This is a genomic window from Pectobacterium polonicum, assembly GCF_005497185.1.
Taxonomy (GTDB): domain Bacteria; phylum Pseudomonadota; class Gammaproteobacteria; order Enterobacterales; family Enterobacteriaceae; genus Pectobacterium; species Pectobacterium polonicum.
This window is the reverse complement of sequence record NZ_RJTN01000002.1, coordinates 1-57,671: the sequence shown is the minus strand read 5'-3', so window position 1 is coordinate 57,671 and position 57,671 is coordinate 1. Positions and strand designations below refer to the sequence as shown.

Below are 57,671 nucleotides of genomic sequence, written 5' to 3'. Positions count from 1 at the left end.
GATTTCCATGTCAAAGCGCCAGCTCGGTGCAGTCGCCTGCCAGCCGGTGTCAGTTTTCACCACGTTACAGCCTAAACGTTGCAGGATATCGCTCACCTGCTCATCGGCAATCACATGGCCAATCAGACGATCCAGCTTTTCACGACGCAGCGTAATCGTTGCGCGCGTTGGCAAATCAGCGTCGCTGCTGACATCAACGACCGGGCCTGCTTCACCACCACAGATTTCAATCAGCAAACGAGTGGCGCGTTCAATAGCTTTGTGTTGCAACGCCGGATCAACACCACGCTCGTAGCGATGAGAGGCATCGGTATGCAAACCGTGGCGACGTGCGCGTCCGGTAATCGACAGCGGGTTAAAATAGGCACATTCCAGCAGAACGTTTTGCGTTTCTTCATTGACGCCAGAATGCTCGCCGCCAAAGATACCGCCCATTGCCAACGCATTCTGCTGGTCAGCAATAACCAGCGTATCGGCGTTCAGCTTCGCTTCGTTACCATCCAGCAGCGTCAGCGTTTCGCCTTCTTCCGCCATACGCACAATAATGCCGCCGTTGAGACGGTCAAGATCGAATGCGTGCATCGGCTGACCGAGTTCCAGCAGAACGTAGTTGGTCACGTCCACCACGGGATCGATAGAGCGAATACCGCAACGGCGCAGCTTCTCACGCATCCACAGCGGCGTTGCAGCCTTAACATTGATACCTTTCACGACACGGCCTAAATAACGCGGACATGCCTGAGGCGCATCAACCTGAATCGGGAAGGTGTCCTGAATCGTCGCAGCAACGGGCTCAATAGTCGGTTCATTCAACGCCAGTTGATTCAATACGGCCACATCACGCGCCACGCCGATGATGCCTAAGCAATCAGCACGGTTTGGTGTCACACTGATTTCAATCGCGTTGTCATCTAACTTCAGGTACTCACGAATATCCGTGCCAATCGGTGCGTCCGCTGGCAATTCAATGATGCCATCATGATCGTCGGAAATGCCCAATTCGGAAAATGAGCACAGCATACCTTCAGACGGCTCGCCACGCAGTTTGGCGGCTTTGATTTTGAAGTCGCCAGGCAGCACGGCACCTACCGTCGCCACCGCCACTTTCAGACCCTGACGGCAGTTCGGCGCGCCGCAAACGATGTCCAGCAGGCGATCGCCACCAACGTTCACTTTTGTCACACGCAGTTTATCTGCATTCGGGTGCTGCCCACATTCAACCACTTCACCGACAACCACGCCGTGGAATGCGCCAGCAACAGGCTCAACGCCATCTACTTCTAGCCCAGCCATCGTGATTTGTTCGGATAGTGTTTCACTGTCAACCGCCGGGTTTACCCACTCGCGTAACCAGAGTTCACTGAATTTCATGATGTATACCCGCCTTACTTAAACTGTTTGAGGAAACGCAGATCGTTTTCGAAGAATGCACGCAAATCGGTCACGCCATAGCGCAGCATCGTCAGACGCTCCATGCCCATACCAAATGCGAAACCGGAATAGACTTCGGGATCGATACCGACATTACGCAGGACGTTAGGGTGCACCATACCGCAACCCAATACTTCCAGCCATTTACCGTTCTTACCCATGACATCCACTTCTGCGGACGGCTCGGTAAACGGGAAATAAGACGGACGGAAGCGAACCTGCAAATCTTCCTCAAAGAAATTACGCAGAAAATCATGCAGCGTGCCTTTCAGATTGGTGAAGCTGATGTCTTTATCGACGATCAACCCTTCCATCTGATGGAACATTGGCGTGTGGGTCTGATCGTAATCGTTACGATAAACGCGCCCCGGCGCGATGATACGAATAGGCGGCTGCTGCTTTTCCATGGTACGGATCTGAACGCCTGAAGTCTGTGTACGCAGTAGACGCGTAGCATCAAACCAGAACGTGTCGTGGTCAGCACGTGCGGGGTGATGTCCTGGAATATTTAGCGCATCAAAGTTGTGATAGTCGTCTTCGATTTCTGGCCCGGTAACCACTGAAAAGCCCAGCTCGCCGAAAAAGGTTTCGATGCGATCGATAGTGCGCGTCACTGGGTGCAAACCACCATTCTCAATGGTGCGCCCCGGCAGGGACACATCGATGGTTTCTTGCGCCAGACGCGCATTTAACTCAGCAGATTCCAACATGTGCTTACGGGCATTCAGCGCGTCCTGAACGTCTTGCTTAGCCTGGTTAATGACAGCGCCAGCAGCAGGACGTTCTTCAGCCGGCAACTCGCGCAGCGAGGTCATCTGAAGGGTTAAGTGACCTTTTTTACCCAGATATTCGACACGCACATTTTCCAGTGCGGCAACATCCTGGGCCTCTTCTATAGCTGTTCTGGCTTTGGCAACCAGTTCTGCGAGATGTGGCATTGTGTTCCTCTTTTTCTGCCTATGCGGCCAACTGTCATGATTGAAGAATGTCGTTTTACTAAAAACGATAGTAAAAACCGGCAATTATAAATAAAAAAGCCTCCCTTAGGGAGGCTTAAGCGCTACTTTTCGTTTCTTTTCTTACGCGCAAAGCCCCCTGAGTTCAGGCGCTAAAGTAAAAAAAGAAACGGAAAATAGCAGCGTTCATACTTGCGTTACCTTGTTTTGAGAATCACAAAAAAGCCATGTAAATAACAAATGGTATTGTAAATACCGAAAACTGTGGTGCTTGACGAAAAGAGGGAGCCAAAGCTCCCTCTCTCAACTGACTTACGCCAGTGCCGCTTTCGCTTTTTCGACCAGCGCGCTGAACGCTAACTTATCGAATACTGCGATATCGGCCAGAATCTTACGGTCAATTTCAACAGAAGCTTTTTTCAAGCCGTTGATGAATTTGCTGTAAGACAAACCGTTTTGACGAGCTGCCGCATTGATACGTGCAATCCACAGCTGGCGGAATTGACGTTTACGTTGACGACGGTCGCGGTAAGCGTATTGACCAGCTTTGATTACTGCCTGGAAGGCAACACGATAAACACGCGAACGGGCACCGTAGTAACCTTTCGCTTGTTTCAATATTTTCTTGTGACGTGCACGGGCAACTACACCACGTTTTACGCGAGCCATATGCTCTCTCCTAAAGTCTTATTCTGAATTAAAAAAAGGTTACTTATGCGTACGGCAGACAAGCGATGACAAGACCCAGATCCCCTTTGGAGACCAGACCTTTCGGACGCAGGTGACGTTTACGCTTAGTTGACTTTTTGGTCAGAATATGACGCAGGTTAGCATGCTTACGCTTAAAACCACCGCTTGCGGTTTTTTTAAAGCGTTTAGCGGCGCCACGTACTGTTTTAATCTTTGGCATTGTTATTTCCACTTCGCATTGTTAATAAAACGAATCAGATAAGGCGAACAAAGCCGTACAACACAGTGGTTGTACGGTCTTGCTACTTGAATGCCTTACTGTTTCTTCTTCGGTGCTAGCACCATGATCATCTGACGGCCTTCGATCTTCGATGGGAAGGATTCGACAACTGCCAGTTCACTCAGATCGTCACGAACGCGGTTAAGCACTTCGATACCAATCTGTTGGTGCGCCATTTCACGGCCGCGGAAACGCAGTGTGATTTTAGCTTTGTCACCATCTTCAAGAAAGCGAATCAGGTTGCGTAGTTTGACCTGATAGTCGCCATCATCGGTACCAGGTCGGAATTTGATTTCCTTGACCTGAATAACTTTTTGTTTTTTCTTCTGTTCCTTTGTAGCCTTACTCTTCTCATAAAGGAACTTGCCGTAATCCATAATTCGGCAAACCGGCGGCTCGGCGTTCGGACTGATTTCAACTAAATCAACACCTGCTTCTTCGGCTTTTTCTAATGCTTCATTTAGACTTACGATGCCAAGCTGTTCGCCTTCGACGCCAGTCAGGCGTACCTCATGTGCGCGAATCTCTCTGTTGATGCGATTAGGACGCGCCGGTTGAACTCGTTTTCCGCCTTTAATACCTATACCTCCAATTGATGAAGACTACGGCTGCGAATCTCTTGCAGCAGCTTGCTGATAACTTCACTGACATCCAGGCTCCCCAAGTCTTTACCGCGACGAGTACGGACAGCAACTTTTCCTGCCTCGACCTCTTTGTCGCCACAAACCAGCATATAGGGAACGCGTCGTAAAGTGTGTTCGCGGATTTTAAAGCCTATCTTCTCATTTCTCAAGTCTGCTTTCACACGAATGCCCGCTTCTTGCAATTTTTGGGTCAATTCGTTGACATAATCAGACTGGCTATCGGTGATATTCATAATCACCACTTGAACCGGCGCTAACCAGGTTGGGAAGAAACCAGCGAATTCTTCGGTCAGAATACCGATAAAACGCTCCATTGAACCCAAAATAGCCCGGTGAATCATAACCGGTACCTGACGCTCATTGCTTTCACCAACGTAAGATGCGTTCAGACGACCCGGTAATGAAAAGTCGAGCTGCACCGTACCACACTGCCACGCGCGATCCAAACAGTCATGCAAGGTAAATTCAATTTTTGGGCCATAGAACGCCCCTTCACCCGGCTGATAAGCAAACTCAATGTTGTTTTCAGTCAACGCCGCCGCCAGGTCGGCTTCAGCACGATCCCACATCTCATCGCTACCAATGCGTTTTTCAGGACGCGTAGACAGTTTCACCACGATTTTTTCAAAACCGAAGGTGCTGTACATGTCATACACCATCTTGATACAGCTGTTCACTTCATCGCGAACCTGCTCTTCCGTACAGAAGATGTGTGCATCATCCTGAGTGAAGCCGCGCACACGCATTAAGCCATGCAGAGAGCCTGACGGCTCATTACGATGGCAGCTACCGAACTCAGCCATACGCAGCGGCAGATCGCGATAGGATTTCAATCCCTGATTGAAAATCTGTACATGGCCTGGGCAGTTCATCGGCTTGATGCAGTATTCACGATTCTCTGATGACGTCGTAAACATCGCTTCTTTGTAGTTTTCCCAGTGACCGGTTTTTTCCCACATCACACGGTCCATCATGAATGGACCTTTCACTTCCTGATACTGGTACGACTTCAGCTTCATGCGCACAAATGCTTCCAGCTCGCGGAAGATCGTCCAGCCGTCGTTGTGCCAGAACACCATACCCGGCGCTTCTTCCTGCATATGGTACAGGTCAAGCTGTTTGCCGATCTTGCGGTGGTCGCGCTTAGACGCTTCTTCAAGACGTTGCAGGTAAGAAGCCAGTTGCTTTTTATCCGCCCACGCGGTGCCGTAGATGCGTTGCAGCATTTTGTTTTTGCTGTCACCACGCCAGTAAGCACCCGAGGTTTTCTGCAATTTGAAATGATGGCAGAAACGCATATTCGGTACGTGCGGACCACGGCACATATCGACGTATTCTTCATGGTGATACAGACCTGGACGATCGTCGTGGCTGATGTTCTCATCCAGAATCGCAATTTTGTAGGTCTCACCGCGCGCAGCGAACGCGTCGCGCGCTTCCTGCCAACTGACTTTTTTCTTGATGACATCATAGTCAGTGTCAGCGAGCTCATGCATACGCTTTTCGAGCAGCTCAACGTCTTCCTGAGTCAGGGTACGGTCGATGTCAACATCATAGTAAAAACCGTTATCGATAACCGGACCAATGGCCATTTTGGTATTTGGCCACAGTTGCTTGATCGCATGGCCCAGCAGGTGCGCACAGGAGTGACGAATAATCTCCAGGCCGGCTTCATCTTTAGCGGTAATGATGGCTAACTGCGCATCGGTATCGATCTTATCGCTGGCGTCAACCAGCTCACCATTGACACGTCCGGCGATACAGGCTTTTGCCAGACCGGGACCAATATCAAGTGCAACATCGAGGGGAGAAACGGCGTGGTCGTAATGACGCTGACTTCCATCAGGAAGGGTGATAACTGGCATTATAATTCCCTTATTTACAGTGGTGAGCCACACGAAAGCTCACATGCAAAAAATCGCATATCAATTGAAAATCAAAAGTGTTACCCATGCTATTTCTCTGTACTCTGTGAAATATATACACATGATGCGAACACTACAGGTGCGCATTAGCGTGACATGAATAACGTCGGGGCAATAATACACCTTATAACTTGGGTGTTAAAGCCGGATGGTAGCCTGCTCATCGTTGTCTCGTAATGAGCAGGCCAGAAAAGCGTTACGGTGTCTGTACAGACTTCAGTGCTGCGCTATTTTTGCGAGAAAAGCGGAAACCCAGCCAAATAATGGCAATCCAGAACGGAATCAACACTACTGATATACGAATCCCCGGCGATAGCAGCATAATCACCAATATCCCCGCCAGAAATGCCAGACACAGGTAGTTACCCCACGGATACCAGAACGCTTTAAACGCAGGCACAACCCCCTTCGCTATCATCGCCTGACGAAAACGCAGGTGGGCAAAACAGATCATGATCCAGTTAATCACCAGCGTCGATACCACCAACGCCATCAGCAGCTCAAAGGCTTTGCCAGGCATCAGATAGTTAATCGCGACGCCAAGTGAGGTCGCCAGCGCCGACAGCGCGATAGAACGAACGGGCACGCCGCGCGCGTTAACCTTAGCCAAAGACTTCGGCGCATTTCCTTGTTTTGCCAAGCCGTACAGCATCCGGCTGTTACAGTATACGCCGCTGTTATACACGGATAATGCCGCCGTCAGTACCACGACGTTGAGCACGTTCGCCACTATGTTACTGTTAAGCGCATGAAAAATCAGGACAAACGGACTACCGCCGCCGACCACATTCCCCCACGGGTAGAGTGACAACAAAATAGACAGCGCGCCGATATAGAAAATCAGGATGCGGTACACCACCTGATTAGTCGCCTGAGGGATAGAACGTTTCGGATCGGCCGCTTCTGCGGCCGTGATCCCCACTAATTCCAGTCCACCGAATGAAAACATGATCACCGCCATCGCCATGATCAAGCCGCTTGCGCCATTCGGCATGAATCCGCCATGAATCCATAAATTACGAACCGTCGCCGTTTCGCCACCATTACCACTCAGCAACAGCCAACTGCCAAAGACAATCATCCCAACGATGGCGAGCACTTTGATAATGGCGAACCAAAATTCCGTTTCCCCAAACATCCGCACATTAACGAGATTGATCAGGTTGATCAGCACAAAGAAGATAGCCGCAGACAGCCAGGTTGGCGTATCCGGCCACCAGTATTGGATATAAATCCCCACGGCGGTCAGCTCCGCCATCCCTACCAGAATAAACATCGCCCAGTAGTTCCAACCCGCGAGGAAACCCGCAAAATCGCCCCAGTATTTAAAGGCAAAATGGCTGAATGAACCCGCAACCGGTTCTTCTACTACCATCTCGCCCAGTTGCCGCATAATCAGAAACGCAATCATGCCAGCTATCGCATAGCCCAATAAGACGGACGGGCCAGCCATTTGAATAGTCTGCGATATCCCTAAAAACAGCCCAGTACCGATAGCACCACCCAGTGCTATCAACTGAATATGCCGATTTTTTAGCCCTCGTTTTAAAACCAGTTCCTGTTGATCGTTTGCTATGTTGCTCTGAGCATTTGCCATATTGTTTTTATGCTTCCTGTAAAGCCTTCTTCATTTTTATAACAATGCCTGCTTACGACACCCACATGAAAGCGGGTGCAAACAGGCAAAAGAAATGTATTTAAGCGCTACACAGTGATTGGGCTATCAACGTTCGGGAATGACATTTTTAAACGTTAACTCCACATCATCACGACCGAGCTCGGCGACAAGCGCTTCAGGCTCGCTTTTCTCTACATTCTGGGGTAACAATCTTTTCAATAACGCTAGCTGCTGGCGTTGCTGCTCTACGATCTCTTGCAGCAATTTCACTTGCTCATTCGCTCTGACGCTCGCCCGATTGACAAAAAACCAGACCAGTGCAGCCAGTAGCACAACCAACAAGACGAAAACCACTTCTAATATGTTCACAACGACTCCACTTATCGCTACTTAGACAGACATCTACGGGCTATCTTAACATCAGGGCGTAACCAAATTCGATACCCGACGTGGTCCGTTATCCACAGCATGCTGATGCACATCGCTATCGTATTGGTACAAAATAAAAAAACGTGAGGAACGTTTTTCGACGTCGCTTGCGACGGCCCACAGGGTAGCGGCCAGGGATGGCACGCCATAAAAAAGCCTGTCGGCAAGGACAGGCTTAGCAAGCGATAAGGGATATCAGAAAGGATAATCGTGGTAGCCCATCTGCTCAGAGATATTTCTGGCGGCAGTGTGCAGCGTAGCCACATATTCGTGTTTATTTTCTTCTGAAAAACGAATTGTTGGGAAAGAAATACTGAGGCCAGCAATCACAACACCAAAGCGATCGAATACCGGAACAGCGATGCAACGCAGCCCTTCTTCCTGTTCTTCTTTATCTTCGCCGTAGCCTTGCTCGCGCACGACATCCAATTGATTAAGAAGGTCTTCAGCAGAACACAACGTATGTGGTGTACTGCGAGTGAATTCGACAGTCGACAGAACTTCTTCCACTTCGCCACGATCGCGCCATGCTAATAGCACTTTACCAATTGCAGTACTGTGCAGAGGATTGCGGCGACCAATACGCGAATACATGCGCAGGTTATACATAGAGTCAATTTTGTGGATATAAACGATGCCGTCTTCATCCAGCGCACCGAGGTGGATCGTTTCCCTCGTCAGCGCAGACAACTCACGCATCTGTATATCCGCACTGCGGATTAAATCTACGTTCTGCAATGCTTTCGCACCAAGTTCAAACAACTTGAGCGTCAGCGAATATTTCTCCGATTCACCTTCCTGCGCAACATAGCCCAGGGATTTCATCGTCTGCAAGAAGCGGTAAACGGTACTCTTGGACATCATGACGCGCTGAGAAAGCTCGGTAATACCAATTTCTCTCTCTTCACCTAATGCCTGCAAAATACCAAAAACCTTTAAAACGGACGACACGGAATCGGGTTGTTTATCTAAATCTGCAATAGCCATTTTTGTGGTTACCCTACTCAGGTTTTTTTTGTTTTAAAAAAAATAGAACAATGGTTTTAGTATAAAGGGAACGCTTTGATTATGGCAATGGAGCAATAACGATAATCAAGTTAAGTTTGAGAAATAACCGCGTCAGAGACTTAATAAAATAATATGTAAGTAAATATTTTAAAATAATCCGCGCCATAAAATGTGACGCGGACTTATTAGTATTATTAGTTCCAGACGGAATCAGGAACCTTCGCCAGATACAGCGCAGGTTTTCCATCTACGTCAGAAGTAAACAGGACTTGTTTATTATCCGGCGTGAAAGAAGGGTGTGGGTGAGTGACCTGACGGTCGCCTTCCAACACTTCCCAGGATGTATTGTGTTGCGCAATACGGTGTTCTTTGCCGGTTTTCAGGTTGAAAACATACAGGAACGGATCGTTCTCAATTTTGTAGCCACCGTCATCCTGTACATCGACTGGCGCATCGGAACCATCACCAACCAGCAGTGTGCCATCATAGTTACTCATCAGGTGAGAACATGGCGGCATGATGCGCAGTTGACGATCTTCCAGCGTAACGGGGTCGATGCTGCGGATATAGCGGTTGGTATCGTCTTTAAGGTAAGAGACGTAAATCATCGCAGAACCATCTGGCACCCAGAATTCGTGGGTACAGCTTTCGCCTTCAGCATGCTCTTTCACTTTACGCATGTTGGTACCGTCTTCGTTGATGAACCACATACGGGCATCAACCAAATCGTGTGGACCTTCATGGCAGAACGCAACCGTATTGTCATCGCCTGGACGGTAAATTGGGTGACCCAGCCATTGATTTTCCTGAAGGATCGTCTCCGCTTCGCCTGTGACTAAATCAACGCGAATTAGACGGCAACAAGGATTAGTGAAATAGAACTCCTGGAATTTTTTCCAATCGGTCAGTGGTTTCCAGTCTTCTTTTTTAATCTCAATGCCGACCATTTTAGTGCAATCGGAATTGGCAACCCAAGTACCGTAGCCGACCCAATCGTCAGGCACCTGATAAATGGTTTTCTCTTCCAGCGTAGCCAGATCGACACGCATCAGATTGCGGGTATTTTTAACGTAATACAACGCATCGTCATTCGGGGACAGGAAACCACCGAAGGTGTTGTCGCCCTTGCCTTCCGTCAACTGCGTGGCATTCTGCGCTTTTAAATCCAACAGATAGTAATTCCATGGACCATCAAACGCCGCACCAAACAGCAGCTTGCTGCCATCATTGAAGAAACATTTCTGGTAGAAATAGTTGCGGTGGCAGATAACATCGGGCGGGGTTAAACGCACAACTTCGGTGCCAGTTGCTGAATCCTGATAGGTATGGAACGTTAGGGGAATCTTGTTACCTTTGGCCATCCGTAAATCCTTAGAACTTATCATGAAGAATCTGACGCCACACGCGCATACTCTCCGATACCCTGACATCCGCTCACCCAGCGAGTCGGCCACGCCGACGCCGGTTGTTCAAAAATCAGGCCACCAATCTCACGCGAGACGCCTGTTATATCGGCATTATAGAAACAATGTTTCATTTTTCCGTGATCGTGGTTTTATTTTATAAAACATTCTTCATATTTTCACCACCTGTTTCAGATCTAATGAAAACATTCGGACAGATAAAGTGCAGGAGCGATGAATCAATAAACGCAGAAATAACAAAGGCCCGAATGGGCCTTTGGGAAGAAACTAGCGTGAATTACTTCAGGAACTCACCGGAACGGAGCGCTTCGATGCGCTTATCCAACGGCGGGTGTGACATAAAGAGTTCGCTGAAGGATTTCGATTTTCCGTTAATGCAGAAAGCCATCATGCTGCCCTCTTCCTGCGGTTCGTAGCTGGTCTTCAGGCGTTGTAGTGCTGCGATCATTTTTTCACGCCCCACCAGCTTGGCAGAACCGGCATCCGCATGGAATTCACGATAGCGTGAGAACCACATGGTGATAATGCTGGCAAGAATACCAAATACCAGTTCCAGCACGGTCGCGACGGCAAAATAAACCAGCGGATTGCCGTTACTGCTTTCGCCTTCATCACGATTACCGGACAGGAAACCGGAAACGACCTGAGCGATCAGACGAGAGATAAAGATAACGAAGGTGTTTACTACCCCCTGAACCAGCGTCATCGTTACCATGTCACCATTCGCGATATGACTAATTTCATGCGCGATAACCGCTTCGGCCTCGTCACGACTCATGTTTTGCAGCAACCCCGTGCTCACCGCCACCAGAGAAGCATCACGACGCGCTCCCGTCGCGAACGCATTGATATCTGGCGCATGGTAAATAGCCACCTGTGGCATCGCGATCCCAGCCTGCTGTGACTGTGAACGTACCGTTTCCACCAACCAGCGTTCGGTTTCGTTACGTGGTTGTTCAATGACCTCACCGCCAACGGACCGCAACGCCATCCATTTAGACATCAGCAGTGAAACAAACGCACCGCCAAAGCCAAACAGCCCAGCCATAATCATTAAGCCCTGGACACTGCTGGACTGAATTCCCGTCAGGCTGAGTACCAGCCCGAAAACCAACATCACCGCCAGGTTGGTGATCAGGAAAAGCGCAATACGCATCATAAAGGTCTGATTTCCTCTCGCAGAAAAATAAAGTTTACAACACCTACATCGTATGGGTTGTCGTGGTATTTTCAAGTATTCTTAACTTTTCAGTTACTAAATCCACATAACTTTACATTTTTCAAAAGGAAAGCGTCATCCTGCCTGCGGGTAGCCCTGATAGATCAGCGTAATAACGTTGACCGAAAATCGATAAATGCCGCAGCGTGATCGACCTGAATCGCACCGACGCCAGCCCGAATGAGTGCACCCCATACGACGTCAGGATCGACTAAGGCACGGGTATCGCTGTAATCCAGCGGGTGCGCACAATCCAGCGTGTTCACCCAGATACGTACGCCAAGCCGTTGAAATTCAGCATACGCCTCAACCAATGTATCAATATGATCAAAGTTGGCTTCCACTATGGCAACGCCAAAGTCGTCAATCTGCCGCAGAATATCGACGGTTTCTCCTCGTTGGAGTTGGATCAACGGCATGTACGGTATCAGGGAATCCGGCGACGGTGAAACGAGAGGAAAACGGGCAGCAGCAAGATGGATGGGACTTTTCATAATCGCCCCCGCACTGAGACCTTTATCACGAATATCGCGGGCAATGACACCAAATTCTCGCTCATTCTTCACATCCACATTGATAACAATGCGCCCGCGCGCCTCTTCGAGTACCTCGTACAACAGCGGGATTTTTTCGGTACTTAACGGCCATGCCGAACTGCCATCACTCCCGCGTAGACGCGCCTGGCGAATCTCTGCAAGCGTCATCTTGCCAACCTTGCCCCTCATATTGCTTGTGCGGTCGAGTGTATTATCATGAATCACGACAACATGGCTATCAGCCGTTAATTGCGCATCTATCTCCACGATATCAACCCCTAATCGAATGGCTTCGCGCAGCGCCGCCAGCGAATTTTCCGGTGCCGACGCCCAGACGCCGCGATGTGCTACCGTCAAGACCGTCGTGTTTTGTGCCGCAATCAATTCCTGAGTGATGCCTTTACTTTGCTTTGTCATCAGTCAAAAACTCCACATAAACGGGGAATATCATGAATGACGGGCAACCGACTGCGCAAAATGCTGCAACAGAAGATCGCCACGCGAAACCACATTGTCCAATGCCTGCTGCGGCGTTTCTTGCTCTGCCCAGACTTTCTCCAACTCTTCGTCCATGATGGTGCGGATTTGCGGCATATTGCCTAATCGGAATCCACGTGTATAAGGCAAAGGCGGCTTATTGGTGAGCTGTTTCATGGCAACATCGCTACCGGGGTATCTGGCATAAAACCCCTGCTCGCGCGTCAGTTCGTAAGCAGGTTGCGTCACCGGAAGATAGCCCGTCATTTGATGCCATTCGGCAGCATTTTCCGGCAGTGTCAGGAAATGCAGGAATTCAGCGATCCCTTGATAATGCGATGCGGCTTTCCCTTTCATGGCCCAGAGACTTGCACCTCCGATGAACGTATTCTGCGGCGCACCTTTAGCGTCTTCGCTATAAGGCAACATTCCTACACCGTAATGAAATTTGGCATAGTTCTGAATCTTACGTAACCCACCCGATGAGGTCGTCAATATGCCGCAATCGCCGTTATAAAAACGTGCAGTTCCCTCGTCATTGCGGCCAAAATAGCTGAACTCCTTCTTCTTCATCATCTCCGCAAGCTGGTTGATGTGGGCGACCTGCAACGGGCCATTCACCAGCAAATGCGTATCGACACCGTCGAACCCATTGTTTTTTGTCGCGATCGGCAGTCCGTTCCACACGCTAAAGGCTTCCAGCAATATCCAACCCTGTTGCCCGGCATTCGTATAGCCGCACGTCATCCCGCTCTGACGCAGTCGTGCCGCATCGTACGCCAATTCGTTCCAGGTCCGTGGGGGGTTATCGGGATCGAGCCCCGCTTTGATAAAAGCATCTTTGTTGTAGTAGAGAACGGGGGTTGAACTGTTAAACGGTTGGGAAATCAGATGCCCGGTTTGGCTATCGCTATAAAACAGCGCCACCGCAGGCAGAAAGGCCTTTTCATCATTGTCGATACCGACCTGCTTGAACAGGTCATACACCGGAACAATCGCCCCGCTGTGTATCATATTCGGCGTACCAACATCATAAACTTGCAAAATATCCGGTGCATTACCGGTGCGATAAGCGGCAATACCCGCGGCCAGCGTCTGCTCATAGCTGCCTTTATAGATAGGTTCAACATGATATACCGTCTGAGATGCGTTAAACCGATTGACCAGCCGTATCAATTCGGTATTCAGGTTGCTGTCCATGCCATGCCAAAATGTCAGTTCAACCGCCGCTCTGGCAGACAGAGGGATAAGCAAAACCATACTTAACAACATCAAAAAAACAGATGTGAACCTAAACCGAATCATCATGGTATTTTCTCCGGCTACTCTTTGTTTTTAAAGAAAGTTGTTTTTAAAGAAAAATTGTTTTTAAGGAAAGTTGCTTTTAAGGAAGCCCGCGTCAGGAGAAGACGTGCCAATAACGACGCTAGAGTTCGCCTGTGACACATGGATGACGATAAAAGTGGTGAACTGTATCGCGATATTTCAGCAAATGAAGAGAAGGAATCATGTAGCAGGAAAGAGAGAAAACTTCTCGAACTGGGCAGCATGTGGCATGCCCAGCACGATATTCTGTCAGCGTGGGATTTTATTAACTTTGCGCATGTGCCATGTCCGCACGCATTGCGTCAGTAACAGGTTGATGCTTCGGTGGTTTAATCCACAAGGTAATCAGCAGCGAGACGACAGACATAATGATAATTGCCATAAATGTCGCCTGAAAGCCCCCAAGTTGTGCGGCGATAAATGAGCCAGACAACGCGCCGATACCGAATCCCTGATAAATCACGCCGTAGTTTTTGCTGTGATTTTTCAGGCCAAAGAAGTCGCCGACAATCGCCGGGAATACCGTGATATTGCCACCAAAGCAGAAGGCAATCGCACTGACACAGGTAAAGAACAGTATTGGACTAAGCGGCAGAAAAGTCATCACTGACACCGCAAGAATAGTTACAAACAGCGTAAAGCTAATTACTCGCATACGTCCGACATTATCGGAAAGTGCACCAAGCACAATACGCCCAACGGTATTAAAAATCGCAATCGCAGAAACGGCATTTGCCGCCGTCGCCATATCCATTCCGGCCATTTGCACGCCGATATCTTTCACAATACCGATCAAATACAGACCGCTCATGCACGCCGTGAAGAAAATAATAAACAGCAAATATGATTCTTTGGTTGCCAACATCTCGCCCAGCGAGAAATCACTCGACGCTCCCTGAACCGCAGCTTGTTGTACTGGTAGCGTAGCAGGCTCTTTCAGCAATGAACTCCCGACCAGAATCATCGCCATAACGATAATTCCCCAGTAGAAAAAGGCGTCTGAGACACCGACTTCCGCAATCAAAAAGCTGTTTACGTATTTGAACAACAGACTTCCGGTACCAAATGCACCAACCGAAATACCCGCAATCAGCCCTTTGCGGTTAGGAAACCATTTGATCAAATTAGACAGCGTCGTGATGTAAGCCGTGCCGTCAGCAAAGCCGACAACAACCCCCATCAGCAGATAAATCAACGTCAGCGACGGGCTCACCGCACTAGCCATCAGACCGGCACCCAGCGCAATGCCTGCGATCATAGTTAAGCGGCGCAGGCCAATACGCTCCTGAAATTTACCGGCAAACAGCGTTGCAAATGCCAGACAGAAACTGGTGATTGAAAACGTCGTTGCCACAGCGCTCAGCGCCCAGCCAAATTTATCTACCAGCGGCTGGTTGAATAAACTCCAGGTGTAAATCGTGCCGAGTCCCATTTGGGTGATAATCGTACCGAGGACAATGACTCCCCGATTAACAGGTTTAGTATTCATGGGTTTTCCCCTACATCAAAAATTAGTCCGATTCGCTCGGCACGCTAAAAAATATAAGCTGATGTGGAGAAGAGAAAATCCATCAAAACACTGTCAGCTTATGGGCTGAGGCCAGTATACAAGCGGGCTGACAGTGATTGATCGAATGGGGAATGAGATGCCTGAAACGTGGAATGAAATGCCTTTAAAGACGCATCAATGACCTGAATGCCTTTATCTTGCTTCGACTTACCGGAACTTCAAAATCCAGATCGTTCAATCGCAAGATATAGGTATTGTTAAACCACGGTACAATTTCACGGATCTTCGTCAGGTTGACGCAGTAAGAGCGATGGCAACGGAAGAAATAGTCTTCCGGCAAGCGATGACAAAACTCCGTAATATTCATCGGCATGATGAATTCCTCACGGCGGGTATAAACCAGCGTGACCTTTTCCTGCGCGGCAGCGTAGTAGATATTATTAATATCCGTGACGATAATCCGTTCGTCTTTCATCAAATTAATCGTTTGCTGGGCGCCTCTCGGTGCACCTATATGCACGCCTGTTTCAGCAGCCGGTGCAATTTGCCGCTGTTGCAAGGTCCCTTCCAATTTACGCAACATCGTGATGATGCGAGATTCATGATACGGTTTGAGAATGTAATCGAAGGCCTCGACTTCAAAGGCTTCGACCGCGTGCTCTTTATACGCCGTAATAAAGATGATATAGGGCTTGTGTGCGAATTTGCTGATATTTTGCGCCAGCCATACGCCATCTAACGACGGAATATTGATATCTAAGAAGATCGCATCGACGTCGTTATGTTGCAGATACTTCAGGACATCCAGCCCATCATCGAATGTTGCCTCAATCGTAATATCACTGTGCTGTTTAATAAGGTAGCTGAGCTCCTGCTGTGCGAGGAACTCATCTTCAACAATAATGGCTTTCATGGGTTGCCTCCTCTGTTTTCAGTAGCAGAATAGGTCGACGACGGCACCAGCACGGTATCTGGCAATGCCGACGGTGTTTTATCTTCTCGTGGAATGTAGAAATAAATCTCGGTTCCGGGTTCCAGACGGCGAATATGCAGACCATCACCATAGAGCAAACGCACCCGATGATGGACATTCAGCAGACCAATCCTATTCCCCGGCAACTCATTGCGCGCAACGCGTTCCATCGTTTCCTGGCTGATGCCATGACCCGTATCTTTTACCGCGACGAGCAGCTTATCGCCCTGCTCCTTCACGGATAACACAACGGTTCCCTTGCCTCGGCAAGGCTGAATACCATGCACAATCGCGTTTTCTACCAGCGGCTGAATTAATAAGCTGGGAATTTTATACGCTAAATCGTCGTCGATATCGTAAATCACCGTTAACTTGGCACCGAACCGCGCCTGCTCAATCGCGATATAATCCTGAATTTGGTACAGCTCTTTCTTTATATCGATCAGCGCATCGTCGTTGAGTTCGAGGTTATAGCGCAAATAGCGAGACAGGTTGATCACCAGTTGGCGCGCCGTATCGGGGTTAATACGAATCGATGAAGAGATCGCATTGAGTGCATTAAAAAGAAAGTGCGGATTGATTTTACTTTGCAGCGCTCTCAGTTCCGCTTTATTTGCCATATCACGCAATTGTTCTGTGCGGGATACTTCAATTTGCGTTGACATAATTTGCGATAAACCAACGGCCATCACGCGTAATGAATAGGTAATTTTATGGGCATGGCGGTAGTAAATTTTCAATGTGCCAGTCACCTGCCCGTGCTCCCATAGCGGGATGACAATCATCGAATGGATTTCCGGCGTTAGATGCTGTTCATCATTATTTTTAATGATAATTTTCCCATCATGGATCGCCTGTTGCGTCATCGGGCTGATAATATCGTGACCGATATTATATTTGTCTTCTCCAATCCCCACGTAAGCCTGAATGTGCTGCGTGTTCGTTATCGCTACAGCATCCGCATTTATTTCAGTGCGGATGATCCGACAAATGGCCGTCAGTGAATCACTGTTAATGTTGCGGAAATACGGCAGTGTCTTGTGTGCAATATCCAGCGCGAGTTTGGCTTGTCTGGCAGCAATAACCTCTTTTTCATTCGCCACGCTCTGTACCAGTAATACGATCAGGCCAATACACACGGAGCCAAGAATCATCGGCACCGCAATTTTTGACACAATATCCAGCCCTAACTCGATCGGCGTTGCCCATGCCACAACCAGCAACATCGTTAACGACTCACACAGCATTCCACCCAGAATCCCGATGCTCCACTGCTGTTCTTTTTTGACTTTCTTATTGATGTAGCCAGAAGTGATACCCGCGATGATGCTGGTAATCAGGCAAGGGACGGAGGTAATGCCATCAATATCAATTAAATAACGGTGCACCCCCGCAATGATGCCAGTTGCGATACCCACCCAAGGGCCAAAGAGAATTCCGCCGGACATCACGGCAATCACTCGCACGTTGACGAGCGACCCCTCAACATTAATGCCGGAATAGGTACCGAACAGCGCAAACAGTGAAAAGATGGCCGTCACCGTCACTCGCTCTCTCGGCGAATGCTGCTCTTTTTGCAGCAATTGCCGGAACTGGCGCGTCCTCGTCAGGAAGAACAGGCAAATCAGCATCAAGGCGGCGCGGTCAAAGACCGCAAGGAGCATCTCAAATATTTCGTGCACGGGACGTCCGGTACTGGGTTACGAGCCAGCACTATAGAAAAAATGTGATCCAGATTCCACTTTTTAGTCTACTAACAACGCTAAGAAGGTATTGGCGAATGAAGCCAGCAAACGCTGGCTTTCAGGAAAGATTGCTGTAGCACAACAGCTTACACGTCTATTGGTTTATTCAACTTCAGTAGCTGGGTAAACTCTTCTGCGGGCATCGGATGCCCGAACAAATATCCCTGTGCTTCTTCACACCCTTTGCCTCGCAGCCGCTCACTCTGCTCTAACGTTTCAACCCCTTCAGCAATCACACCCAGACCGAAACTTTTCCCAAGATAGAGTATCGCCCTGACAATCGCTGCATCCGGCGGAGATTCACACATAGTTCTGACAAAGGTTTGATCGATCTTCAGCCGAGTCACCGGGTAGTTTTTCAGCATACTGAGAGACGCATAGCCCGTCCCGTAGTCATCAAAGGCAATCCCGATTCCCGCATCCCGCAGCGTTTTTAATGGCTGTAACATATTTTCATCGTAACGCAGAATGATGTTTTCCGTGATTTCAAGCTCCAGCGAGCTTGGTTGCAACCCTGTACGAGCGAGGGTATCCATAATCTTTTGCGCCAACATACCAGTACGAAATTGCGCACTGAAAAGGTTAATACTAATACGGAAGTAGCTGTTGCTGACCTGACACCACTCTGCAGCCTGCCGACAGGCCGTTTCTACGATCCAATCCCCTACCCGTTCTGCCCACGGACCATTTTCCAGTGCGGTAAGAAATGCCGCTGGGCCAAGTAGTCCTCTATCAGGGTGACGCCAACGTAACAACGCCTCAGCACCAACAATCTCATTTGTTGCCAGTTTTACCTGTGGTTGATAGAACATTTCAAATTCATGCTGCTCATAGGCTCGCACAAATTCTAGCTGGAAAGCATGCTTAGCCTGAAAGACTTCAAGCAGTTCGCGTGTGAAAAAACGATAACAATTCCGACCTTCAGATTTCGCCTGATACAACGCTAAATCTGCACTGGTCAAAAGATCCTGCACGGTCACGCCATATTCTGGGTACAGCACCGCACCAATACTGGCACTAATATTGATTTGGTGGTCGTCAATAATCATTGCCTGCGAAATTTCATGAATAATTTGCTCGGCAATTTTACCCGCAACCCTTTTATCATTCAGGCCTGGAAACAGCAGCGCAAATTCATCTCCGCCCATTCTCGCGACCACATCACCGGAACGAACGGTTGCTTTTATTTTTTTGGCAACGTGTACCAAAATATCATCGCCGCTCGAGTGCCCCAGACTGTCATTAACATCCTTAAATCCATCCAGATCGACCATCATGATGCAGACCGCAGGCTCATTCTTGAGCGCGGTTTCTAAATTTGATGTCAATAATGTCCGGTTTGCCAACCCCGTCAGTGGGTCCATGTGCGCCAGTAAAAACAGTCGCTCTTCGTTGCGCCGACGCTCGGTAATGTCACGCAATATCGCGCCATAGCTGACATTGTCATTGTCTTCCCACATAGAAACCGACAGTTCGACCGGAACCCGACTACCGCTTTTGGCTTGTACGTTCAGTTCCAGTGTCACCCCTTTCATCAGGGAATCACGGTCAGTGACCAGATGGTTAAGCTGTACGATAAAGGCATCAGGTACGATGCTATTAATATTTTGGCCGATAATTTCATCGTCGCTGTATTCCAACATCTTCTCTGCGGCTGCATTCCAGAAGGTAATCATCCCCTTCTCATTGACGCACAAAATCGTATCAGGCGAGGTATTGGCGATATTTTCAAAACGTACCTGACTGGCTTTACGCGCCAATTCCAGACGCCGCATTTCCAGCTTGTCCATAACCAGTGACGCCAGATCCTGCAAATTGTGCTCATCACGCTTGGAGAATGTTGCTCTGGGCTTCAAATCAATAATACATAATGTGCCAATAGCATGCCCAGACGGCGTAATTAAGGGTATCCCTGCATAAAAACGAATATAGGGAATTCCTACAACCAGCGGGTTATTTTTGAATCGCACATCCTTGAGTGCATCAGGCACCACCATGATCTTTTTCTTCAAAATCGTGTGGGCGCAAAAAGAGATATCGCGTGGTGTTTCGCAAAAAGGAACCCCTACGCTGGCAGCAAACAATTGGCGCTCAGCTTCCACCAACGAGACTAAAACGATGGGGGCGCTAAAAATGTTGGCAGCCAGACTAATCAAGTTGCTCAGACTCGGATCAAACAGTGCGTTCTTAACTCCGTACTCACGAAGAGCAGCAAGGCGTTTGTCTTCATCTTTGCTTATTGGGGCACGACTCATGGGTTCCCCCCCTCACATCGTATTAATGTTAAGATTAGACAAAAGGTTAGCTATAAATCCAAAATATTGCAGCAATGAGCACGATAAGAGCAACACCTGACCAACGTGAGTAAACCAAGGCTCTTTTTCTCGCCAGAGAGTGGCTGAATGTTGAGTATGGCAAAAGATTCAAACTCTATCATCCCTTCAAGTCAGTAATAATAACAAATGGAAGCATCAATTAAGATGATAGATGAAAAGCGAAACAGAAAGATACCGATGAACTCACAACGTGCGGTGATGAAGACAAAAAATAAAGAGAAGGGTTGGCATATTCAAATACTTATTACTGGATAACGACAACGTATTATCAAGCTATTAACAGAATATAACCAACCACGGTATCATCAGGCGGGGAAATAGGTTATTGAATGCTCTGGTGTGTCATTCTTCGCTCGAATAACGACATCCCAAACCCCTGTATAAGGAACGGTTAAATACACTTCACCTTCAGCATAACGGCAAATAGAATCCTGCGTATAACTGTTCTCTTCAGCCATCGTTTCCTGTTCACCATTGCTCATTTTTACTTCAAACGTATTAGCACACCGGACAATTACCGTATCACCGCCAAACAGACTTAAACACGTGCGAATTACAGACATACATCCTCCGCGACACGCAGTCATGCGCATGCATAATAAAACGAATTTATTGGTTATATTTCCCACAACGGGATTTCCATAAAAGCAAAATGGTTGCAGCCAGATTGTGATTTAGATCAAGTGACGCACAGGTTTAAGTCAAATCAGGGGAAGGAATAAGACGATACTATGACCGCCTGACATTTATTAGGATTTTTGATAGTCAGCCGATAGCGTTTATTTTGATGTTATCTCATACATCCGCGCAGTTTTCCCGTGCGGCACAACAACTTTAATTGTTTTCATGGTTGTACTTATGATTCCCTTCGCACACCGACTATACATAGCTTTGGTTTTTTTAAACAAGATTAATATCCGCTTGATAAATTACAACCTAGGTTGTAAATTGAACGAATGAAAACGACACTTGCAGAACGATTAAAAACCGCCAGGACTGCACAAGGGCTTAGCCAAAAAGCGCTTGGCGACATGATTGGTGTATCTCAGGCCGCCATACAGAAGATTGAGGTGGGGAAGGCGTCGCAGACAACCAAAATTGTTGAGCTTTCCAATGCACTCCATATTCGCCCTGAATGGTTGGCAAATGGCGAAGGCCCAATGCGTAGCGACAGGGTGGTTCGATCACTCCAGGAATCGAGTATTCCGCCAACATCAAAATGGGGCACCGTATCAGCTTGGGACAGCACGACAGAACTATCAAAGGACGAGGTGGAAGTGCCTTTTTTAAAGGATATTGAGTTTGCCTGCGGCGACGGACGCATTCAAAGTGAGGATTACAACGACTTTAAGCTCCGTTTTTCAAAAGCAACACTGCGGAAGGTTGGCGCAAATACTGACGGTTCAGGTGTTCTTTGTTTCCCGGCAGCGGGTGACAGTATGGAACCTATCATCCCGGATGGAACCACCGTCGCCGTTGATACCAACAACAAACGCATCATTGATGGAAAGCTCTACGCCATTGCTCAGGAGGGCAGCGGCAACGATAAACTCAAGCGAATCAAACAACTTTACCGCAAGCCTGGTGGTCTCCTCGTCATCCATAGCTTTAACCGCGATGCTGATGAAGAAGCTTACGAATCAGAGGTCGAGATCATCGGTCGCGTGTTCTGGTATTCGGTATTGTTATAGTTCGATCTAGGTGATTTTTCGCTTACGTCGCTATCGCTTTTTTTCTTCTCACCAAAGCCGGTAAACCAATGCGAGCACCGGCTTTGGTTCATACGTCAAAAACGTTTACCCTCCCCCAGATAACCTTACCCACACGTCACAGTTTTATACAATCATCGTGCTATTGTTTCATCACCCCTTGTTGATGTTGTGTTATTCCTCCTGTCTATGTGTTGCTTTCCCGCCCTATGGCGGGATTTTTTTTACTCCTCCATCAAGTTTTTTTGGCGTATAGCCTCGCAGGCTGCCATTTCGTTTTACAACCCAAAACAACCTGAATTAAAACTAAAGATGTTGACATAAAAACAACTATAGTTTTAAATGAACACATAACGCGGTTGTTATCACTCGGATAGCAATACTCGACCCCTCACATAGACAGTAATTATTTTCTTTAAGGATAAGGTGATTTATGACTGAGCCACAATTTCGCAGTAAGGGTCCTGAACTTCTGGTCGAACTTTCTCAACATGTTGCCGACACGGTCAAAAACGTCACAGAGTTAGATCCACAAACCGCCGAACTGGTCGGCAACGCCGTTGCCAAACACATGATGAGCGTATGGGGCGGACAAAACGTTTATTTCCCGATGGGAATATCCTGGCACGCGTCTCAACGCGATATTCAAATCTATAAAGAATTCGACGGCCGTAACCACAGCGCCTTGGCTAAAAAATATAATGTCTCACTGCAATGGATTTATAAAATTGTCAGAACGATGAGAAAAGAGGAATTGCAAGCAAAACAACAATATTAGGCGTAATTAAAAGGATGATAAATTAAAAAACCAGGAAATAATAAAACAGATGATTTAATAAAAAAACCTGATTTTAATAAAAAAATAACCTACGTCATCCGAATTGAGGAAAATGCAGCAAGATATTTTTATACGCTGGCCCCGTCAACACACGCCGTTTGAAAGATGAAAGATACATTCAAATATAATACCAATGAGTAATTAATAGGATGAGTGCATTTTGTACTCATCCTATTATTTCCAACGTTTAACCTTAGAAAGCCCCTTCCAATACGATATCCAGTCAGGCTACGACGAGCAAACTATTTCCAATCTTCTTATTCAAAGCAATCAGCTAAAAAACAAACATGCATTTACAATGCACAAATCAATTTTTAACCGCTAAGAGCGTGATAACGTTGCTTCACGATCCCTTCGGTGCGCTGAATGCGCCGAGTGAAAAAAATAAATGGGGGCAATTGAAAGCAATGAGTGAAAAAGCAAGAAAACGGTGGCAGCGTCGTCCCGGAACCACTGGCGGTAAACTTCCCTGGAACGACTGGCGCAACGCCCTGACCTGGCGCAGAGCGACACAAATTCTGCTACTGGCGATCAACGTTTATATCGGCATCACCTTCTATTTTTGGGTACGCTACTTTGAAACCGGCGGCACGAGCCTTTATATGTCGAGGCCAGGCGGTATTGAGGGCTGGCTGCCGATTGCCGGATTAATGAATGTTAAGTTCACATGGGAAACGGGCAATCTTCCCCCTATCCACCTTGCATCAATGCTATTGCTTCTCGCCTTTATTCTCACCAGCCTATTGCTGAAGAAATCGTTTTGCTCCTGGCTGTGCCCTATTGGCACGATTTCCGAGTGGGTGGGTGCTGTGGGGAAAAAACTGTTTGGACGTCATTTCATTCTTCCGAAGTGGCTGGACATTCCGCTGCGTAGCCTGAAATATCTATTATTAAGCTTTTTCCTCTATATCGCTTTATCGATGCCAGCTCAGGGCATCTATATGTTTCTGATGTCACCCTATGGTTTGATCGCCGACGTTAAAATGCTCGGTTTCTTTCGCAATATCGGCACCATCACGCTGGTCTGTATCTTTCTCTTTATGTTTGCCAGCCTGTTTATTCGCCATTTTTGGTGTCGATACCTCTGTCCTTACGGCGCACTCTTAGGCGTATTTTCGTTGCTGTCGCCCTTCAAGATTCGTCGTAACACCACCAGCTGTATCGACTGTGGCAAATGCGCCAAGGCATGCCCGTCGAACATCCCGGTGGATAAGCTGATTCAGGTGAGAACAGCAGAATGCACAGCCTGCATGACCTGCGTCGAATCCTGCCCGGTAGCATCGACGCTCCATTTCTCACTGATAAAACCTTCAGGATCGCAGGAAAAAAGCAGTACCGCAGCGAAACCGCTATGGCGACAAACCGCGTTGTCCGGTATTACGATGGCCGTACTGGTACTCGGTATCCTTTTCGGCATGATCGGTTTCGCAATGTATACCGGAGGCTGGGACAGCCCGATTCCTGAACATATGTACTTCCGGCTTATTCCCGATTCACAGAACATTAGCCATTAATAACAGCGGACAAGGTCAACGGTGATTAATACAAAATAGGATAGTTTTGGGGAAAGGAGCTTAAGGGAAAATTAAGGGGCCAAAACTGGCCCCCCATCATTATAACCTGCGTTAAAGAGCAGATTACATGTTATCGATGATGTCCTGCGCAAACTCGCTACATTTCCGTAGTTTAGCGCCTTCCATCAGACGTTCGAAATCGTAAGTCACGGTCTTGTTCTTGATCGCACCCTCAACGCCCTTAACAATCAGGTCAGCCGCTTCGAACCATTGCAGGTGGCGTAACATCATTTCAGCGGACAGAATAACGGAACCTGGGTTCACTTTATCCTGACCCGCATATTTCGGTGCAGTACCGTGCGTGGCTTCGAACAGTGCACATTCGTCACCGATGTTCGCACCCGGAGCAATACCGATACCGCCAACCTGGGCAGCCAGAGCATCAGAAATGTAGTCACCGTTTAGGTTCATACAGGCGATCACGTCATATTCAGCAGGACGCAGCAGGATTTGTTGCAGGAACGCATCGGCGATCACGTCTTTTACCACGATCTCTTTGCCGGTGTTCGGGTTCTTGATTTTCACCCACGGGCCGCCATCGATCAGCTCACCGCCGAATTCTTCACGCGCCAACTGGTATCCCCAGTCTTTGAACGCGCCTTCGGTGAATTTCATGATGTTGCCTTTGTGCACCAGCGTGACGGAATCACGGTCGTTGGTAATCGCGTATTCGATTGCGGCGCGAACCAGACGTTTGGTGCCTTCTTCGGAACACGGCTTCACGCCGATACCACACTGCTCAGGGAAACGGATTTTGCTAACACCCATTTCTTCACGCAGGAATTTGATCACTTTGTCTGCTTCAGCAGAACCCGCTTTCCACTCGATACCAGCATAAATGTCTTCGGCGTTTTCGCGGAAGATCACCATGTCGGTCAGCTCAGGCTGTTTAACCGGGCTAGGTGTACCTTCGTAGTAGCGTACCGGACGCAGGCAAACGTACAGATCCAACTGTTGGCGCAGCGCAACGTTCAGAGAACGAATACCACCACCGACTGGCGTTGTCAGCGGGCCCTTAATCGCTACACGATATTCACGGATCAAATCCAGTGTTTCATCCGGCAGCCAAACATCTTTACCGTAAACTTGCGTGGATTTCTCACCCGTATAGATTTCCATCCAGGAAATCGCGCGCTTGCCCTGATAGGCTTTCTTCACAGCGGCGTCTACTACGTTAATCATGGCAGGCGTTACATCGATACCAATGCCGTCACCTTCGATAAACGGGATAACCGGATTGTTCGGAACAACCAGTTTGCCTTGAGCATCAACCGTGATTTTCTGACCTTCTGTCGGTACAACTACTTTGCTTTCCATTAACCTCTCCTTCGAGCGCAATTTTGTTAATGACTTGTAAGATGCGTGTCAATACTACTTGAATATTTAGCCCGCGCCAATCGCAAACCATTTCGAGTATAATGCTTTTGTTACCCGCGACTATAAAGATGATGAATAAATTCTCTGTTAAAAATCACAAAGTTAAACGATTCAGCTCACAGCCGGCAAGAAAAAGGCAGCCTGACAACGCGCCGCGCCGCATCGTTTTGTTCAATAAGCCCTTTGATGTGTTGCCGCAATTCACTGATGAAGCTGGACGCCGGACGCTGAAAGATTACATCCCGGTTAGCGGTATTTATGCTGCCGGGCGTCTGGATCGCGACAGCGAAGGTCTGATGATTCTCACCAATGACGGCAAGCTTCAGGCACGGCTAACCCAACCGACGGAAAAAACGGCTAAAATCTACTATGTTCAGGTAGAAGGTATTCCTGACGACGCCGCGCTGACGCGCTTTCGCACTGGTCTGGAACTGAATGACGGCAAAACGCTGCCCGCAGGCGCGGAGATCGTTCCAGAACCTGACTGGTTGTGGCCGCGCAACCCGCCAATACGTGAACGTAAAAGCATTCCTGACTGCTGGCTAAAAATCACGCTGTATGAAGGCCGTAATCGACAAGTCCGTCGTATGACGGCAAATATCGGGTATCCTACCCTGCGTCTGATTCGATACAGCATGGCCAATCAAACCGTAGAAAACCTGTTACCCGGAGAATGGAAGGAGATAGCGGATGTTTAAACCCCATGTCACGGTTGCCTGCGTCGTGCAGGCCGAAAACCATTTTCTGGTCGTCGAAGAGTTAATTAACGACAAATTATTATGGAACCAGCCTGCGGGTCATTTGGAAGCCGACGAAACGCTGATTCAGGCTGCAAGCCGTGAGCTGTGGGAAGAAACGGGCATTCAGGCCACACCGCAGAGTTTCTTGCGCCTCCATCAATGGATCGCTCCCGACAACACACCCTTTTTACGTTTTTGCTTCGCGCTCGATCTGCCTACAAGAGTCGACACCCAACCACACGACAGCGATATCGAATGCTGCCGCTGGCTGACCGCCGAGGAAATTTTGCATTCTCGTCAGCTTCGCTCACCGCTGGTGGCTGAAAGTATTCGCTGCTATCAGCAGCCAGAGCGCTACCCGCTCGCCTTATTGGGCGCGTTTAACTGGCCTTTTTAAGCATCCGCCTTTTTTACCTGCCGTGAATGGCCTGACCAGCTCACGGCAGGAATAGCGATGCAGCCCTCAGTTCAACATGCTAAAATGCGCCGCTTGTTTTTCGCATCCATGCGTCAGTAAATTCAGTTCGTGAGATTCCCATGTCAGATAACAGCCAGAAAAAAGTGATTGTCGGTATGTCCGGCGGTGTTGATTCCTCCGTTTCCGCTTACCTGTTACAGCAACAGGGCTATCATGTTGAAGGCCTGTTCATGAAAAACTGGGAAGAGGATGACGACACCGAATATTGCTCAGCCGCCACAGATCTTGCCGATGCGCAGGCCGTTTGCGACAAGCTGGGTATCGAATTACATACCGTCAATTTTGCCGCTGAATATTGGGACAACGTTTTTGAACTCTTCCTTGAAGAATATAAAGCGGGTCGTACCCCCAATCCCGATATCCTGTGCAATAAAGAGATCAAATTTAAAGCCTTTCTGGAATTCGCTGCCGAGGATCTCGGCGCGGATTATATCGCGACAGGCCACTATGTCCGTCGTCACGATGTTGACGGTAAAAGCCGTTTGCTGCGTGGAATGGACGGTAATAAAGACCAAAGCTATTTTCTTTATACGCTGGGTCACGAACAGATCGCACAGAGCCTATTCCCAGTCGGTGAACTGGAAAAACCGCAGGTTCGCAAAATCGCCGAAGAACTTGAGCTGGCAACCGCGAAGAAAAAAGACTCTACCGGTATTTGCTTCATCGGCGAGCGTAAATTCACCGATTTCCTGGCGCGCTATTTGCCTGCACAACCGGGGCCAATTCTGTCCGTCGATGATAACAAACCGATGGGACAACATCAGGGTCTGATGTACCACACGCTGGGGCAACGCAAAGGGTTAGGCATTGGCGGCGTCAAAGACGGTGGCGAAGATCCCTGGTACGTGGTGGATAAAGATGTCGCCAACAACATTCTGTATGTCGCACAGGGTCATGAGCATCCTCGCCTGATGTCATATGGTTTAATTGCGCAACAACTGCATTGGGTCGATCGCCAGCCGCTTACCGCTGAACTACGCTGTACAGTAAAAACGCGTTACCGTCAGGCAGACATCCCCTGCACCGTCACGCCGCTTGGCGACGATCGCATTACCGTACGTTTTGATGAGCCCGTCGCCGCTGTGACGCCGGGTCAATCTGCCGTCTTTTATCTGGACGACGTGTGCCTTGGTGGCGGTATCATCGAAGAACGCTTACAGGAGTAACCGTGGCTAAGAATTATTATGAAATCACGCTGGCGCTAGCCGGCGTTTGCCAATCGGCGCATTTAGTCCAACAGTTGGCCCATACGGGTAGCTGTAATAGCGATGTTCTCCATACCTCGCTGAACAGCGTGTTAAACCTCAATCCGGCGTCCACACTTGCCGTTTATGGCAATGATGAACAAAACCTGAAAGTTGGGGTGGAAACGCTGCTAGGTATTCTGAATACCAGCAGCAATAAAGGCGCGGGTGCGGAACTATCGCGCTATGCGTTCAGCCTGATTGCGTTAGAACGTAAGCTAAATGCGAAATCTGCCGCGCTGGACGAATTAGGCAAACGTATCGGGCAGTTGGAGCGACAACTGGAACATTTCGAGCTGCTTTCCGAAACGATCGTTAGCGCACTGGCCGCGATTTACGTGGACGTCATCAGTACGTTGGGGCCACGCATTCAGGTTACCGGCTCGCCGGAGGTGCTACAGAACAGTCAGGTGCAGGCTAAAGTGCGTGCCGCACTATTAGCTGGTATCCGTTCTGTCGTGCTCTGGCAACAGATTGGCGGCGGACGCTTACAACTGATGTTTTCACGCAGTCAGTTGGTCAAAGAAGCAAAACAGATATTGGCACGTTGCACGTCCGTTTAATGGTATTCTTGCCGCTATGGCTGACGCTGGTATGACTAACGCCAGCGTCGCGAGAATCAATCGCCCTTATTGATATTAACCGTTCTTATTGAAATTAATCGTTATTGAAACCAATCTCAGGAGTTGCTTGCGATGGAATTATCCTCACTGACCGCCGTTTCCCCTATTGATGGACGCTACGGCGATAAAGTCAGCACGTTGCGCACCATTTTCAGCGAATTCGGTTTGCTGAAATTCCGTGTGCAGGTTGAAGTACGTTGGCTGCAAAAACTGGCGGCCTGTGCAGAGATCCAGGAAGTTCCTGCATTTGACGCGGACGCAAACGCTTTCCTTGATAAAATTGTCGCCGAATTCAGCGAAGAAGATGCCGCGCGTATTAAAACTATCGAGCGCACCACCAATCACGACGTGAAGGCCGTTGAGTATTTCCTGAAAGAAAAAGTGGCTGCCATTCCGGCGCTGCACGCCGTCAACGAATTCATCCATTTCGCCTGTACGTCAGAAGATATTAACAACCTGTCCCACGCGCTGATGCTGGATACCGCTCGCCGCGATGTCATTCTGCCGCACTGGCGTCAAATCATTGATGCGCTGAAAACACTGGCGCAGGAATACCGCGATATTCCACTGCTTTCCCGTACGCACGGTCAGCCAGCCACACCTTCCACCATCGGTAAAGAGTTTGCTAACGTCGCTTATCGTATGGAACGCCAATATCGTCAGCTGCAACAGGTTGAGATTCTGGGCAAAATTAATGGTGCTGTCGGTAACTATAATGCCCATCTGGCAGCCTATCCGGAAGTCGATTGGCACCAGTTCAGCGAAAAATTTGTCACATCGTTGGGCATCAACTGGAATCCGTACACCACGCAGATCGAACCACATGATTACATCGCCGAGTTGTTCGACTGCATCGCGCGTTTTAATACGATTTTGATCGACTTTGATCGTGATATTTGGGGCTACATCGCACTGAACCACTTCAAACAGAAAACTATTGCGGGCGAAATCGGTTCTTCCACCATGCCGCATAAAGTTAACCCGATTGATTTCGAAAACTCAGAGGGAAACCTGGGTCTAGCCAATGCCGTACTGGCACATCTGGCCAGCAAACTGCCCGTCTCCCGCTGGCAGCGTGACCTCACCGACTCTACCGTACTGCGTAATCTGGGCGTCGGCGTAGGCTATGCACTCATTGCCTATCAAGCCACAATGAAGGGCATCAGCAAGCTAGAAGTGAACCGCGATCGTCTGGCTGACGAACTGGATCACAACTGGGAAGTGCTGGCAGAACCCATCCAGACCGTGATGCGCCGCTACGGAATTGAAAAGCCGTACGAGAAACTGAAAGAGCTGACCCGCGGCAAACGCGTTGATGCTGCGGGTATTCAGGAATTTATCGATGGTCTTGCATTACCGGAAGCAGAAAAAACGCGCCTGAAAGCGATGACACCAGCCAACTACATCGGCCGTGCTATCGAGATGGTCGACGACCTGGAATAAGCCCCCTCACGTCTGTTTGTACTCTCTGGCGGGCATTTTTGCCCGCCAGCTATCTAAAACTCACCATACTCTAAATAATTCGAGTTTCAGGCAGGCGGCAAGCGAAGGACAAATTCGTCGGGAACGAATTTGACTAGCCAAAGGCTGGCCTTCGGTGAGAGACAGGATGTCTCTCATTTCATCCCGATGAGCTTACTCAGGTAAGTGATTCAGGTGACTGACAACTCAGCCAAAGGCAGATTTGAACGCTGCTTGCAGCGGCCCCAACGGGGCGAGGTACACATCAGTGTGCCAAGTAGCGTAGCCAACACACCTGCAACTCGAAGTATGACGAGTATGACCATTTCCAGCCTGTTTATACCCGGTTTACCCTCTCTGTGGATAATTTAGCAAATAAAATAAATTACTTTCCCTGCGTATAATGTTAATACGCGGGAGAGACATACGTGAAAGAGTAGGTGCATAAAAGTATTTTTATAAATATGCTCCTATCTATTCGACAGAGGATATAACGATGCGGATTCTGGTCGTTGAAGATAATGTATTACTACGCCATCATTTAACCGTTCAGATGAATGAAATGGGGCATCAGGTCGACGCCGCCTCTGACGCTAAAGAAGCGGATTATTTTCTGCATGAAAACATGCCGGACATTGCTATTGTCGACCTCGGGTTGCCCGATGAAGACGGCATGAGCATGATCCGTCGCTGGCGTGCCAATCAGGCCAAGCTCCCTATTCTGGTGCTGACCGCGCGTGAAGGCTGGCAGGACAAAGTTGCCGTATTGGAAGCCGGCGCGGATGACTACGTCACTAAACCCTTCCATATGGAAGAAGTCGTGGCACGTTTACAGGCGCTGATGCGGCGCAACAGCGGGTTGGCATCACAAATCATCAGCCTACCGCCGTTTGAGGTTGATTTGTCGCGCCGCGAGTTGGTGATCCACAGCGCCCCCATCAAATTGACAGCGTTTGAATACACCATTATCGAGACGTTGATTCGCAACAAAGGTAAAGTCGTTAGCAAAGATTCCCTGATGCTACAGCTGTATCCAGATGCAGAGCTGCGGGAAAGTCATACCATTGATGTGCTGATGGGACGACTACGCAAGAAAATTCAACAAGCCGATGCGCCGGATGTGATTACTACCGTACGTGGACAAGGATATCGTTTTGATATTGATACTCCCTCAGGCTCGGTATGAGTGATACCGATAAGAAGTTACCCTTCTCGCTTCGCATCCGTTTTTTACTTGCGACAGCGGCCATTGTGCTAGCGTTGTCGCTGGCTTATGGCATCGTCGCCATTATCGGTTATAGCGTCAACTTTGATAAAACGTCATTCCGCCTATTACGTGGCGAGAGCAACCTCTACTACAGCCTCGCACAGTGGCGCGATAACCAACTGAATATCGTTACGCCGCCCGACGTTGACATCAACTTCCCCACTCTGGTGTTGATATATGATGAGCATGGCAACATGCTCTGGCGCGAAAAGCATGTCCCAGAACTGGAAGCGCTAATAAAATCCGAATGGCTGAACAAAACGGCCTACCATGAATTAGATACTGACACGGATACCAGCAGTGCGGTCTTAACGGGCAATACCTTGCTGTTAAGCAGCCTGCGAGCCCTGAATGGCACGCAAAGCAATGCATTAACGCACTCCATCGCCGTAAACGTTTATCCGAAGACCGAACATCTCCCTTCCATCACCATTGTGGTGGTCGACCGTATCCCACAGGAACTGCAACAGGAAGACGTAGTGTGGGAGTGGTTCAGCTATGTTTTGATCGCTAATCTCCTGCTGGTGCTTCCCTTGCTTTGGCTTGGTGCCCACTGGAGTTTGCGCCCCATTCAGCATCTGGTAAAACAGATCGCTGAATTAGAAAAAGGCACGCGCGATCAACTGGATGAAAATCCGCCACGCGAATTGTTCAGCCTGGTAAAAAACCTGAATATTTTGCTGAACAACGAACGCCAGCGCTACCATAAATACCGTACAACGCTCACCGATCTCACCCATAGCCTGAAAACGCCGCTGGCGGTCTTGCAGACCACGTTACGCGCGCTACGTACCGGTAAAGAGATCACTATCGATCAGGCTGAACCCATCATGTTGGCGCAAATCAGTCGCATCTCACAGCAGATTGGGTATTACCTGCATCGTGCCAGCGTACGCGCCGAACATAATCTACTGATACGCGAAGTCCATTCGGTTCCAGCATTACTGGATGGCTTATGTTCCGCGTTAAATAAAGTGTACCAGCGTAAGGGCGTCGCCTTGACGCTCGATATTCCGCCCGAGTTGACCTTCGTGGGCGAGAAAAATGACTTCATGGAAGTCATGGGCAATATCCTTGATAACGCCTGTAAGTACTGCCTGGAATTTGTCGAAATTAGCGTGCAACACTCCGATCATAAACTGCATCTGATTATCGATGATGACGGGCCCGGCATTCTTGAAAGCAAGCGTGAGGTCATTTTCCAACGTGGGCAGCGCGCCGACCGCATGCGTCCGGGACAAGGCATCGGCCTCGCCGTCGCTGTTGAAATTATCGAGCAGTATCAGGGGGAGATCCTCATTAGCGACAGCGCATTGGGCGGCGCCCGTGTCGAAGCTATTTTCTCCCGCCAGAACCTTAGCCAGAGCGAGGGGTGAAAAGCAGTACAGCGCGCGATGCTTCCGCTATACTTATCGCCAAAATACTGATTGTTTTAAAATACTGATTATTTCAAGAAAAATCATATCTTCAAGAACAGTCATTTCCTCAAAAAACACGTTTCTGGAAAACAGTATGGACTATCAGCTCAATCTCGACTGGCAGGATTTTTTAGCGAACTACTGGCAAAAACGTCCGCTCCTGATTAAAGGCGGTTTCACGCATTTTATCGACCCGATTTCACCCGACGAACTCGCCGGGCTGGCGTTGGAAAATGAGGTTGATAGCCGTCTGGTCAGCCATCAGAACGGACGCTGGCAGGTAAGCCACGGTCCTTTCGAGAGCTATGACCACCTAGGGGAAAGTAATTGGTCGCTGCTGGTACAGGCCGTCGACCACTGGCATGAGCCCTCTTCCGCCTTGATGCAGCCCTTTCGACAACTGCCGGACTGGCGTACCGATGATTTGATGATTTCTTTTTCCGTTCCCGGCGGTGGCGTAGGGCCGCACCTGGATCAGTATGATGTGTTCATCATTCAGGGGACGGGGCGTCGCCGCTGGCGCATCGGTGAAAAAATACCGATGAAGCAGCACTGTCCGCATCCCGACCTGCTTCAGGTTGAGCCGTTCGAGGCGATTATTGATGAAGAACTGGAACCGGGTGATATTGTGTACATTCCGCCGGGCTTCCCGCATGAAGGCTATTCGCTGGAAAACTCGCTGAATTATTCGGTGGGATTTCGCGCACCGAATGCTCGCGAGTTGGTAAGCGGCTTTGCGGATTATGTGCTTTCCCGTGAACTCGGCAGCTATCGCTACAGCGATCCTGATGTGCCATCCCGCGATCATATCGCCAGCGTACTGCCGCAAGAGCTGGATGCGCTGCAAAAAATGATGCTGGAGCTGGTGCAACAGCCGGAGCATTTCCAGAACTGGTTTGGCGAATTTATTTCCCAGTCCCGTCACGAGCTCGATCTCTCACCGCCGGAGCCGCCTTATCAGGCAGGCGAAGTGTATGACTATCTGCAACAGGGTGAACCACTGCGTCGTTTAGGTGGCCTGCGTGTCATCTGCGTTGGAGATAGCTGCTTCGTTAACGGGGAAAAAGTGAATAGCACGCACAAAGCGGCGCTGTTTGCGCTGGCTGAGCATCCTGCTATTGATGCAGAACAGTTGGGCGATGCGCTGGAAGACCCCTCTTTCCTCGCTCAGCTTACCGTGCTGATTAACAGCGGTTACTGGTACTTTGCGGATTAAGACCAAACACTAAGAAAGTGTTTAGAACGTTGGCAATGGGTAGATCGTAAAGACGCTGCAAGTACCTCCCTGTAAGCTCGAGCCGCGCCATCCTTGGCGCGGACGCTTTACTCTTCTATCCCATTACCACCGTTCTTGTTTCGGCAAAAGATTTGCCAATTATCTGAAAGCACAATTACGGCTTCGCGCGCAGTGCCGTCAGTTCAGCAATACGCATAATCACGGAGACCGCCTTTTCCATCCCTTCCAGCGTGACAAATTCATGTTTGCCATGATAGTTGTAGCCGCCGGTAAACAGATTGGGGCACGGTAGTCCCTGAAATGACAGGTGTGCGCCGTCGGTGCCGCCGCGAATCGGCTTCATGTTCGGTTCAATATCGCAATCCCGCATCGCCTGCTGTGCCAACGCGATAATGTGCGGGTGCTGTTCAACCTGCTCACGCATGTTGTAATAGGTATCAGCGATCGTAACTTCAATATAGCAATCCGGGTGCAGCCCCGCGCCGACCTTTTCAGCAATATCCAGCATCACCTGCTTGCGCCGTTCAAAGCCATTACGGTCAAAGTCCCTGACGATGTAGTGGAGATCTGCCCGTTCTACAGAACCTTTCATACTGTGGAGATGGTAGAACCCCTGATAACCATCCGTTTGCTCCGGCGACTCACTCTCCGGCACATGCTGATGATAGCGAGTGGCCAACGTCAGCGCATTGACCATCACGCCTTTGGCACTACCAGGATGCACATTATTGCCCACGATTTTTATCTGAACCGATGCAGCATTAAAATTCTCATACTCCAGTTCGCCAACACCACCACCGTCTACGGTATAGGCCCACTGTGCGTTAAACGTTTTGACATCAAAAAACTGCGCGCCCTTGCCAATCTCTTCATCGGGCGTAAAGGCAATTCGAATATCGCCGTGCGGTAGCTGACTTTTTTTCAGTCGTACCAGCGCGGTAATAATCTCAGCGATCCCCGCTTTATCATCCGCCCCCAACAGCGTTTTGCCATCTGTCGTAATCAGCGTGTGTCCCAGTAACTGGTGCAGTACCGGGAACATGACGGGTGACAGCACTTCATCTCCCATACCCAAGGCAATATCGCCACCGCGGTAGTTTTCCAGAATCTGTGGATTCACATTTTTGCCACTAAAATCCGGTGACGTATCCATATGTGAAATAAAGCCAATGGCTGGAACTGGCCAGGCCACATTCGCCGGAAGCGTCGCCGTCAGGCAACCTTGTTTGCTCAATGCGATCTGTTCAAATCCCAGTTCGAGCAGTTCCTGCTGCAATGCACGCGCCAGTTTTAGCTGACCGTCAGTGCTCGGCACCTGCCGAACGCCGGATTTAGACTGTGTATCAAATGAAACGTAATTCAAAAATCTGTCGAGTAATTTATCCATCTTATTTATGCCCCCTGAACCCTGAAAGGCATTATGGATAGGGCTACTACGGTAGATATTGCGTCAGGTCAGTTTTTTTCCGATTTAACAAACCGTCAGACCATAATTCAGGCCAAAAAGCAGCGAGCACGTCACGAAGAATGCCCAAAACAGGCAACAACCACATAACAACCAAGAGACATATGAGCCAATCCATTGATTAAATCGCCACCGTTTACTCACTAATCGGCAGGAAGCGGGGTCGCACAAGTTGGCGTTAGGCAACGTTTCCCGTAAAATGCCGCACTTAATTGCACACGCTGTCTGAAAGGTGATAACCCTTGGTACGATCGCAACGGAAATGCCGTTGATCGGCCAAATCAGGAAATAGAGCTCGACTTTGATGAAAGAAAACTCCCTGACTGTGCCGGTCGTTGAATTGCTCAACGTCCATAAAGGCTTTGATGGCAAAGACATCATTTCACACTTTAATCTCACCATTAATGACGGTGAGTTTTTAACGATCCTCGGGCCCTCCGGCTGCGGTAAAACCACCGTACTGCGCTTGATTGCCGGTCTGGAAACGGTCGATAGCGGCAACGTCATGCTGGAAAAGCAGGACATTACCCACCAACCCGCTGAACAGCGACACGTTAATACCGTATTTCAAAGTTACGCCCTGTTTCCTCATCTCAGCGTGTTTGAGAACGTGGCATTCGGCCTGCGCATGCAGAAAACGCCTGCCGCAGAGATTGCGCCACGCGTGATTGAGGCGCTGAAAATGGTGCAACTGGAAGAGCTGGCGCAGCGTCGCCCACACCAATTGTCCGGTGGTCAACAACAGCGTGTTGCCATCGCCCGCGCGGTCGTTAACCAGCCGAAAGTGCTGCTGCTGGACGAATCTCTGTCTGCGCTCGATTACAAGCTGCGTAAACAGATGCAGAACGAACTGAAAGCGCTGCAACGTAAGTTAGGTATTACCTTCATTTTCGTCACACACGATCAGGAAGAAGCTCTGACCATGTCCGATCGTATCGTGGTGATGCGCGACGGACGGATCGAGCAAGATGGCACACCGCGTGAAATCTACGAAGAACCGAAAAATCTGTTCGTCGCCAGTTTTATCGGTGAAATCAATATCTTTGATGCCATCGTACTAGAACCGCTTAACGAACAGCGGGTGCGCGCGCAGGTTGAAGGCCACGAATGCATTATCTCCGTCAGCTTTCCGGTCAACGTCGGCCAACACCTCAACGTGCTGCTGCGACCGGAAGATTTACGCGTCGAAGAGCTGGGCGACGGCATGCAGGCGGAAGGGATGGTGGGCTATGTACGCGAACGCAACTATAAAGGTATGACGCTGGAATCCAACATCGAGTTGGAAAATGGCAAGATGGTTATGGTCAGCGAGTTCTTTAACGAAGACGATCCCGACGTCGACCATTCACTCAACCAGAAAGTTGATGTCACCTGGGTGGAAAGTTGGGAGGTAGTCCTGCACGATGAAGACGTCGCGTAAACGCTTTCAAAACATCATTATCACACTCATCGTGGCCTGGCTGGTGCTGTTTGTTTTCCTGCCCAACCTGATGATCATCGGAACCAGTTTCCTGACGCGCGATGACACCCATTTCGTCAGCCTGGTCTTTACGCTGGAAAACTACACGCGACTGGCCGATCCGCTTTATGCCTCTGTGCTGCTGCATTCGCTGAACATGGCTGCTATCGCCACGCTCTGCTGTCTGCTCTTGGGCTATCCGTTCGCCTTTATTCTGGCGCGCTTACCACAAAAAATTCAGCCACTGCTGCTGTTCCTGCTGATTGTGCCGTTTTGGACTAACTCGCTAATCCGCATTTACGGCCTGAAAATCTTTCTGAGTACACGCGGCCATCTGAATGAATTTCTGCTCTGGACGGGCCTGATTGATACGCCGCTACGGATTATGTACACCTCCGAAGCGGTGATTCTCGGCCTGATTTATATCCTGCTGCCGTTTATGGTGCTGCCGCTCTACTCCAGCATTGAAAAGCTCGATAAATCCTACCTTGAAGCCGCCCGCGATCTGGGTGCCAATAAGTGGCAAACCTTCATTCGCATCGTCATCCCGCTAACCATGCCGGGGATTATCGCCGGCTGCCTGCTGGTGCTGCTGCCCGCCATGGGGTTATTTTTCGTTGCTGACCTGATGGGCGGAGCCAAGAATTTGCTGATCGGTAACGTGATTAAAAGCCAGTTTCTCAATATCCGCGATTGGCCGTTTGGTGCCGCCACCAGCATCTGCCTGACGCTGGTCATGGGCGTGCTGCTGTTTATCTACTACCGTACAGCCCGCCTGCTGAATAAAAAGGGAGAGCTGGAATGACCGGACGCTTAATCCGCGGTGGATTTATGTCCATCATTTACGCTTACCTGTACATTCCGATCGTTATTCTAATCGTGAACTCCTTTAATCAGGCGCGCTTCGGCATCAACTGGCAGGGATTTACGCTGGACTGGTATCGACTGCTGATGAACAACGACAGCCTGCTTCAGGCTGCGCAGCACTCGCTGACGATGGCCGTGTTTTCCGCAACGTTCGCCACGCTGATGGGTTCCCTGACGGCCGTCGCGCTGTATCGCTACCGCTTTCGCGGCAAGCCTTTTGTCGGCGGCATGCTGTTCGTGGTGATGATGTCACCGGATATCGTGATGGCCATCTCGCTGCTGGTTCTCTTCATGCTGCTGGGCATATCACTCGGGTTCTGGTCGCTACTGTTTTCCCACATCACGTTCTGCCTACCCTTCGTCGTGGTCACCGTCTACTCGCGTCTGAAAGGTTTCGACGTGCGAATGTTGGAAGCCGCACGCGACTTAGGGGCCAGTGAAGTGATTATTCTGCGTAAAATCATTTTGCCATTGGCGATGCCAGCCGTAGCGGCCAGTTGGCTGCTCAGTTTTACGCTGTCGATGGACGACGTGGTGGTCTCCTCATTTGTCACCGGCCCCACGTATGAAATTCTGCCGTTGAAGATTTACTCGATGGTGAAGGTTGGCGTATCCCCTGAAGTCAATGCGCTGGCAACGATTTTGCTCATTCTGTCACTCGTACTGGTGCTCAGTAGCCAGCTGATTTTACGCGACCGTACCAGAAAATAAGGTTACGGCTAACGTCATCCACATCTGATTTTCATACCCGCTGAAAACAACGGGTATTTTCTTTGGGACTTATAAGGAGGTAAACATAATGAAAAAGTGGCCACACCTACTGGCAGCCTGCGCGCTAGCGTTTGGCATCAGCACCGCCAATGCCAACGATGGCAAAACGCTCTATTTCTATAACTGGACCGAATACGTACCGCCAGGCCTGCTGGAACAGTTCACCAAAGAAACGGGCATCAAGGTGATTTACTCCACCTATGAATCCAATGAAAGTATGTATGCCAAGCTGAAAACCTATAAGGACGGTGCCTACGATCTGGTTGTGCCATCGACCTATTTCATCTCCAAGATGAGTAAAGAAGGCATGCTGCAAAAAATTGATACCAGCAAGCTCAGTAATTTCCATAATCTCGATCCGAACCTGCTGCACAAGTCCTTCGATCCGAACAATGACTACTCTATTCCCTATATCTGGGGCGCAACGGCGATTGGTATTAATCATGAAGTGATTGACCCCGCCAGCGTCACCGGTTGGGCCGATCTGTGGGATAAGAAACATAAAGACAGCCTGCTACTAACGGACGATGCGCGTGAGGTGTTCCAGATCGCCCTGCGTAAACTGGGTTACTCCGCGAACACCACCGAGCCCAAAGAGATTGAGGCGGCGTATAAAGAACTGCAAGCCCTGATGCCGAACGTGCTGACGTTCAATTCGGACAACCCCGGCAATCCGTTCATCGAAGGTGAAGTTAATTTGGGTATGGTGTGGAACGGTTCTGCCTACGTGGCGCGTCAGGCAGGTACACCGCTGGATGTCATTTGGCCCAAAGAAGGCGGTATCTTCTGGATGGACAGTCTGGCGATTCCGGCCAACGCCAAAAACGTTGACGGCGCGATGAAGCTGATCGACTTCCTGCTGCGTCCAGAAGTGGCGGCACAGGTTGCGGAAACCATCGGCTATCCGACACCGAATCTGGCAGCGAAAAAATTACTGCCGCCGGAGGTTTCAGGGGACAAAACGCTGTACCCGGATGATGAAACCATCGCGAAAGGCGAATGGCAGAACGACGTCGGCGGCGCCAGCACGCTGTATGAAACCTACTTCCAGCAGCTAAAAGCGGGGCGTTAATCGCGATTAATCACAACAGCGTCCATTATCACCTGGCGAGCGGTGGTAATGGATAGATCGTAAAGACGCTGTGAATACGTCCTGGTACGCTCAGGTTACGCAGATATGAATCTCATCCCTGAGATTCACCCTTGCAGGGCCGTCGCAAGCGACGTTCAAAAGCGTTCTTGACGTTTTTGTCTATGGCGCAAACGCTTTACTCTTCTATTCCATTACCACCGTTTTAATTTCACAGATAATTTTCTCGACAGCTTTAGCTGCCTTATTGCTTAACAGCACCTCAAACCCTCAAATTGACAGCTAAAAGCATTATCCTGACGGTATTAGGAAAATAATTGCGCGCAGCTTCTTCTATAATGATCCAACACTCATCAGGATCACGATAAGGAACACCACCATGCTGCAACTCTCCAGCCACAGTTTTCAGGACGGCGAAACTATCCCAGGCGAGTTTGCCTTTGCCGTACCAGATGCAAACAGCCACATTGCGCTATCTTCTAACCACAATCCCCACTTTGTCTGGCACGGCGCGCCCGAAGGGACACAGTCTTTCGTATTGATCTGCCACGACCCAGATGTACCCAGCCGCGGTGACGATGTGAATCAGGAAGGCCGTGAGGTGAGCGCCTCTCTGCCGCGCGTCGATTTCTACCACTGGCTATTGCTGGATATTCCCGCCAGCGTCAGCGAAATTGCCGCAGCCTCGCATTCCAATACCATCACCCCACGTGGGAAAACAGGCCCGAATGCCCCAGCAGGGCTGCGGCACGGCATCAATGATTACACCGCCTGGTTCTCCACCGACGAACAAATGAAAGGTAATTACTATGGTTATGATGGCCCTTGTCCTCCGTGGAACGATGCGATCGTCCATCATTATATTTTCACACTTTACGCCCTCGCGACGCCGGCTTTAACAATAGAAGGCGAGATTAACGGGGCGAGTGTCCGTACCGCGCTAGCTAACACGCCCGTATTGGCAGAAGCCAAACTCACCGGGCTGTATACGCTAAATCCCGCATTGTTGTGATAATAATAAGTTATGATAATGACTCATTATAAAAATGGCTTGCTATGAGCGTGACCGCATTACGCTCTGCGGTGCCGTCTCTTCGTGAGGCGGACTGGACATTGCCATCAGGCCAGCCGCTACAGCGGTATGGCCTGTGCGCACTCGCTCAGCCCCACTTGCGTACACCGCAGCAGACAACGCGTTTCCATTTCTATGAGGCCACGCTCCTGCTGGTTCTCTCTGGCCAACTGACCATTCTTGAGCAGGATAAAGCGACGGTTATCGACACGTCGTCCCAGCTTTGTCTGGTTACGCCTGATGCTAGCGCCGATTTGGCGAAAACGCCCGGTGGTCACGACTCCGCTTTCCGGTCGATCTTTCTGACGTTTTCACCCACGCTTCTGACACGTTTTTATCATCGCTATCCTGATGAATCCGTTCCTGTACATCCCCCACGTCCCTTCACTACTCTCGCGCTGGATGACGATCTCACCAGCACATTGCAGCATCTGGTTGAAGGAATTACAGGCAACTCGCTCAATGAATCACGTCTCGAACTGCGGCTGATGGATATGCTGCTGGTGCTGTCGGAACGGGGATACCGCTTTGGCGTACCGCCACAGCCCGGCGTTACCACTCAGCTACGTACGCTTATCAGCGAAGAGCCGGAGCGTCACTGGACCGCGCAGTCTGCGGGACGACGACTGGCGATGAGCGAAGCCACACTGCGCCGGAGGTTATCCGCCGAGCAGACGCGCTTTGAAGTGTTGTTGCTAGAGACACGAATGCAGCACGCGATGATGTTGGTACAGACGACGTCATGGAGCATGCAGCGTTTGGCTGAGGCCTGCGGGTATAAATCCTCTGCGCGCTTTTCCGAACGGTTTAAAACCCGTTTTGGCTGTTCACCCACCAAGATTCGTTAATCCATCATCAACGATACAACACCGTCACCGACAACATCCAAAACAAAGCGCCCTGTCAGATAAACCAACAGGGCGCTAAGGAACAACTCAAAAGATAATCAGAACCACGTTGGCGTATTACTCTTTCTGTTCTTGCGCCAAATCGTGAGCGATTTTTACCGTTTCATCGAGGTAAGGATCGGGTGCCTGATAATCTTTCGGCAAATCGTCCAGCGATTTGAGTGGTTTCTTGCCTTCTCGCACGAGTCGATCGTTAATCCGGTTCAGACGCAACGCTTCATCATCGTCATTTTCTTTCTCACGCTGGGCAAGATTGAGCGATACGAAATTGCGCTTATCCTTCATCGCGTTGTAGCGAGCAATATCCTGAGCAACAAACTGGAACTCTGGATCTTTGGCGATACGCTCCTGATGGTGCTCATTCAGTTTGCTAATCAACGCCTTCAGATCGCCGCTCTTGATGTAGTTAGCTGCTTTGATGCTATCCCACGGTAACGCGTTATCTTCGAACTTCTCGCCAGTATCTACCGTTTCGGTGCCCGTTGGCATCATCACGTCAGGCGTCACGCCTTTCATCTGAGTACTACCGCCGTCAATACGATAGAATTTCTGAATCGTGTATTGCACGGAACCCAGCGCAGGCCAGTCAGGGCGCAGCATCTGATCGTAAATCCGATTCAGCGAGCGATACTGCTGTACAGTACCTTTGCCGAACGTCGGTTCACCCACAATCAGTGCACGACCGTAATCCTGCATTGCCGCCGCGAAGATCTCGGAAGCAGAGGCACTGAAACGATCGACCAGCACCACCAGTGGGCCTTTGTAATAAACAATGCCGTCAGTGTCGCTGTCTTCGCGTACTTTGCCATTATTGTCGCGTACCTGAACTACGGGACCACTTGGAATAAACAGACCAGAAAGCCCTACCGCTTCCGTCAACGCTCCGCCGCCGTTAGTCCGCAGGTCAATCACAATGCTGCTGACGTTCTGTTTTTCCAGTTTCTGGAGCTGAACTTTTACGTCATCCGTCAGACCGACATAGAAGCCAGGGATATCCAACACGCCGACTTTATCTTTACCAACCGTCTTGACGGACATTTTAACTGCGCGATCTTCAAGGCGGATACGTTCACGCGTCAGCGTGACAATGCGAGTTTTCGTCCCTTTACCTGCGGGCAGAATCTCCAAACGCACCTTACTGCCTTTCGGCCCTTTGATCAGCGCGACCACATCGTCCAGACGCCAGCCGATCACATCCACCATCGGCTTACCGTTTTGGCCTACGCCGACCACGCGGTCACCGACAGTAATATTTTTGCTCTTCGCTGCGGGGCCACCGGGCACCATGGAATTAATCATGGTGTAGTCATCATCCATCTGCAACACGGCGCCAATCCCTTCGAGCGATAGACTCATTTCGGTATTGAATTGCTCGGTGTTACGCGGTGACAGGTAGCTGGTATGCGGGTCAATTTCACGCGCAAAGGCGTTCATGACCAGTTGAAAAACATCTTCACTGTTGCTCTGCGCCAAACGACGAATCGCAAACTGGTAACGCTTGGTCAGCGTCTCTTTGATGTCTTTATCATCTTTACCCGTCAGCTTTAGGCTGAGCCAGTCATATTTTACCTTGGCATCCCACAGGCGGTTAAGTTCCCCTGCGTTCTGTGGCCACGGCGCTTTGCTACGATCGAGCTCAAACGTCTCATTGCCCGTCAAATCGACCGGTTTATCCAGCAGCGACAGTGCATATTGAAAACGCTCAAACCGACGCTTCTGCGCCAGATTGTACAACGCGTACGGAACATCCAGTTGACCGGATTTCAGCGCGTCACCCAATTGGGCTTTTTGCCCGGAAAACTGCGCCACATCAGAGGCCAACAGCACATTGTGGCTGTAGTCCAGCATGTTGAGATAGCGGTTAAAAATTTTCTCAGAGAACTGCGCATCCAGCATAAACTGGCGATAATGCGAACGCAGGAAACGTGAGGCCACCCTGTCGCTAACGGTGGCATGTTGAGGCTCCTGATGTAGCTGAGGGATCTGCTCAACACGCGTAATGTTTTCATTTGCAAAACTAGAGCCCGCCAGCAGTAAGCCTGCAATGGCGGTTATTCTGACTAAGTTGTTCATGCCCAGGTTGGCCTCCGTATCAGAACTGCAAGTGTTCTGCGCGTACAATCATTGCCAGTCCAGAAGCCAATTGTACTCTGACTTCGCCTTTGGCAATTTCAAGCACGGTGGCATCCATGGCATCTTTGCCGGCTCTGACTTTGATTTCCTGACCGATTTGCAGTTTGGAAACATCCGTAACCGCAACCCGCTGACGCTCATTGCTGGCAGGTTTTGCCTGACGCGGCTGAGCATTCGCTGATTGCTGAGAAGAGGACTGAGATTGGCCGGAAGAAGACTGGCGTGGTTTACGCGGTGCATGGTTTTGAGACGCGTGGTTTTGAGGCGCATTGTTTCGAGATGCATCGTTTGACGCATCGCGACGCGGCGCACGTCTCTGAGCGGGACGAGGTGTACGCGCTGCATCTGCCGATTCTCCGGCTGCTTCACGTTTTTTCGCCTGCTGCTCAGCACGCTGAGCTTGAACTCGCGCTTTCGCTTCTTCCAACTGCGTGCGAGCATGATCAACATGCTGCTGTTCCAACTCGCCACACGGGTTACCATCCAGATCGACACGTTGAGCACCCAATTTTACACCGTACAGATACCGCCAGCTTGAAGTATAAAGACGCAGCGCAGAGCGTAATTGCGTCTTACTGACGTTATCGGATTCCGGTACACGCTCAACAAGATCTTGAAAAATACCGATTTTTAACGGACGTGTTTCACCTTCAGTGGTGAAACAAAGCGGGAACCGCTCTGCCAAAAAGGCGATGACTTCTTTACTACTGTTCAACTTAGGTTGATTTTCCATGAAATTTCCTGATTACAACGGGTTTGCCAACCGGCGCAGGCATGAACAGGCGTCATTATAATGACGCCATCGGCAATTGCCACGTTAACCTTGTCTCAACGAGAGAGAATTGATGAATGTCATCACATCGCTCGCTTCCAGTTGAGCACAAAGTACGCTCACCACAGCCTTCAGCCCTTCTTCATCATCCGCGTCAAAACGTTGATAAAGGGTACTGTCAATATCCAGAACGCCAATCCGTTGCCCATTAACGACAAGCGGTAGCACAATTTCAGCATTACTCGCGGCATCACAGGCGATATGGCCGGGGAACGCATGAACATCATCCACGCGCTGAATGCGATTTTCAGCTATCGCCGCACCGCACACACCTTTGCCAACCGGAATACGTACACAGGCAACCTTACCCTGAAACGGCCCCAGGAAAAGCGTGTCGTTATCCAACAGGTAAAATCCTGCCCAGTTAACCCCATCCAAGCGCTCAAACAGCAGCGCACTACTGTTTGACAAAATCGTAATAAAACGGTTTTCATCCGCAATAAGCGATGAGAGATCGCGAATGAGATCCTGATAAAACTCTTGTTTATTCATAAAGTATATTGTTGTCTTTTCAAAACGGTGCGGACAATTCCCACACAGGCTGCATTAGCATCGGCTACAGAATGCCATAAGATGAACGCCTTCGCGCGAAGAATCATCCGCTTTACGCTATCGTTGTCGTGCATATCGTGCTATTTCCCTCTGCAAAATAACATCGGTCAGAGATCATATCCTTTTATGAATTTATCATTCAGTTACACTGAGTCGCTGTGAATACGTTATCCATTAGTAATAACAGGGTTCGATACCTTCTACCGGATCGCAGGAAAGATGAAAATACATAATATAACCCGCCCTGCGCCGTTTTCTTCTCCCCGTCCACCGCTAACCAGTGGCGCAAAAAGCGCCGCGTCCGCCATAGATCGCTACCACCGCTGCCCGGAATGCGATGCTGTTTTTACGCTCCCCCAGTTGAAGCGGAACCAGACAGCAAACTGTCCACGCTGTGATGCCAAAGTCAGTTCAGGCAGAGACTGGACCATTTCTCGCCTTGCTGCAATGGCCGTCGCCATGCTGGTACTCATGCCTTTTGCCTTCACTGAACCGTTGATCAGCATTCGTTTGTTGGGCGTCACGATTAATGCCAGCCTGTTTGAAGGTATTTGGCAAATCACCCGGCAAGGACACCCGCTCACGGCAAGTATGGTCGCCTTTTGTACCGTTGGCGCACCGCTAACGTTAGTTTTTTCGCTGTTATACCTGTTTTTTGCCCCCCGAATCGGTATGAACCTGCGCCCCATTCTGCTGATGTTACAACGGCTAAAAGAGTGGATGATGTTGGATATCTATCTGGTTGGTATGGCCGTTGCCGCGATCAAAGTCCGTGAATTCGCGGATGTTCAGGCGGGTATCGGGCTCGTTGCCTTTCTAGCGCTGATGATCTTAAGCCTGTTGACGTTGATCCACTTAAATACCGATCAGCTTTGGCAACGGTTTTATCCGCGCCTGAGGCCGCTCATCTCTCCAGATCGCTACCGAATCTGCCTTTCCTGCCATTTCACCAGTTCGCCTGACAGCCGAGGACGCTGCCCCCGTTGCCATATTCCGCTTCGTTTACGCCAGCGTCAGAGCTTGCAGAAATCCTGGGCGGCGCTGATTGCCTCTATAATTTTACTGTTACCCGCCAACCTGTTGCCCATATCGATTATTTATGTCAACGGTGCACGCACGGAGGATACGATCTTTTCCGGTATTCTTTCGCTTGCATCAGGCAATATTCCGATCGCCATGGTGGTTTTCATCGCCAGTATTCTGGTGCCGTTTACTAAGGTTATAGTGCTGTTCAGTCTGCTGGTTAGCATCCATGTCCAGTCGGAAGGCAATATAATGATGCGCATGAAGCTGCTGCGCGTTATCCGTTGGATCGGGCGCTGGTCCATGCTCGATTTATTTGTGATTGCCCTGACGATGTCACTCGTCAACCGCGATCAACTCCTCGCTTTCACCATGGGGCCTGCGGCTTTTTACTTTGGCGCGGCGGTGATTCTCACTATCCTTGCCGTTGAATGGCTGGATAGCCGACTGATGTGGGACAACACTGATGTGGAATAACAATGCAAGATAATACGTCTGGGACACCAACCGAAGCGACCGTGAAAAACAAGCGTCGCCTATCGCCATTTTGGCTGCTGCCGCTGATTGCGCTGATGATTGCTGGTTGGCTGATTTACACCAATCAGCAGGAGCGCGGTGCGACGGTTACCATTGATTTCGTCTCCGCCGACGGGATTGTCGCCGGACGTACGCCTGTGCGCTATCAAGGTGTCGAAGTCGGTACCGTGCAAAATATCAAACTGAGCGAGGACCTGCGCACCATACAGGTCGAAGCCAGCATCAAAAGCGATATGAAGGAAGCGTTGCGCAGCGGCACGCAATTCTGGTTGGTCACACCAAAGGCCTCTCTCGCCGGGGTTTCAGGGCTAGATGCGCTGGTGGGCGGTAACTATATCGGCATGATGCCCGGTTCGGGTGAGGCGCAGGAACACTTTTCTGCGCTGGATACACAGCCCAAATACCGCGTTAACACCGGAGAATTGCTGATTCATCTTCACGCTGACGATCTCGGATCGTTGAATACCGGCTCGCTGGTTTACTACCGTAAAATTCCGGTGGGGAAAGTTTACGATTATACGGTTTCTCAGGATCGTCGCGGTGTGATGATTGACGTGCTGGTTGAACGCCGTTTCACCCACCTGGTGAAAAAGAATAGCCGTTTCTGGAATGTATCCGGTTTTAATGCAGACATCAGCGTCAGCGGCGCAAAAATTGAGATGGAGAATCTGGCGGCGCTGGTCAACGGTGCAATTGCCTTCGATTCGCCAGAAGAAAGTGAGGATGCGGGCGCCGAGCAATCCTACCGTCTCTATCCCGATCTGGCTCAAAGTCAGCGTGGAGTGAAAATCACGCTGGATTTACCTTCCGGTGACAGCTTATCCGAAGGCCGTACGCCGCTGATGTACCAAGGGTTGGAAGTCGGCACGTTGAACAAAATCCTCTTAAATCCGGACGACGGCAAGGTCAGCGGGGAGCTGATCATCGATCCTTCCGTGGTGTCGTTGATGCGCGAAGGTACGCGTATTGAACTCAGCAAACCCCAACTTTCGCTCAGCGACCTGAATGTGTCACGTCTGCTAAGCGGTCCCACGCTGACATTACTCCCCGGTGAAGGCGAACCACGTCAGCATTTTGACGTGCTGGATAGCGGACAACAGCAGCTCGCCCAGCCCGGCGCGCTTTCTATTCAGCTCACCGCAGCACAGAGCTATGGCATTGATAGCGGTCAACCCGTGCTGCTGCACGGCGTACAAATTGGTCAGGTCGTGAAACGCACACTGGATGAACAAGGCGTCATCTTCATTCTGGTGATCGAGCCACGTTATCGCCAGTTATTGCACCGCGACAGCAAATTTATCGTTAACAGCCGTGTGAATGTGAAGATGGGGCTGGATGGGATTCAAGTGCTGGGTGCCAGCGCGCAAGAATGGGTCAGCGGCGGTATTCAGGTTTTACCCGGCAGCAAGGGCGAGATTCAGGCACGTTACCCGCTGTTCAGCGATCTCGAAAAAGCCGAGGAAGGCATTCGCGGTTCCACCCCCTCGCCGACCCTCACCTTGGTAACCGACAGTCTACCGGATATTCAGGATGGCTCCATCGTGCTGTACCGTAAGTTCCAGGTAGGTGAAATCATGCGAGTGCGGCCGAAGGCGGATACCTTTGAAGTTGAGGTTTATATTCGCCCTGAACACCGCAAACTGCTGACGGAAAACAGTGTGTTCTGGGCTGAAGGCGGGGCCCGCGTGCAGTTGAATACCTCAGGTTTGACTGTGCAAGCCTCCCCGCTGAACCGAGCGCTTAAAGGTGCGATCAGTTTTGATAATCTGGAAGGTGCACCGGAAATTAAAGGCGGCAAACGCGTCCTCTACAACAACGAAACGGCGGCGCGCGCCGTGGGGAGCCGCATCATTCTGCGTACTTACGATGCCAGCAAACTCGCACCAGGGATGCCGATCCGCTATCTGGGCATCGATATCGGCCAGTTAGATTCGCTGAAATTGTCCGAACAGCGCAACGAAGTTTTGGTGCAGGCGGTGCTCTACCCCGAATATGTGCGTAATTTCGCTCGTTCCGGGACGCGTTTTTCCGTCGTCACGCCAGAAATTTCCGCCGCTGGAGTGAATCATCTGGAAACGCTATTCCAACCTTATATCAACGTCGAGCCGGGCAATGGCAGCGTGACGCGTAATTTTGAGCTTCAGCAGGCGACTATCTCTGATTCCCGCTATCAGGACGGCTTGAATATCAGCGTTGATGCGCCGGAAGCAGGCGCATTGCAGGTCGGTACGCCAGTGCTGTTCCGCGGCATTGAAGTCGGTACAGTCACTGGGCTGTCGCTAGGCACCTTGTCGGATCGTATCGCAGTGTCGCTGCGCATCAGCAAACGCTATCAGCATCTGGTACGCGATAATTCCGTCTTCTGGCAAGCTTCTGGCTACAATCTGGAATTCGGATTGGTTGGCGGTGTCATTAAGAGCGGAACCTTCCAGCAGTTTATTCGCGGCGGTATCGCTTTCGCCACTCCCCCTAGCACACCACTCGCGCCTAAGGCACAGGAAGGAAAACACTTCTTGCTAAGGAACGAAGAGCCTAAAGAGTGGCGGCAATGGGGTACGGCGATCCCCAATCCCCCGGATAATTAACGTTCAGCACCTAACAGGGCGGCGATAGTCGCCCTGTCGTTTTCACGCTATCGATGAAAGATCCGTGCTACACTCCGCCGCTTCTTTCTCCTCGTTTTACTGAATAACCGGTACGGAACCACGTCGTGGCAAAATTTACCCCAGCCAATCTGCCTGCTGAATTTCTCGACACAATGCGGGACATTATGCCTTCATCACTTTCGATGGAGGATTTCATTGCCGCCTGCCAGCGCCCGCTGCGCCGGAGCATCCGCGTTAATACGTTAAAAATCAGTGTTGATGCCTTTCTACAGCTCGTGCAACCTTATGGCTGGCAGCTTGAACCGATTCCCTGGTGCCTGGAAGGTTTCTGGCTACTGAATGCAGAAGAGGAAAATACGCGGTTAGGCAATACATTGGAGCACTTGAGCGGGCTATTTTACATTCAGGAAGCCAGTTCCATGCTTCCCGTCAGCGCCCTGTTCCATCGTAATAATGCGTTGAGAACTATTTTGGATGTGGCCGCGGCGCCGGGCTCCAAGACGACGCAGATCGCAGCACGACTGAATAACGAAGGCGCTATCGTTGCCAACGAGTATTCAGCCAGTCGGGTAAAAGTGCTGCATGCCAACATCAGCCGCTGCGGCGTCAGCAATACCGCGATTACGCACTTCGATGGGCGTGTTTTCGGCGCGGCGCTGCCAGAATATTTTGATGCGATACTGCTGGATGCCCCGTGTTCAGGAGAAGGTGTAGTGCGTAAAGATCCGGCGGCGATGAGCCACTGGTCGCAAGAGAGTATTATCGACATTGCCGCTACGCAACGCGATCTGATTCTGAGCGCATTTCATGCTCTGAAGCCCGGCGGGGTGATGATTTATTCCACTTGTACGCTGAACAGGCAGGAAAATCAGCAGATCTGTCATTGGTTACAGGCGCAATTCCCTGATACCTGCGAGTTTGAGCCGTTAGACGACCTCTTCACCGACGCCCAACGCGCCACAACGGAAGAAGGCTTTTTGCATGTCTTCCCACAAATTTACGACAGCGAAGGCTTCTTTGTTGCCCGTTTACGTAAAACCGCTAGCGTGCCACCGCTGCCACGTCCGAGTTATAAAGTCGGCAAATTCCCGTTCTCTCCCGTCCCCCCCAAAGACCGTATGTTACTCACAGAGGCCGCGCGTAAACAGGGTATTCACTGGGGTGAGACGTTGCTCCAACTGTGGCAGCGCGATAGCGAGATTTGGCTTTTCCCTGCGGCACTTGCCTCCGCTTTTGGCAATATCAAATTCTCACGCATTGGTATTAAGCTCGCCGAACGCTTCCCCAAAGGCTTTCGTTGGCAGCATGAAGCGGTTGTTGCACTGGCCGATCCACGTGCGGACAATGCCTACGCGCTTAACGAGCGCATCGCCTGCGAGTGGTTTCAGGGTAAAGACAGTTACCCAGACCCGCTTCCTACTGCGGATGAGCTGATCTTAACTTACCAGAATACGCCCGTTGGCCTGGCAAAACGCATCAGCAGCCGGATAAAAAATAGCCTGCCACGCGATTTAGTTCGGGATGGTGCCTCTTCCGCACGGCCCCCTGCTAACGAATAAATGCGCTTTCTGCATCAGGTGGCGATAAAACCACCTGATGAGCCGCTCAGCCTCCCTGTCCTTACTGATTTTCATCTACAATTACCCTGACAGATAGAGAAACTCAGTAATATCTGGAGAGAGACATGTTTGCGTTAGTGATATTTGTTTGTTATCTCGGGCATGGCTGTGACGATTTGGTCGTCGGTGCCTACAACACTGAAGCACAGTGTCTACAAGCGATGGACGAACAGCGTCTGCGTCGCGCTGGCTGCTTCCCCATTGAAACGTATATTGATGGCTTCTGGGTTCCTGCCCAAGAGTACGCTGATTTCTAATTCTCTCATCGGCACGCGCTACCAATCCTTCATCTGATTATCTATTCCTATTATTGCCCAACTAATATATTAGTTGATTGATTATATTAGAGTTTAGGTTCACTATTCTCAGTGGTTTGGTCTTCTGCTAGCGAAACCATGCCGCATGGTTTGTTCATCAGGGCTTCTATTTAATAATTATGCCCTAAATAATTCGAGTTGCATGACAAAACGTGAGCGTTTTGAACAACGCTCTGCGCTGGTCCTTTAGGACAAGGCCGCCTGGCCTTGTAACGCGGCAACCGCGCGAGTCCCCAGGAGCTTACTCAGGTAAGTGACTGGGGTGAGTAAGGGCAGCCAACGCACAAGCAGCTTGAAGTATGACGGGTATATCACGTGACGGATTACACATGACCTCATTATCAACACCATCATTACTATTATGGGCGACACTGGGATGCGCCTTATACACCACCCCCGCTTTTTCCAGTAAATTCGACAACAAAACTTTCACTGAAGTGCAGACATTAGCCAATCAGAACGATGCTGAAGCACAGAACGCTCTGGGTGACAGGTATTATGATGGCGAGGATGTAAAACAGGATTATCAGCAGGCAATCAGTTGGTATCAAAAAGCGGCTGAACAAGGTAATCCTGATGCCCAATACAGCCTTGGCTATATGTTTGATAAGGGAAAAAGCGTTCAGCAGGATTATGCACAAGCCGTCATCTGGTACACCAAAGCGGCCGAACGGGGCGATGCCTGGGCACAAACCAATTTGGCTTACTTGTATGAAACTGGAAAAGGTGTTCCACAAGATTATGCCCAAGCAAGAGTCTGGTACACCAAGGCCGCCGAACAAAACCATTCCCGCGCGCAAACAAATTTGGGCGATCTGTACTACGACGGAAACAGTGTGCCGCAAGATTACGCGCAAGCAAAAGTTTGGTATATCAAGGCCGCCGAGCAAAATTATGCCCGTGCTCAAGCTAATCTGGGCTATTTATATGAAAACGGGAAAGGCGTTCCACAAGATTACACTCAAGCTGCGGTCTGGTACACCAAGGCTGCCGAGCAAGAGAATGCCACGGCACAAAATAATCTGGGGCGTCTCTATGAGAAAGGAAAAGGCGTTCAACAAGATTATGCTCAAGCCCTAGCCTGGTATACCAAAGCAGCAGAACAAGAAGACGCCGATGCACAAACCAATCTTGGCTATTTATATCAAAATGGAAAAGGCGTTCCGCAAGATTATTCTCAAGCAAGAGTCTGGTACACCAAGGCTGCCGAGCAAAATCATGCCCGTGCTCAAAATAATCTGGGCGATCTGTATTACAACGGAAACGGTGTTCCACAGGATTATACTCAAGCAAGAGTCTGGTACATCAAGGCCGTCGAACAAAATTATGCCCGAGCTCAGACTAATCTGGGCTATTTATATGAAAACGGGAAAGGCGTTCCACAAGATTATTCTCAAGCCCTAGCCTGGTATACCAAAGCGGCAGCACAAGAAGACGCCGATGCACAAACCAATCTTGGCTATTTGTATGAAACAGGGAAAGGCGTTCAGCAAAATTATGCTCAAGCCATCGCGTGGTATCGCAAGGCCTCTGAACAAGGACAATTCCATGCGCAATACAATCTGGGGGTCGCTTATGATAAGGGAAAAGGGGTCAAGAAAGATCCCGTCCAGGCCGTAATCTGGTACACCAAATCCGCCGAACAGGGTTATGCGTGGGCACAATTCAATCTCGGTGTAGTTTATTACAATGGACAAGGTGTTAAGAAGGATAATACTCAAGCCATAGCCTGGTATACCAAAGCTGCGGAACAAAACTTACCGAATGCGCAATATAATCTTGGCCTTATGTATTATGAGGGAGAAGGAGTTCCTCAAGATAATACGTTAGCCCATACCTGGTTTTCGATTGCGCTGGCAAACGGGAAAAGTGAGGCATACCAAAAGGTCATGACACTCACACTAAAAATGCAGCCCGAAGAATTACTGAAGTCACATAATAAACTCACCGAGTTTAGAGAAAAATTCTCAATACCTGACCCCGTTATTCCCTAATAGGTTATCGCAAAATATCGATCAGGGCGGTGATGCTACCGCCCTCACCTCATTTTCAACGTCACCTTCTCATCGACATACACCAAAACCGCGCATACCAAAGTGAAAGTGATTTGCGTGCACGGCGTTATATTCCGGCCCCAGAGCGTTGCCGAAAAAACGACAGCTTTCCCTGAATATGGTGCGTAAATAGCTGCCGCGATCGTCCGTGGACGACCACTGATTCAGGATGCTAACCTGTCGGCCATCAGAGAGCCGAAAAGCGGCAATATCCCACGCCTCTGCCGTTGCATGTTCACTCAGACGCCCTTCTGGCCGGTGATACACATTTCGGCAGGCGTAGCTGCCCATATGGTCGATACGTGCCAGTGATGTACCAAGAGATTGCGCCTGCGGCACCGCGACCTGCGTCACAAACATGGTGCTACTCAGCGCCAGCGGGCAACTGGCGAGAAAACTGGAACTCAGCGTGACCGCGCCAAAACTTTGCACCCGAACAGGCGAGGCTACCGGGCATTGCCCACGAATAGCATTGGCTTCGGAAAATCGCAGCCGTCCATTTTTCTGAGCCAGCTTCAACACCGCCAAACAGGCCTCAGGGTCGCTGGCGACAGACTTCATTTTTAGTCGAGTAATAAACGTAGGTGGATCATCGACAGACAGCGGAGAAAAGGGATCGTAACCGGGTGGGAGCTGGCGTTGAACCCAGGGTGCCAGGGCAATGAGCGCCCCCAGCATCGCAGCAAATATCACCCATCCCCGCATCAGTATCATCCCCCGGTTATTTTTTTCTCCTGAACAATATTATGCTATTAATGCGAATTCGGCCGGATTCATCCCCAGTGATATCCCCGCTTCGACGATTTTCTGCCACTCCTGATCGGACAGATAAATACCGTCAGCGCGGCGTTGGACCTGAGACAACATCTCTGGCTCACCGGCGATTAAAATAGGCTGCGTCGAATCGGGAGCCGTTGAAGACCGGACGTAGTCCAGCATCGCATCATATTCTTTTTGCAACCACGCCATGGAAACCATGCTGGTGGGATCGATGACAATCGTCGTCATGTTATTCACTATCGCTCCCTGACGTGTATTCTCCGGCTGAATAGTTCCGCCACCGGAAAGCAGCCCGGCCAGCATTTCAGCCGCTAAAATCAACCCGCCGCCTTTATGTTTCGCAATCGGCTTCAATGCCCCTTGCTTTTCGCCTTCCCACATGACTTTCGGATCGTTAGTGGAAACACCATTGCAATCCAGCATCACCTCTTCATCAAACGTTTTGCCTGCCAGATACGCAACGCGGGTTTTCCCCAGCGCCACCACGCTGGTGGCAAAATCCAGAACAAAAGCCGCATTGTGCTCTGTTGGCGGGAATGCAATACAGATCGGGTTTGTTCCGAAGCGTGCTTCACTGCCACACCAGGGAGCCACGATCGGGTCAAGATCGTTAACATTGACAAAGTGTATCGAAACAAGCCCGGCGTCTGCCGCCATTTCCCCATAGGTGCCGATGCGCCCCAGGTGACAGGTCGACGATAGAGTCATTAAACACACTCCCGTCGTTTTCACCCGCTCAATAGCCGCCTGCATCGCTTCTTTACCCGTGCGCTGACCAAAACCACGATCGCCCGTAAATTGCAGCACAGCCCCACTGTCACGCAGTAAACGTACCGGCGTATTCGGGTGCATAATCCCTTTTCTGATGAACTCCACATAGTGCGGCAACATCCCTACACCATGGCTGTCATGCCCTTTTAGGTTAGCGGCCACAAGGTGTTCAGTGACAATACGAGCTTCATTTTCTTCACATCCTGCTTTCTGCAATACGCTTTGCATCGTCGCCGTCAGACGATTGGCTGAAATCTGCATATCTCTTCCCTTCATCTACTGATTTATTGTTCACAGATTTCATCCTACCGCGGAACAGGAATGAATGGCATAGCGAATAATGAACAATATTTTTGAAAAAGAAAAACAAATCTCTCTGATATTCATTTCAACCGAGGAGGACTATCATTCAACACATCAAGTAAAAATGCCTAGTTAACCTAATAAACCGTGAAGGAATGAATCATGAAAAACATCAAAAATTTTATCGCAGTTATCGCACTCTCTACCCTGTCCTTCGGTGCTTTCGCTGCACAAGAAATCGCGACCGTATCCATTAGCGGTGCAAAATCCTTAGATTCTTTCGAAGCTCAGGTCGCTCAAAAAGCCCAAAAAGCGGGTGCGTCGTCATACCGCATCGTTTCTGCTACTGGCAACAATCAATTACGCGGCACCGCGATTCTGTATAAATAATTTACACCAGACGTCAGGGAGCCTCAGGGCTCCTCCGTCGTATTTTGCTCAGCAACAACCTTGCCAATCTTTATACACCTCATCTCATAATGGTTTTGTTGATACAGTCAAGTACCATCAGCAAGATATTTATTTTTAGTTTCAATCATTAAATAAATACTGTAGCGTTATTCCAGAAGAAGAAATTCAGTTTATCGTTGAAAAATAGCTGGTTTTTCTGCCTACCGGATGCAATAAAAGATATTCATATAATAAAGGGAGAGGAGTTATGTCCGTTCGCTATGCTATCGCTGATGAAGCTGAACGTTTATGGCTAATTAGGAATGAGGCAATACGTTCGGGATGTCAGGAAGTTTATGATAATGAAACCATCATGGCATTCACACCCGATACTATGCCTGAAGGCTATCGACATGCCATCATTAACAACCCTTTTTTCGTCATTGACGACGCAATACTTTCCCTCCCTGTCGCAACGGGTTTTCTTGATATAACAAATAATAGTGTTGAAGCTATTTTTACCTTACCGAACTACCAGAATAAAGGACTTGCCACAAAAATTCTGGAGGCGATAAAAAGTGAAGCAAGAACGCGTGGAATAACGGCGCTAACATTGTCCTCAACACCTAATGCCGTCGTATTTTACCAAGCGAATGGATTTAGCATTGATAAACACGGAGAATACTATTCTGGCTCTGCCAAGAGATATCTCCCGTGTGTTGAAATGTCACTCGATATGGGCCTATATACCCCAAATAATTCGAGTTGCAGGAAGGCGGCAAGAGAGGGAGTCCCGATGAGCTTACTCAGGTAAGTGATTCGGGTGAGTGAACGCAGCCAACGCACCTGCGGCTTGAAGTATTACGGGTATATCACATATCCTAAAGCGGATTAAATCATAGTGATGAGGTCGAAGTAGCAGAAAGTCTGCAAGTCATTATGAGCTATATACCCTAAATAATTCGAGTTTCAGGACAAACGTTAACGTTTAAACAACGCAAAGCGTTGGCCCGATAGGTCAAGGCTTATTGATAAGCCTTGTAACGCGGCGAATGAGATAATCCCGATGAGCTTACCCAAGTCAGTGATTCGGGTGACCGACAAACTAGCCAGAGGCAGGTTTGAACGCTGTTTGCAGCGGCCCCAAGGGGGTGGAGTAGCGAAGCCGACGCACATGCAACTTGAAGTATGACGGGTATAAACAAAAAACCCCAGCTTTACGCTAGGGTTTTTTGGTGCTTTTCTTGGCTGCTCCGGCTTAAACCATCATCGCTATCGCAAGAGAAACATTAATTCAATTTGGCGTATTACAGCGCAACTTGATTACAGTGCAACAACGTTGCCAGCTGATGGGCCTTTCTGACCATTTTCAATGGTGAACTCAACCTTTTGGCCTTCGTCCAGCGTTTTGAAATCGTTGCTCTGAATAGCAGAGAAATGTACGAATACATCTTTGCTACCGTTGTCAGGAGTAATGAAACCAAAACCTTTACCAGCGTCAAACCACTTTACTAAACCAGTCATTTTGTTAGACATAGAAATTACCTTAATTTTTTATAGCGCCTTCCGGCAAATAGGGCCTGTGCACAGAATTTAATTAGCAACAATAAGGAGGCTCAAAAGAAGGGA

51 protein-coding genes and 1 other annotated feature (1 of these 52 running past the window's edge) are annotated in these 57,671 nt (G+C 49.6%); of the genes, 24 read left to right on the top strand and 27 right to left on the bottom strand.

Features of this window, described 5'->3' with window-relative positions; all coding sequences use genetic code 11:
* The 19 genes from pheT to EDI29_RS02485 all read right to left on the bottom strand — a co-directional run.
* Nucleotides 1–1,371 carry the 5' portion of a phenylalanine--tRNA ligase subunit beta gene (pheT, locus tag EDI29_RS02575; protein ID WP_137739599.1) on the bottom strand. The gene continues 1,017 nt to the left of window position 1, outside the view, so only the first 1,371 of its 2,388 coding nucleotides appear in the window; it begins with the start codon at nucleotides 1,369–1,371; its stop codon lies off the left edge, out of view.
* 14 nt (nucleotides 1,372–1,385) lie between these two features.
* Nucleotides 1,386–2,369: a phenylalanine--tRNA ligase subunit alpha gene (gene pheS / locus EDI29_RS02570; RefSeq protein ID WP_014915263.1), complete on the bottom strand. Its 984-nt coding sequence runs from the start codon at nucleotides 2,367–2,369 to the stop codon at nucleotides 1,386–1,388.
* 89 nt (nucleotides 2,370–2,458) lie between these two features.
* Nucleotides 2,459–2,582 (bottom strand) — a sequence feature (Phe leader region).
* Nucleotides 2,533–2,577, bottom strand: a complete 45-nt coding sequence (pheM, locus tag EDI29_RS02565; protein WP_106120997.1) for a pheST operon leader peptide PheM — start codon at nucleotides 2,575–2,577, stop codon at nucleotides 2,533–2,535. Its footprint overlaps the feature before it by 45 nt.
* 117 nt (nucleotides 2,583–2,699) lie before the next feature.
* Nucleotides 2,700–3,056 (bottom strand): 50S ribosomal protein L20, encoded by a 357-nt coding sequence (gene rplT / locus EDI29_RS02560; protein WP_005968887.1) that lies wholly within the window; start codon nucleotides 3,054–3,056, stop codon nucleotides 2,700–2,702.
* Nucleotides 3,057–3,099: 43 nt separating this feature from the next.
* Nucleotides 3,100–3,297: a 50S ribosomal protein L35 gene (gene rpmI / locus EDI29_RS02555; RefSeq protein WP_010275699.1), complete on the bottom strand. Its 198-nt coding sequence runs from the start codon at nucleotides 3,295–3,297 to the stop codon at nucleotides 3,100–3,102.
* Nucleotides 3,298–3,392: 95 nt separating this feature from the next.
* A complete protein-coding gene (gene infC, locus EDI29_RS02550) occupies nucleotides 3,393–3,935 on the bottom strand; it encodes a translation initiation factor IF-3 (RefSeq protein ID WP_137739598.1) in 543 nt (180 codons plus the stop codon).
* A 2-nt stretch (nucleotides 3,936–3,937) separates the two neighbouring features.
* Complete coding sequence (gene thrS, locus EDI29_RS02545; protein ID WP_137739597.1) at nucleotides 3,938–5,866, bottom strand: threonine--tRNA ligase; 1,929 nt, start codon at nucleotides 5,864–5,866, stop codon at nucleotides 3,938–3,940.
* Nucleotides 5,867–6,122: 256 nt separating this feature from the next.
* Nucleotides 6,123–7,523: an amino acid permease gene (locus EDI29_RS02540; protein ID WP_137739596.1), complete on the bottom strand. Its 1,401-nt coding sequence runs from the start codon at nucleotides 7,521–7,523 to the stop codon at nucleotides 6,123–6,125.
* A gap of 126 nt (nucleotides 7,524–7,649) precedes the next feature.
* Complete coding sequence (locus EDI29_RS02535; RefSeq protein WP_137739595.1) at nucleotides 7,650–7,913, bottom strand: YebO family protein; 264 nt, start codon at nucleotides 7,911–7,913, stop codon at nucleotides 7,650–7,652.
* A 255-nt stretch (nucleotides 7,914–8,168) separates the two neighbouring features.
* A complete protein-coding gene (gene kdgR, locus EDI29_RS02530; RefSeq protein ID WP_137739594.1) occupies nucleotides 8,169–8,960 on the bottom strand; it encodes a DNA-binding transcriptional regulator KdgR in 792 nt (263 codons plus the stop codon).
* Nucleotides 8,961–9,175: 215 nt separating this feature from the next.
* Nucleotides 9,176–10,342 carry an oligogalacturonate lyase gene (gene ogl, locus EDI29_RS02525; RefSeq protein WP_005968909.1) on the bottom strand — a complete coding sequence of 389 codons (1,167 nt, stop codon included), beginning with the start codon at nucleotides 10,340–10,342 and terminating at the stop codon, nucleotides 9,176–9,178.
* Between the two features lie 340 nt (nucleotides 10,343–10,682).
* Nucleotides 10,683–11,564 (bottom strand): protease HtpX, encoded by an 882-nt coding sequence (gene htpX / locus EDI29_RS02520; RefSeq protein ID WP_137739593.1) that lies wholly within the window; start codon nucleotides 11,562–11,564, stop codon nucleotides 10,683–10,685.
* Nucleotides 11,565–11,728: 164 nt separating this feature from the next.
* Nucleotides 11,729–12,577, bottom strand: coding sequence for a glycerophosphodiester phosphodiesterase family protein (locus tag EDI29_RS02515; protein WP_137739592.1), 849 nt, complete (start codon nucleotides 12,575–12,577; stop codon nucleotides 11,729–11,731).
* Between the two features lie 30 nt (nucleotides 12,578–12,607).
* Nucleotides 12,608–13,945 (bottom strand): sn-glycerol-3-phosphate ABC transporter substrate-binding protein UgpB, encoded by a 1,338-nt coding sequence (ugpB, locus tag EDI29_RS02510; protein ID WP_137739591.1) that lies wholly within the window; start codon nucleotides 13,943–13,945, stop codon nucleotides 12,608–12,610.
* Nucleotides 13,946–14,228: 283 nt separating this feature from the next.
* A complete protein-coding gene (locus EDI29_RS02505; RefSeq protein WP_137739590.1) occupies nucleotides 14,229–15,452 on the bottom strand; it encodes an L-lactate MFS transporter in 1,224 nt (407 codons plus the stop codon).
* A gap of 184 nt (nucleotides 15,453–15,636) precedes the next feature.
* Nucleotides 15,637–16,386: a LytR/AlgR family response regulator transcription factor gene (locus EDI29_RS02500; RefSeq protein WP_137739589.1), complete on the bottom strand. Its 750-nt coding sequence runs from the start codon at nucleotides 16,384–16,386 to the stop codon at nucleotides 15,637–15,639.
* The gene (locus tag EDI29_RS02495) at nucleotides 16,383–18,128 is read right to left on the bottom strand and encodes a sensor histidine kinase (protein WP_137739588.1); all 1,746 of its coding nucleotides are present in this window, start codon (nucleotides 18,126–18,128) and stop codon (nucleotides 16,383–16,385) included. Before EDI29_RS02495 ends, EDI29_RS02500 begins: the two co-directional genes overlap by 4 nt.
* A gap of 149 nt (nucleotides 18,129–18,277) precedes the next feature.
* A complete protein-coding gene (locus tag EDI29_RS02490) occupies nucleotides 18,278–20,446 on the bottom strand; it encodes a sensor domain-containing phosphodiesterase (protein ID WP_137739587.1) in 2,169 nt (722 codons plus the stop codon).
* Between the two features lie 386 nt (nucleotides 20,447–20,832).
* The gene (locus EDI29_RS02485; RefSeq protein ID WP_137739586.1) at nucleotides 20,833–21,090 is read right to left on the bottom strand and encodes a hypothetical protein; all 258 of its coding nucleotides are present in this window, start codon (nucleotides 21,088–21,090) and stop codon (nucleotides 20,833–20,835) included.
* A gap of 393 nt (nucleotides 21,091–21,483) precedes the next feature.
* On the opposite strand from EDI29_RS02485, the gene EDI29_RS02480 reads away from it, so the two are divergent.
* The 3 genes from EDI29_RS02480 (at nucleotide 21,484) to EDI29_RS02470 (ending at nucleotide 24,588) form a co-directional block, all read left to right on the top strand.
* Nucleotides 21,484–22,218 carry an XRE family transcriptional regulator gene (locus EDI29_RS02480; RefSeq protein ID WP_137739585.1) on the top strand — a complete coding sequence of 245 codons (735 nt, stop codon included), beginning with the start codon at nucleotides 21,484–21,486 and terminating at the stop codon, nucleotides 22,216–22,218.
* A gap of 451 nt (nucleotides 22,219–22,669) precedes the next feature.
* Nucleotides 22,670–23,014 (top strand): Mor transcription activator family protein, encoded by a 345-nt coding sequence (locus EDI29_RS02475; RefSeq protein ID WP_137739584.1) that lies wholly within the window; start codon nucleotides 22,670–22,672, stop codon nucleotides 23,012–23,014.
* 467 nt (nucleotides 23,015–23,481) lie between these two features.
* Nucleotides 23,482–24,588 carry a 4Fe-4S binding protein gene (locus tag EDI29_RS02470; protein ID WP_137739927.1) on the top strand — a complete coding sequence of 369 codons (1,107 nt, stop codon included), beginning with the start codon at nucleotides 23,482–23,484 and terminating at the stop codon, nucleotides 24,586–24,588.
* Between the two features lie 123 nt (nucleotides 24,589–24,711).
* On the opposite strand, the gene icd is transcribed toward EDI29_RS02470, so the two are convergent.
* Complete coding sequence (gene icd, locus EDI29_RS02465) at nucleotides 24,712–25,965, bottom strand: NADP-dependent isocitrate dehydrogenase (RefSeq protein ID WP_137739583.1); 1,254 nt, start codon at nucleotides 25,963–25,965, stop codon at nucleotides 24,712–24,714.
* Between the two features lie 131 nt (nucleotides 25,966–26,096).
* Here icd and rluE point away from each other — a divergent pair, with 131 nt between their 5' ends.
* From rluE to EDI29_RS02425, 8 genes are all read left to right on the top strand, one after another.
* Nucleotides 26,097–26,723 (top strand): 23S rRNA pseudouridine(2457) synthase RluE, encoded by a 627-nt coding sequence (rluE, locus tag EDI29_RS02460; protein WP_193555635.1) that lies wholly within the window; start codon nucleotides 26,097–26,099, stop codon nucleotides 26,721–26,723.
* Complete coding sequence (locus EDI29_RS02455) at nucleotides 26,716–27,162, top strand: NUDIX hydrolase (RefSeq protein ID WP_137739581.1); 447 nt, start codon at nucleotides 26,716–26,718, stop codon at nucleotides 27,160–27,162. The genes rluE and EDI29_RS02455 overlap by 8 nt, the downstream gene beginning before the upstream one ends.
* Before the next feature lie 104 nt (nucleotides 27,163–27,266).
* Nucleotides 27,267–28,409: a tRNA 2-thiouridine(34) synthase MnmA gene (mnmA, locus tag EDI29_RS02450; RefSeq protein WP_273855900.1), complete on the top strand. Its 1,143-nt coding sequence runs from the start codon at nucleotides 27,267–27,269 to the stop codon at nucleotides 28,407–28,409.
* A 2-nt stretch (nucleotides 28,410–28,411) separates the two neighbouring features.
* Complete coding sequence (hflD, locus tag EDI29_RS02445) at nucleotides 28,412–29,050, top strand: high frequency lysogenization protein HflD (protein WP_137739580.1); 639 nt, start codon at nucleotides 28,412–28,414, stop codon at nucleotides 29,048–29,050.
* A gap of 132 nt (nucleotides 29,051–29,182) precedes the next feature.
* Nucleotides 29,183–30,553, top strand: a complete 1,371-nt coding sequence (gene purB, locus EDI29_RS02440) for an adenylosuccinate lyase (RefSeq protein ID WP_137739579.1) — start codon at nucleotides 29,183–29,185, stop codon at nucleotides 30,551–30,553.
* 514 nt (nucleotides 30,554–31,067) lie between these two features.
* Nucleotides 31,068–31,757 carry a two-component system response regulator PhoP gene (gene phoP / locus EDI29_RS02435; RefSeq protein ID WP_107170628.1) on the top strand — a complete coding sequence of 230 codons (690 nt, stop codon included), beginning with the start codon at nucleotides 31,068–31,070 and terminating at the stop codon, nucleotides 31,755–31,757.
* The gene (gene phoQ, locus EDI29_RS02430; RefSeq protein WP_137739578.1) at nucleotides 31,754–33,214 is read left to right on the top strand and encodes a two-component system sensor histidine kinase PhoQ; all 1,461 of its coding nucleotides are present in this window, start codon (nucleotides 31,754–31,756) and stop codon (nucleotides 33,212–33,214) included. Before phoP ends, phoQ begins: the two co-directional genes overlap by 4 nt.
* A gap of 136 nt (nucleotides 33,215–33,350) precedes the next feature.
* Entirely contained in the window at nucleotides 33,351–34,472 is a 1,122-nt protein-coding gene (locus EDI29_RS02425; RefSeq protein ID WP_137739577.1) for a ribosomal protein uL16 3-hydroxylase, read from the top strand.
* Between the two features lie 175 nt (nucleotides 34,473–34,647).
* Here the strand turns inward: EDI29_RS02425 and pepT are convergent, their stop codons facing one another.
* Entirely contained in the window at nucleotides 34,648–35,880 is a 1,233-nt protein-coding gene (pepT, locus tag EDI29_RS02420; protein ID WP_137739576.1) for a peptidase T, read from the bottom strand.
* 382 nt (nucleotides 35,881–36,262) lie between these two features.
* Here pepT and potA point away from each other — a divergent pair, with 382 nt between their 5' ends.
* The 6 genes from potA (at nucleotide 36,263) to EDI29_RS02390 (ending at nucleotide 42,065) form a co-directional block, all read left to right on the top strand.
* Nucleotides 36,263–37,378, top strand: a complete 1,116-nt coding sequence (potA, locus tag EDI29_RS02415; RefSeq protein ID WP_137739575.1) for a spermidine/putrescine ABC transporter ATP-binding protein PotA — start codon at nucleotides 36,263–36,265, stop codon at nucleotides 37,376–37,378.
* Nucleotides 37,362–38,222 carry a spermidine/putrescine ABC transporter permease PotB gene (gene potB, locus EDI29_RS02410; RefSeq protein WP_137739574.1) on the top strand — a complete coding sequence of 287 codons (861 nt, stop codon included), beginning with the start codon at nucleotides 37,362–37,364 and terminating at the stop codon, nucleotides 38,220–38,222. The genes potA and potB overlap by 17 nt, the downstream gene beginning before the upstream one ends.
* On the top strand, nucleotides 38,219–38,995 hold the full coding sequence (gene potC / locus EDI29_RS02405; RefSeq protein WP_137739573.1) for a spermidine/putrescine ABC transporter permease PotC: 777 nt from the start codon (nucleotides 38,219–38,221) through the stop codon (nucleotides 38,993–38,995). The genes potB and potC overlap by 4 nt, the downstream gene beginning before the upstream one ends.
* 88 nt (nucleotides 38,996–39,083) lie before the next feature.
* The gene (gene potD / locus EDI29_RS02400) at nucleotides 39,084–40,127 is read left to right on the top strand and encodes a spermidine/putrescine ABC transporter substrate-binding protein PotD (RefSeq protein ID WP_137739572.1); all 1,044 of its coding nucleotides are present in this window, start codon (nucleotides 39,084–39,086) and stop codon (nucleotides 40,125–40,127) included.
* Nucleotides 40,128–40,524: 397 nt separating this feature from the next.
* Nucleotides 40,525–41,157, top strand: coding sequence for a YbhB/YbcL family Raf kinase inhibitor-like protein (locus tag EDI29_RS02395; protein WP_137739571.1), 633 nt, complete (start codon nucleotides 40,525–40,527; stop codon nucleotides 41,155–41,157).
* 44 nt (nucleotides 41,158–41,201) lie between these two features.
* Nucleotides 41,202–42,065 carry a helix-turn-helix transcriptional regulator gene (locus EDI29_RS02390; protein WP_137739570.1) on the top strand — a complete coding sequence of 288 codons (864 nt, stop codon included), beginning with the start codon at nucleotides 41,202–41,204 and terminating at the stop codon, nucleotides 42,063–42,065.
* Nucleotides 42,066–42,182: 117 nt separating this feature from the next.
* On the opposite strand, the gene prc is transcribed toward EDI29_RS02390, so the two are convergent.
* The 3 genes from prc to EDI29_RS02375 form a co-directional block, all read right to left on the bottom strand.
* Nucleotides 42,183–44,198, bottom strand: a complete 2,016-nt coding sequence (prc, locus tag EDI29_RS02385) for a carboxy terminal-processing peptidase (protein WP_137739569.1) — start codon at nucleotides 44,196–44,198, stop codon at nucleotides 42,183–42,185.
* 19 nt (nucleotides 44,199–44,217) lie between these two features.
* Complete coding sequence (gene proQ / locus EDI29_RS02380; RefSeq protein WP_137739568.1) at nucleotides 44,218–44,991, bottom strand: RNA chaperone ProQ; 774 nt, start codon at nucleotides 44,989–44,991, stop codon at nucleotides 44,218–44,220.
* A gap of 84 nt (nucleotides 44,992–45,075) precedes the next feature.
* Nucleotides 45,076–45,582, bottom strand: a complete 507-nt coding sequence (locus EDI29_RS02375) for a GAF domain-containing protein (protein WP_137739567.1) — start codon at nucleotides 45,580–45,582, stop codon at nucleotides 45,076–45,078.
* Nucleotides 45,583–45,861: 279 nt separating this feature from the next.
* Between EDI29_RS02375 and yebS the strand changes: the two genes are divergently transcribed.
* From yebS to EDI29_RS02350, 5 genes are all read left to right on the top strand, one after another.
* Entirely contained in the window at nucleotides 45,862–47,142 is a 1,281-nt protein-coding gene (gene yebS / locus EDI29_RS02370) for a membrane integrity lipid transport subunit YebS (protein WP_137739566.1), read from the top strand.
* Nucleotides 47,143–47,144: 2 nt separating this feature from the next.
* Entirely contained in the window at nucleotides 47,145–49,787 is a 2,643-nt protein-coding gene (locus EDI29_RS02365; RefSeq protein WP_137739565.1) for a PqiB family protein, read from the top strand.
* 125 nt (nucleotides 49,788–49,912) lie between these two features.
* A complete protein-coding gene (rsmF, locus tag EDI29_RS02360) occupies nucleotides 49,913–51,367 on the top strand; it encodes a 16S rRNA (cytosine(1407)-C(5))-methyltransferase RsmF (protein ID WP_137739564.1) in 1,455 nt (484 codons plus the stop codon).
* 125 nt (nucleotides 51,368–51,492) lie between these two features.
* Nucleotides 51,493–51,684, top strand: coding sequence for a YdfD/YebW family protein (locus EDI29_RS02355; protein ID WP_137739563.1), 192 nt, complete (start codon nucleotides 51,493–51,495; stop codon nucleotides 51,682–51,684).
* A gap of 389 nt (nucleotides 51,685–52,073) precedes the next feature.
* Nucleotides 52,074–53,738: a tetratricopeptide repeat protein gene (locus tag EDI29_RS02350; RefSeq protein ID WP_167494468.1), complete on the top strand. Its 1,665-nt coding sequence runs from the start codon at nucleotides 52,074–52,076 to the stop codon at nucleotides 53,736–53,738.
* A gap of 69 nt (nucleotides 53,739–53,807) precedes the next feature.
* Here EDI29_RS02350 and EDI29_RS02345 read toward each other — a convergent pair whose 3' ends face one another.
* Nucleotides 53,808–54,503, bottom strand: a complete 696-nt coding sequence (locus tag EDI29_RS02345) for an extensin-like domain-containing protein (protein WP_137739561.1) — start codon at nucleotides 54,501–54,503, stop codon at nucleotides 53,808–53,810.
* Nucleotides 54,504–54,542: 39 nt separating this feature from the next.
* Nucleotides 54,543–55,610, bottom strand: coding sequence for a malate/lactate/ureidoglycolate dehydrogenase (locus EDI29_RS02340; protein ID WP_137739560.1), 1,068 nt, complete (start codon nucleotides 55,608–55,610; stop codon nucleotides 54,543–54,545).
* Nucleotides 55,611–55,814: 204 nt separating this feature from the next.
* Between EDI29_RS02340 and EDI29_RS02335 the strand changes: the two genes are divergently transcribed.
* Nucleotides 55,815–56,042: a YdgH/BhsA/McbA-like domain containing protein gene (locus EDI29_RS02335; RefSeq protein WP_137739559.1), complete on the top strand. Its 228-nt coding sequence runs from the start codon at nucleotides 55,815–55,817 to the stop codon at nucleotides 56,040–56,042.
* 268 nt (nucleotides 56,043–56,310) lie between these two features.
* The gene (locus EDI29_RS02330) at nucleotides 56,311–56,856 is read left to right on the top strand and encodes a GNAT family N-acetyltransferase (protein ID WP_137739558.1); all 546 of its coding nucleotides are present in this window, start codon (nucleotides 56,311–56,313) and stop codon (nucleotides 56,854–56,856) included.
* Nucleotides 56,857–57,365: 509 nt separating this feature from the next.
* Here EDI29_RS02330 and cspE read toward each other — a convergent pair.
* The gene (cspE, locus tag EDI29_RS02325; RefSeq protein WP_005967874.1) at nucleotides 57,366–57,578 is read right to left on the bottom strand and encodes a transcription antiterminator/RNA stability regulator CspE; all 213 of its coding nucleotides are present in this window, start codon (nucleotides 57,576–57,578) and stop codon (nucleotides 57,366–57,368) included.
* Nucleotides 57,579–57,671: the final 93 nt, after the last annotated feature.

What these genes read in the sequence shown, in the direction of transcription:
- pheS (WP_014915263.1), bottom strand. Translation starts at nt 2,369, where the DNA reads ATGCCACATCTCGCAGAACTGGTTGCCAAAGCCAGAACAGCTATAGAA.
- rplT (WP_005968887.1), bottom strand. Translation starts at nt 3,056, where the DNA reads ATGGCTCGCGTAAAACGTGGTGTAGTTGCCCGTGCACGTCACAAGAAA.
- rpmI (WP_010275699.1), bottom strand. Translation starts at nt 3,297, where the DNA reads ATGCCAAAGATTAAAACAGTACGTGGCGCCGCTAAACGCTTTAAAAAA.
- thrS (WP_137739597.1), bottom strand. Translation starts at nt 5,866, where the DNA reads ATGCCAGTTATCACCCTTCCTGATGGAAGTCAGCGTCATTACGACCAC.
- EDI29_RS02540 (WP_137739596.1), bottom strand. Translation starts at nt 7,523, where the DNA reads ATGGCAAATGCTCAGAGCAACATAGCAAACGATCAACAGGAACTGGTT.
- kdgR (WP_137739594.1), bottom strand. Translation starts at nt 8,960, where the DNA reads ATGGCTATTGCAGATTTAGATAAACAACCCGATTCCGTGTCGTCCGTT.
- ogl (WP_005968909.1), bottom strand. Translation starts at nt 10,342, where the DNA reads ATGGCCAAAGGTAACAAGATTCCCCTAACGTTCCATACCTATCAGGAT.
- htpX (WP_137739593.1), bottom strand. Translation starts at nt 11,564, where the DNA reads ATGATGCGTATTGCGCTTTTCCTGATCACCAACCTGGCGGTGATGTTG.
- EDI29_RS02515 (WP_137739592.1), bottom strand. Translation starts at nt 12,577, where the DNA reads ATGACAAAGCAAAGTAAAGGCATCACTCAGGAATTGATTGCGGCACAA.
- ugpB (WP_137739591.1), bottom strand. Translation starts at nt 13,945, where the DNA reads ATGATGATTCGGTTTAGGTTCACATCTGTTTTTTTGATGTTGTTAAGT.
- EDI29_RS02505 (WP_137739590.1), bottom strand. Translation starts at nt 15,452, where the DNA reads ATGAATACTAAACCTGTTAATCGGGGAGTCATTGTCCTCGGTACGATT.
- EDI29_RS02500 (WP_137739589.1), bottom strand. Translation starts at nt 16,386, where the DNA reads ATGAAAGCCATTATTGTTGAAGATGAGTTCCTCGCACAGCAGGAGCTC.
- EDI29_RS02490 (WP_137739587.1), bottom strand. Translation starts at nt 20,446, where the DNA reads ATGAGTCGTGCCCCAATAAGCAAAGATGAAGACAAACGCCTTGCTGCT.
- EDI29_RS02485 (WP_137739586.1), bottom strand. Translation starts at nt 21,090, where the DNA reads ATGTCTGTAATTCGCACGTGTTTAAGTCTGTTTGGCGGTGATACGGTA.
- EDI29_RS02480 (WP_137739585.1), top strand. Translation starts at nt 21,484, where the DNA reads ATGAAAACGACACTTGCAGAACGATTAAAAACCGCCAGGACTGCACAA.
- EDI29_RS02475 (WP_137739584.1), top strand. Translation starts at nt 22,670, where the DNA reads ATGACTGAGCCACAATTTCGCAGTAAGGGTCCTGAACTTCTGGTCGAA.
- EDI29_RS02470 (WP_137739927.1), top strand. Translation starts at nt 23,482, where the DNA reads ATGAGTGAAAAAGCAAGAAAACGGTGGCAGCGTCGTCCCGGAACCACT.
- icd (WP_137739583.1), bottom strand. Translation starts at nt 25,965, where the DNA reads ATGGAAAGCAAAGTAGTTGTACCGACAGAAGGTCAGAAAATCACGGTT.
- rluE (WP_193555635.1), top strand. Translation starts at nt 26,097, where the DNA reads ATGAATAAATTCTCTGTTAAAAATCACAAAGTTAAACGATTCAGCTCA.
- EDI29_RS02455 (WP_137739581.1), top strand. Translation starts at nt 26,716, where the DNA reads ATGTTTAAACCCCATGTCACGGTTGCCTGCGTCGTGCAGGCCGAAAAC.
- purB (WP_137739579.1), top strand. Translation starts at nt 29,183, where the DNA reads ATGGAATTATCCTCACTGACCGCCGTTTCCCCTATTGATGGACGCTAC.
- phoP (WP_107170628.1), top strand. Translation starts at nt 31,068, where the DNA reads ATGCGGATTCTGGTCGTTGAAGATAATGTATTACTACGCCATCATTTA.
- phoQ (WP_137739578.1), top strand. Translation starts at nt 31,754, where the DNA reads ATGAGTGATACCGATAAGAAGTTACCCTTCTCGCTTCGCATCCGTTTT.
- EDI29_RS02425 (WP_137739577.1), top strand. Translation starts at nt 33,351, where the DNA reads ATGGACTATCAGCTCAATCTCGACTGGCAGGATTTTTTAGCGAACTAC.
- pepT (WP_137739576.1), bottom strand. Translation starts at nt 35,880, where the DNA reads ATGGATAAATTACTCGACAGATTTTTGAATTACGTTTCATTTGATACA.
- potA (WP_137739575.1), top strand. Translation starts at nt 36,263, where the DNA reads ATGAAAGAAAACTCCCTGACTGTGCCGGTCGTTGAATTGCTCAACGTC.
- potB (WP_137739574.1), top strand. Translation starts at nt 37,362, where the DNA reads ATGAAGACGTCGCGTAAACGCTTTCAAAACATCATTATCACACTCATC.
- potC (WP_137739573.1), top strand. Translation starts at nt 38,219, where the DNA reads ATGACCGGACGCTTAATCCGCGGTGGATTTATGTCCATCATTTACGCT.
- potD (WP_137739572.1), top strand. Translation starts at nt 39,084, where the DNA reads ATGAAAAAGTGGCCACACCTACTGGCAGCCTGCGCGCTAGCGTTTGGC.
- EDI29_RS02395 (WP_137739571.1), top strand. Translation starts at nt 40,525, where the DNA reads ATGCTGCAACTCTCCAGCCACAGTTTTCAGGACGGCGAAACTATCCCA.
- EDI29_RS02390 (WP_137739570.1), top strand. Translation starts at nt 41,202, where the DNA reads ATGAGCGTGACCGCATTACGCTCTGCGGTGCCGTCTCTTCGTGAGGCG.
- prc (WP_137739569.1), bottom strand. Translation starts at nt 44,198, where the DNA reads ATGAACAACTTAGTCAGAATAACCGCCATTGCAGGCTTACTGCTGGCG.
- proQ (WP_137739568.1), bottom strand. Translation starts at nt 44,991, where the DNA reads ATGGAAAATCAACCTAAGTTGAACAGTAGTAAAGAAGTCATCGCCTTT.
- EDI29_RS02375 (WP_137739567.1), bottom strand. Translation starts at nt 45,582, where the DNA reads ATGAATAAACAAGAGTTTTATCAGGATCTCATTCGCGATCTCTCATCG.
- yebS (WP_137739566.1), top strand. Translation starts at nt 45,862, where the DNA reads ATGAAAATACATAATATAACCCGCCCTGCGCCGTTTTCTTCTCCCCGT.
- EDI29_RS02365 (WP_137739565.1), top strand. Translation starts at nt 47,145, where the DNA reads ATGCAAGATAATACGTCTGGGACACCAACCGAAGCGACCGTGAAAAAC.
- EDI29_RS02355 (WP_137739563.1), top strand. Translation starts at nt 51,493, where the DNA reads ATGTTTGCGTTAGTGATATTTGTTTGTTATCTCGGGCATGGCTGTGAC.
- EDI29_RS02350 (WP_167494468.1), top strand. Translation starts at nt 52,074, where the DNA reads ATGACCTCATTATCAACACCATCATTACTATTATGGGCGACACTGGGA.
- EDI29_RS02345 (WP_137739561.1), bottom strand. Translation starts at nt 54,503, where the DNA reads ATGCGGGGATGGGTGATATTTGCTGCGATGCTGGGGGCGCTCATTGCC.
- EDI29_RS02340 (WP_137739560.1), bottom strand. Translation starts at nt 55,610, where the DNA reads ATGCAGATTTCAGCCAATCGTCTGACGGCGACGATGCAAAGCGTATTG.
- EDI29_RS02335 (WP_137739559.1), top strand. Translation starts at nt 55,815, where the DNA reads ATGAAAAACATCAAAAATTTTATCGCAGTTATCGCACTCTCTACCCTG.
- EDI29_RS02330 (WP_137739558.1), top strand. Translation starts at nt 56,311, where the DNA reads ATGTCCGTTCGCTATGCTATCGCTGATGAAGCTGAACGTTTATGGCTA.
- cspE (WP_005967874.1), bottom strand. Translation starts at nt 57,578, where the DNA reads ATGTCTAACAAAATGACTGGTTTAGTAAAGTGGTTTGACGCTGGTAAA.